Source organism: Arthrobacter sp. TMN-49, assembly GCF_054511095.1.
Genome location: NZ_JBTNDH010000002.1, coordinates 1 through 57,671 on the forward strand (window position 1 = coordinate 1; position 57,671 = coordinate 57,671).

Genomic DNA, 57,671 nt, shown 5'->3' on the forward strand with positions numbered 1-57,671 from the left:
ACTATTTTCACGATCTAACACGGCAAAGAACTCGGCCCGGTCAGCCGCAGAATAGCTCCGATAAACCAACGTCGAAGACTGCTCTGCGGCCGGCCCGGCACCGTCTTCCGGTGATGACATTTTCTCTAAAAAAGCTTCATTAATTGATGAAGACTCCATCGGTATCGCAACTCCAAAAGGTATGGAGTGTTGCAACGATCCCTGTAACTCGCCATTTGGACGGAAATGGGCCCTTTTCGTCTAACAACTGGATCATAGATTGGGGGGAGGGACGCCAGCCGCGTTCACTGCGATTGCCGCCGAAATCCAGGAGCTCGCAGGGGTGCAGGGCATGGTTGGGGATCCGGGCATAATCAGCTCCGCCGGCATCGAAGCACTCAAGGATGCGTCCTTGGGCTGGGTTAGTGCCCTGGGGAACACTACGGGTCGGGAAAACCCGGGGAAAAACAACATGGCCAAGCACTTGACGCTCACGATCACCACACAGAGGACCGGCGCGTGCCCGCAGAGCCCGTCGCCGCTGTGACTGGACAGATAATGCCGCTTTGAAATTTCATAGCGGCATTATCTGTCCAGTCAGGGTGCCGGAGGTAGCCCATCCATCCCCGTACGTAGGGGTTCAGTTGTTGAATGCGGTATTCCATGGAGACTTGCCGGATAGATCACGGATTTCTCCCGGTTCACCCTCAATTTCAGGTCTGATTCAAGGACTTTTGTCGCCTGCACCAACACCGAGCATCATGGGCGCTCTTACCCGGCAGGAACCCATACGAGACCGGCACAAACCCCGCATCAAAGACCGGGGAAAGGACTTGCGCAACCGCTTGCTGGATCAGCCGATCCAGCATGGACGGCGCCGGATGTTCATCTGCACCCAGCCCGTCAACACCTGCAGCACCACGATTACGCTCAAGACGTTTCACCGCGACCATCAGATTCTGCCGGTTCATCACTACGCACAGAAAGGGGCCATCCAGGATTCACCGGTGCCTCCTTACACCCTCTGTCACACAGATCTAGAGGGGGTGGTTAGTCGGCGGCGCGGCGGCCACGGACCTTGGGGATGGCGCCGGTGGTCCAGTCCGCGAACGGCGACGCCGTGCCCGTGGAACCCGTGCCGGTGGAACCCGTGCCCGTGGAACCCGCGGTGGGTGTGGGGCCGGAACCGCTCGTAGCTGGCGTGTGGACCACCTTCAGGGCCTTGATGAGGTCGTGGCGTTCCTTGCGACCCTCCACCAGGCGGTACAGCACCGGCACCAGAATCAAGGTCAGGGCCGTGGAGGAGATCAGGCCACCCACCACCACAATGGCCAGGGGCTGCGAAATGAAGCCCCCGCCCCCTGTCAGTCCCAAGGCCATGGGTGTGAGGGCAAAGATGGTGGCCAGCGCTGTCATGAGGATGGGGCGCAAACGCTGCCGGGCGCCGTGTTCGATGGCGTCGGCCACGTTCATGGCGGCCCTGTCCCCGGAAGGCTGCCTATATTGGTTGATCAGGTCGATGAGCACGATGGCGTTGGTGACAACAATGCCCACCAACATCAGCATGCCAATCAGTGACGGCAAGCCCAGCGGAACGCCTGTGATGAGCAACAAGCCAATGGCGCCGGTCGCGGCGAAGGGGATGGACACCAGCAGGATCAGCGGCTGGATCAGGGATTTGAAGGTGGCCACCATGATCACGTAGACGATGGCGATGGCTGCCAGCATGGCCAGGCCCAGCTGTGAGAACGAATCGTTAAGCTGTGTTGCGGCACCACCAATGCTGGCTATGACACCAGCTGGCAGGGTTGTGGCGTCGAGCCGCTTTTGCACCTCGGCGCTCAAGGACCCCAGGGAATCACCCTCGGGGGTCACCGAAACCGTGGCCGTCCGCTGGCCGTTGGAGGAGGTGAGGGTTAGCGGGGTTTGAAGTTCCGCCACCGTGGCCACGGAGGAGAGCGGAACGGGCCCGCTGGCCGTGGGGATCTGTGCCGCAGCCAGGGCCGCCACCGAATCAAACTCGGTGCCCACACCAATCTGCACCTTGTAGTCGGTGGTGTCGATGCGCACGGTGCCGCCCGGGAGGGGGCTGACGGTGGCTGCCAGCAAACCGGTAATCTGCGTCTCGTCCAGGCCAGCCGCAACAGCCTTGGCCCGGTTGACACTGACCTGGACCACCGGCTGGGAGCCGCTGAGGTTGCTGTCCACCGACTGCGCCCCGGGAACACCTGTCATGGCCTTGAGCAACAGATCGCTGGCTTCTTGGAGCTCGGCACCCGTGGTTGCCTTAACAATGACATCCACTGTGTTGGAGGTGCCGAAACCGCCACCTTCTGAGCCAAGGCTGATGGTGCCGGCGTCCTTGATGCCGTCGATGGCTGCCAGCACTGTTGCCTGCAGCTTGACCTGATCGGCATCCTCATCGGTGATGACCTGGAACGCCGCGCTAGAGGCGCCCGAGGACAGCAGCGCCGAGAAACCGCCGGAGGCGTTGCCAACGGTGACCTGAACATCCGTGACGCCCTGAATCTCCCGCAGCACTGCCTCGACCTTTTGGGAGGCTTCATCGGTGACGTCCAAGCTGGTTCCCGGCGGCATGTCCTGCTGGATGCTCAAACTGTTTTGGCCCGTGTTCCCCAACAAATTGGTGGGCAACAGCGGCGTCATGGCCAGGGTTGCCGCCAACACAATGCCGCCGGCCAGTAAGGTCGCCACGGGGTGCTTTTGCGTCTTGGCCAGGATGGGCAGATAGCCGCGCTGCAACCGGGACGACCGTTCCTTCACTTCCACAGCGCTCAGCAGCGCCTTCCCGCGCAAGGGGGTTCCGGCGTCGTCCGCGACACCGTGCTCGCCTGCAGCGGGGGACTTCAAGAACCAGTACGCCAGCACCGGAACAATGGTCAGCGATACCAGCAGCGAGGCCACCAGGGCGAACGTGACAGTGAGCGCGAAGGGTCGGAAGAGCTCGCCGGCCAGGCTGCCCACGAACGCAATGGGCAAGAACACCGCCACAGTCGTCAGGGTGGAGGCGGTAATGGCCGCCGCGACCTCCTTGATGGCGGCCAGGATGGCAGTCTTTTTGTCCTCCCCGTAGCTCAGGTGCCGCATGATGTTCTCGATCACCACAATGGAGTCATCCACCACCCGCCCAATGGCAATGGTCAGCGCGCCCAGGGTGAGAATGTTCAGCGAGTATCCTGTCGCCCACAACGCAATAAACGTCACCAGCAGGGACAACGGGATGGAGATGGCTGTGACCAGCGTTGAACGCACGGACATGAGGAAGATCAGGATAACCACGACGGCGAACCCCAGACCCAGCAGTCCCTCCACCGTGAGGTCGTGAATGGATTTCTCGATGAACGGAGCCTGGTCTAGAACTGTGGTGAACGTGGTGTTGTTGCCCAGCGAGGCCGCAATGCCCGGCAGTTCCTCGTTGATTTGCCGGGACAGGGAGACGGTGTCAGCGGCCGGCTTTTTCGTGATGGACAGTGCCAGCGTGGGTTCGCCGTTGGTGCGCGTGATGGAGGTGGCGGGGTCATCGGCCAGGGCAACGCTGGCGACCGAGGCGATGGTGGGGGGAGTGTTGGACTTCGCCGCGCCGGGGACCGGAGTGCTGGCCAGCGGCAGCGCCTTGACGGCGTCAAGGGAATCCACCGGGCTGCCGGCCTGAATGGAGAGGGTCAGGGTGTCGGTGTTCAGGGAGCCCACGGGAACCAGTGTGCCGTTGTTGCTCAGGGCCTTGGCGATGGAGCCGGGGTCGACACCGGCGGCGGCCATCTTGGCCGGGTCAGGCACAATGGCTATGTGCTGGGAGTTGGCGCCGCTCACGTCGGCGCCGCGAACGCCGTCGATCTTCAAAAGTTTGGGCACGGCAACGCGCTGCAAGTCGGTGTTGAGTGCTGCCAGGCCCTGATCGGAGGAGACAGCCAGGAAGACTATGGGAAAGTCCGCAATGCTGCCGGCGATGGGCAGCGGCTGGACATCGTCGGGCAGCTGCTGGCTGACGTTGGAGATGGCACGGTCAATCTGATTCCGGGCCCGGTCGAGATTGGTGCCGTAGGCGAACGCCAAACTGATGGTGGAGACGCCACTGCGCGAGGTGGAGGTACTGGATTCCAGCCCTTCCACCGCGTTCAGTGCCGCTTCCAACGGTTCACTGATTTGCTTGTCAACCACTGCCGGTGACGCGCCGGCCATGGCCGAGACAACAGTGATTTGCGGGAACTCAATGCTGGGGATCAGTTCCTGCTTCAGCGAACCGAGCGTGATGACCCCGAAAACCATCACGAAAATGGTGATCAGGGCAATCAACGCCCGGTTGCCCAGAGACATCTTTGCCAAACTAAACATCAGTACGCTCCCACGCGTTCATGCCGGTTCCACCCGGCACTGCGAGGGAACTTTAGGCTTTTTCCGTCTTCAACTGCAAAGAAGCTGCCGTGGCGGCCAGGCTCTTTTCAAATAGTTCGCCATCATCGTTGAGTTTGGTGCCATAGGTAGGCATCATGCCACGCAGGGATTCCTGCCATTCGAGCTTGAACTTGCGTGGGAAGCAACGCTGCAACAGCTCAAGCATAATGGGCACGGCCGTCGAGGCGCCCGGGGAGGCACCCAACAGGGCGGAGATGGTTCCATCAGCGGCCGTGATGACTTCGGTGCCGAACTGCAGCACCCCGCCCTTCTTGGCATCTTTCTTGATGATCTGCACGCGCTGGCCGGCCGTGATCAGCTCCCAGTCCTTGCCTTCGGCTTCGGGGAAGTACTCGTGGAGGGCAGTGACCTTGCCGCCGCGGGACTTGGTCACCTCGCCCACCAGGTACTTGACCAGGTCAAGGTTGTCCTTGCCCACAGCCAGCATGGGGATGATGTTGTTGGGGCGGATGGAGCCGGGCAGGTCCATGTAACTGCCGGTCTTGAGGTACTTCGTGGAGAAACCGCCGTACGGGCCGAACAGGAGCGAGCGCTGGCCGTCAACGTAGCGGGTGTCGAGGTGCGGGACTGACATGGGCGGGGCGCCCACTGAGGCCTGACCGTACACCTTGGCGCTGTGCTTGGCGGCAATTGTTTGGTCCGTGCACCGGAAGAACTGGCCCGAAACCGGGAATCCGCCAAAGCCCTTACCCTCGGGGATACCCGAGCGCTGGAGCAGGTGCAGGGCGCCACCACCGCTGCCAATGAAAACGAACTTGGCCTTGACCACGCCGTGCTCACCGGAGGCGGGGTGCTTGAGGGAAACGTTCCAGCCGCCGTCGTTGCTGCGGGCCAGGTCGGTGACAGTGGTGCCGTAGTTCACTTCGACGTCGTTCTTGTCCATGTAGCCGATCAGCTCACGGGTCAAGGCGCCAAAGTCCACGTCGGTGCCTTCGGCGGCACGGGTCGCGGACACTTTTTCCTGCGGGTCGCGGCCCTTCATCACCAAAGGTGCCCACGCGGCGATCGTTGCCGGGTCCTCGCTGTACTCCATGGAGGCAAAGACCGGGTTGGTCTTGAGCGCCTCATGGCGGGCCTTGAGGAACTTCCTGTGGGCCTCGCCAATGACGAAGCTCATGTGCGGCACCGTGTTGATGAACCCCTTGGGGGAGCCGATCAGCGATTCGTCCACCAGATGCGACCAGAACTGGCGCGAGAGCTGGAACTGCTCGTTGATGTGGACGGCCTTGGCCGGGTTCACCGAACCGTCGGCGGCAGCAGGAGAGTAGTTAAGCTCACAGAGCGCGGAGTGGCCGGTGCCGGCGTTATTCCAGGGGCTCGATGATTCCAATCCCGGGGTATCGAGCTGTTCAAACAGCACAATCTTCCAGTTTGGTTCGAGTTGCTTGAGCATGGTGCCCAGCGTGGCGCTCATGATGCCGCCTCCGATGAGAACAACGTCAGCGTCTTTGGTGTTCGAAATGAAGGTCACAGTCAACTCCGGTAGAGGCTCTTCCTAGCGGTAGCTAGCGTATCGCGGTAGGTGCACCATGCGTAAATCCAAACACTTGGGCAATCTGACGCCCGGGCCTACTCAGCCCGGTTCTGGCGCGAGGACCACATGATTGAACACCTCACTCAGGACCGGGCTGAGGGGATAGGACACCACCTTGTCCGAGAGGGCGATCGCCGAGATGGGGAAGGCGATGGGGACGGCCGGGACTGTTGCGGCGATTTGTTGGCTGATGGATTCGTACGCGGCAACACGCTCAGGGCCGTTGGGCATGCTGCGGGCTCGGGTAATTTTGGAGACCAGTTGGGGGTCTTCCAGGCCCAGTTCGGCACTGGCTGAGCCGAAGATGGGGCCCACAAAATTGTCGGGGTCCGCGTAGCTGCCGTTCCAACCCAACAGGCTCAGCGCATGGTCACCGCCACTGGTGACAGCAGCCACGTACCCTTCACTCCAGGGCACCGGAACGGGTTTGATGTTGAACCCCACCGCCGTGAGCTCGCTGGCAATTTGGGCGTACACCTTTTCGGGGGAGGGCAGGTATGTCCTGGACGAATCCGTGGGGTAATAAAATTTCAGCTCTTCGCCCTTGTAATCTGACTCAGCCAGCAGCGCTTTGGCCTTGGTCGCATCAAAAGCCATCCCCGTGACCTGGTTGTTAAAGCCGCTCAACTTCGGTGGGATGAACTGGCCGGTGATGGCTGTGCCGGCGATGAAGTAGTTGTTGGCAAGGCTTGTTTTGTCGATGGCAGTAGAAATGGCTTGACGGACCTTCAGATCGGCCAGGGCGGGGATCTTCTGGTTGATCCCCAGATACAGGACCGAGAACGGGTCACGCTGCAAGACTTGCTTGCCACTTTTGATGAGTTTGTCGAAATTGGTGGGTGTCACCGGGTCAAAGCCATCCAGTGAACCATCTTCCAACGCGGCCAAACGGGTGGCTGGCTGGTCAAAAGTCTTAAAGTTCAGGGTGGTGATTTGGCTCTTCTGGCCCCAATATTTGGCGTTGGCTTTCATGGTCACGGCGCCAGTGGACGCCGCCGTGAACGTGAAAGCGCCCGTGCCCACGGGGTGCAGCCCGTAACGGGAAACCTTGTTGCCGGAGAATGTTTGGTCCAAAACATTCGCCGTACCCTTCTTCAAAGCCGCGGGCGAGGAAATCGCGAAGGCTGGCAGTGTCAACGTCTGCAGGAAACCTGTCAGCCGCATGTTCAGGTTCAAGGTCACCTCCAGCGGGGCGTCCACGGTGCAGCCCTTGTACAGCGAATTCGCCGCATCGTCCTTGAAGGCGCGGAAAACCTGTTTGAACATGGATGCTGAGCCGTCACCGCGCGTGGCGGCGTCCATGGTGTACCAGCGTTCAAAGTTGGTGCAAATGGCTTGGGCGTCCAAGGCCGTGCCGTCGTGGAATTTGACGTCCGGGCGCAGCGTGAATTTATACGTCAAGCCGTCATCGAGTTCCTTCCAGCTGGTGGCCAGGCTCGGGGCCGGAGCGCCAGTCACGGGGTCAATGGTCAGCAAACCCTCAAGCACCTGCCGGGTCACCCTGTACGACTCCGTGTCCTGGAGAAGTGCCGGGTCAAACCCGAGGGGGTCGGAACCAACGCCGAAGTTAAACGTTCTCTCAACCGCCGCGGCGCTGGTCGACGCTGAGGGCGTGGGAGCCGGCGCGGGCGTGGCCGTGCAGGCGGAAGCTAGCAGAAGCACGACGGCGGCCATGGCCACTGTGCCCCGGGCGCGGGCTCGCCGTGGTCGCCCAAGGTGAGTTTTTTTGCCCCCGGTGACGGCGCGCCAGAGGGCCTTCGCTGCAGTTTTCTTGTGCGCGGGGCCGGCAGAGCTTGGCACGTTCGAGTTCTCCTTGCAGCGCGAATATTCCATCAGCCACTCATCATAGTGTTAGTTACTGGGCGGTTCCTCTGAAGGCCTGGCGCGAGTGGTCGGAGGCGCCGTGCCGAACCGGTAGTATTGTTGCTTCAATGCACCCGCGCGAGTGGTGGAATTGGTAGACACGCAGGTTTTAGGTACCTGTGCCTTCGGGCGTAGGGGTTCAAGTCCCCTCTTGCGCACAGAGATGAAAGGCCCCGCCGAGGAAAATCGGCGGGGCCTTTTTGCATGCGGACCTGTCCGCCCGAGCGGCCCGGGAGCGCGAGTTAGGCGGCCACGGCGAGTCCCAAGTCCCGGTGAAGTTTGGCCACATGGCCGGTCGCGCGGACGTTGTATTGGGCCAGCGAAACATTTCCGTCGCCATCAACGACAATCGTTGACCGGATCAGGCCCTGGTAAGTCCTGCCGTAGTTCTTTTTCTCACCCCAGGCGGCGTAAGCCTCCGCCACCGTATGGTCCGGATCGCTCAGCAGTGTGAAGGTGAGGTCTTCCTTTTCCGCGAAACGGGCCAGCTTCTCCACCGGGTCCGGTGAGATGCCAACCACTGCGTAGCCAGCTGAATGCAATGACGCTAAATTGTCGCGGAAATCGCAGGCTTGCTTGGCGCATCCCGGTGTCATGGCCGCCGGGTAAAAGTACAAAATTACGTGGCGGGCAGAGAAATCGGCCAGTGATGTCATGCCGCCAGCAGCGTTGGGCAGGCTAAAGCTGGGGGCGGGATCGCCGGGGCTCAAACGGTCGGTCATGGGTAACTCCTGTTGGTTGCGCCCTGGTCATCAAGGGACCGGGCAGCGGCGAAATGGTGGCACTATTTTCAGCCTAGAGGACTTGCCGCGGAGCGCTAAATTGGCCGGTGCCGACGTGGCGGCCCGGTGCCCGCTGCCGATTTCGCGATGCTGCAAGGCAAGAACGTGATGAACGCAGGTGATTGTACTGTCTTCACTGATTGTTGGGAAGGTCTTGACGCGGAGGGAGGTATGGGCGGTAGGTTACTCATCAGTAGCAAAAGAATGTAACTTACATCACATCCACCCCTAGCTGAGGAACCGCCCATGTCTGCCAGCATGTCAAGGACGCCGAGTCATAGATCTGTCAAGAAACACTATGTTGCCCACCTCCTGCTGATCCTCTTGGTCTTGGCGATGGTGGTGTTCTTTGCCCTGACCACCACCAAAATTGCCACAGGTGCCTCGCAGCTTCAAGACGGTACCAAGCTCACCTCTGCCGGGGCCGACAAACTAAAAGCTGGGGCCAGTTCGGTCAACGACGGTGCCCTGAAACTGGACACCGGGGCAGGCGCCGCCGCCCAGGGGGCCACGGCTGCCAGCGCCGGTGCCGGCAAACTCGCAAAAGGGGCGGCCACGCTCCACGCCGGCGTCCAGAGCCAGTTGGCTCCAGGCATCCTGGCCGCCAATGACGGTGCCCAAGCGCTGGCAGCGGGTGCCGGCAAGACCTCCGCCGACGTTCACAACAAGCTTGCACCGGGCGTGTTCTCTGCCGCCGACGGTGCCACCCAGGTGGCAAACGGGAGTGCCGCCGTGACTGCGGGAGCGTCCACAATCGCCGACGGCGTCGAAAACAAGCTTGCCCCGGGCGTCTTCGCGGCCAACAAGGGCGCCCTTGAACTGCTCGCCGGCGGCAACGCCCTGAACGCCGGCACCGAAAAGATCGTGGCCGGAGTGGCCCAACTGGCTCCCGGCGTCAACGCCGTTGAAGCTGGCGCCTCCTCGCTGGCACTTGGTGCGGCTGGGGTCAACACTGGTGCCCAACAACTCAACGCAGGCCTTTCTGCCGCCGCCAACGGTGCCGCAGCGCTGGGGGCGGGAGCAAGTGCTGCCAATACTGGTGCCCAAAAAGTTTCCGCCGGAGCGCAGGGGTTGGCGGCCGGGACCAGCCAGCTTGCGGCGGCGCTCACGCCGTCGCAAGCTGGCACCGATCCGCAGAACTTGGCGGACGGAGCAAAACGACTTGACCTTGGTACGGCACAAGTGTCCGGCGCGGCCGGGCAAGTCAACAGCGGTGTGCAAAAGGTTCTGGAGCTGGCACGAGCAAATCCGAATGTTCCCGTGGGGGCGCTCCTGGCCCAGCTGCAGCAGCTGGCTGACGGCAGCAAGGCGTTGGCGGACGGCAGCCAGGCGCTGAGCCAAGGCAGTCAAGGTTTGGTGGCCGGCTTTGGGGTCCTGGGTTCAAAGCTGAACAGCGTGGACCCCGCCAACCCCGGACTTGTTGTTGGCGCCCAACAGCTGGTTGCAGGTTCCGCGACGCTTGCAGCCGGGACCCAACAACTGGCTGCGGGCCTGAATGGCGTGGCCGGCAATGCCCAGTCTCCAGGCCTCGTGGCAGGCACCAAGCAACTCTCCGACGGTGCCACAAAACTAGCTACGGGGACCAAGCAGCTCGCTGACGGCGCCACCACGCTGCATGCCGGTACCGAGAAAATCGCCGACGGCGTCAACGGGAACCCCAACGATGCGAACAATCCGGGCCTGCTCAAGGGTGTAAAGACGCTGAATGAAGGCACCGGTGCCCTTTCCGCCGGTACCGCACAACTCGCCGCAGGGACCACCAAAATTGCCGCGGGACTTGCCGGCACGCAGGCCAAGCCGGGGCTGATCGGTGGTGTCCAGGCCCTCGCCGAAGGTAGCTCGGCCCTGTCCACGGGTTCGCAAAAGCTCGCCGACGGGACGCAGAAACTGGTGACAGGTATGAACGGCGTGCCGGGGGATCCGGACCGCCCAGGACTGCTGAACGCCACCGAACGCCTGGAAGAGGGCGCTGCCAAGCTGTTTGCTGGCACGGAGAAGCTCAATGTTGGCGTTGCCGGAAACCCTGCCACTGCCGGTTCCGGTTTGCTGTTCGGCAGCAAGGCGCTCTCCAATGGTGCGCTCACCCTGGCGGGCGGCAGCACCAAGCTTGCCGCGGGCAATGCAGCACTTGCTGCCGGCGCGTCGGAGCTCGCTGCTGGCACCAGCCAACTCGCTGACGGGGCCGCAACCTTGGCCGACGGCAACGGCAAGGTGGCCGATGGCACCACTGTGCTGTACTCGGGAGTTTCCGCAGTAACGCCTGCCGGCGCAATCTCCTCCCCGTCAATGATGTCCTTCCTGGCACTGCTGGGGGCGCTGGTGATCGGCTTGCTGCTGGTGGCGTTGATCAGACGGCGAGGTGCGAGCACGAAGGCCTAACTGCGCCGCAGCAAGGGGGAAAGGCCCTTTTTGGGCAATAAAAAACCGCTCCAACACGGGTTGTTACCTGTGTTGGAGCGGTTCTTCTTGGTGCACCCCTCCGGACTTGAACCGGAAACCCATTGATTAAGAGTCAATTGCTCTGCCAATTGAGCTAGAGGTGCATCTCTTCGGTGCGGTGGAACACTCTGGTTTGTGTCCGTTGTGTTCCTCGCAACGACATGAAACTATACGGGAAATTTTGGCGAGTGTGAAATCGAGAATGCCTGTTGCGGCGCAGATCACAGTTTGAGTGTGAAGGAATCCCGGAATCTAGCGGTTTTTATCGAAGAAATTCCCTCCGCCGCTCCTTGACCTTCGGGGCGCCAGTGCGCAGGGAAAGCGGATTCTGGTAGCCACAACCCTCGGCCAGCGGGCAATTGACAGCTCTCGGTCGGCTAAAGCGGAGGTGTTTGTGCATGGCTGGCGAGCAGTTGGCAAGAATTGAAGGGCAAAGGTGTGGCTCGGGTCACCCTTTGGGTCATAGACTGCCCCCATGAGTGTCGAGACAAATCCAGCAGAGCCAGCAGACGCCGTCGTCCGAACAGCTGACGGCTTGCCAGACATCAAACCCCGCAGCAGGGTTGTTACCGACGGGATCCACGCCGCCCCCTCGCGTGGCATGTTCCGCGCGGTGGGCATGGGCGATGATGACTTTAGGAAACCGCAGATCGGGGTGGCGAGTTCGTGGAATGAGATCACCCCGTGCAACCTCTCCCTGAACCGTTTGGCCCAGGGCGCCAAGGAGGGCGTGTTCGCGGCCGACGGCTTCCCCCTGCAATTTGGCACCATCTCCGTCTCCGACGGCATTTCCATGGGCCACGAGGGCATGCACTTCTCCCTCGTTTCGCGCGAGGTGATCGCCGACTCCGTGGAAACAGTCATGATGGCCGAGCGTCTTGACGGGTCAGTGCTCCTGGCCGGTTGCGACAAGTCACTGCCGGGCATGCTCATGGCGGCGGCCCGGCTGAACCTTGCCAGCGTGTTCCTGTACGCCGGCTCCATCATGCCCGGCTTTGCCAAGCTCGAAGATGGCACGGAGAAGGAAGTCACGTTGATTGACGCCTTTGAGGCAGTGGGTGCCTGCGCCGCCGGCAAGATGAGCCTGAAGGACCTGGATTCCATTGAGCGGGCCATCTGCCCGGGCGAAGGCGCCTGCGGTGGCATGTACACGGCCAACACCATGGCGTGCATCGGCGAGGCCTTGGGCATGTCGTTGCCCGGATCGGCCGCCCCGCCCAGCGCCGACCGCCGTCGTGACATGTTTGCCCGCAAGTCCGGGACGGCCGTGGTGAACTTGCTGCGCCAAGGCATCCGCGCCCGCGACATCATGACCAAGAAGGCCTTTGAGAACGCCATCGCCGTCACCATGGCTTTCGGCGGCTCCACCAATGCTGTGTTGCATCTGCTCGCGATCGCCCGCGAGGCCAACGTCGATTTGACCCTTGCCGACTTCAACCGGATCGGGGACACAGTCCCGCACCTGGGTGATCTGAAACCGTTTGGCCGGTACGTCATGTTCGACGTGGACAAGATCGGGGGCGTGCCGGTCATTATGAAGGCACTGCTCGACGCCGGACTCATCCATGGCGACTGCCTCACAGTCACGGGCAAGACGGTTGCGGAGAACCTGGCCGAGATCAACCCGCCGGATCCCGATGGCAAGGTTTTGCGCGCCATGGACAACCCCATCCACAAGACCGGCGGCATCACCATCTTGCACGGTTCGATGGCCCCGGAAGGTGCTGTGGTCAAAAGTGCCGGCTTCGACCTGGACGTTTTTGAAGGCACTGCCCGGGTGTTTGAACGTGAGCAGGGTGCGCTCGATGCCCTGGACAAGGGAAAAATTCACGCCGGCGATGTGGTCGTGATCCGCTACGAAGGCCCCAAGGGTGGCCCCGGCATGCGTGAGATGCTCGCGATCACCGGCGCCATCAAGGGTGCCGGGCTGGGCAAGGACGTGCTGCTGCTGACCGACGGCCGCTTCTCCGGCGGCACCACGGGCCTGTGCATTGGCCACGTTGCCCCCGAAGCGGTCGACGGCGGTCCCATCGCCTTTGTGCGCGACGGCGACACGATTCGCGTTGACATTGCCGCGCGCAGCTTCGACCTTCTGGTCGATGAGGCGGAGTTGGCGGCGCGGAGAGTCGGGTGGGAGCCTTTGCCGCCGAAATTCACCACAGGAGTGCTCGCCAAGTACGCCAAGCTGGTCAACAGCGCCTCAACCGGGGCATATTGCGGCTAGTGGTCGTGTTCCGACCCGCGATTGGTTAAGGGTCGCTAGGCTTTAGGAGACTGAAGAATCCTAGGGGGCATGATTTGCGAGTTAAATCGTTAAGGCTGAGACGTCATTTGAGATGGGGCGTGCCGCTCGTCGCAGCACCTGCCATTTACCTTGTGGCCATGACGGGAACATGGTGGATCAATAAAGGTCTGGAGAGCCAAAGCCTAGGGGCATGGTGGGCCTTGCTGGCTCTATTGCTGCTGCTACTCGCGGTGGGTGGTCCCCCCACCGCACTGTTCTATGCTGTTACCGGTGGGTACAGAGCTTTTCGGCACTGGCGGCGTGCCCATGGCCATTTCAACAAGAAGGAAGCCCAGGTTGCGCAGCGAGAGCGTGTCTCGGCCGTGGCATGGGATCAAGCCCGTGCCCTGCAATCGTGTCTCTTGCGGCGCGAAGTCCCGGAGCCTATCCGCATTTGGGACGTGGTAGCCAATGCCGAGGAGGTCTTCTTCCAGGATGTGCCAGCGCACTACGGGCGGCATTACGGGATGGATGTGACGTACTCGCAAAGCTCGGGCTTCTATTTCGGTAGGCCCGCCTTTGTGTTGGCGGGTTTGGGTGCCAGTGCCATGTCAAATGCTGCCCGTCGAGACGCGGCGGCCCGTCAGGCGGTAGCCCAATGGCGCGAGCGTCAGCAGTGTCGGCTCGTGGTGAGCAACCAGCGGCTGATGTGCCAAGTGGGTGGCCGGTGGCTTAGTTTTTACTTCTCCGCGGTCACGGCCGTCTATCCAGAAATTGAGGACTGGTCACTCATTACCCAGTTCGATTCAACCTCGCCCCTACTGTTGAGCGGTGTGCATGTGCCTTCGGTGGCGCTACTGACAGTTCTTGCCACGCAGGGCGTGGAGGCGGTCGGTGCCCACCCGAGCCTGCAAAAGCTGGGCACCAGCGAGGTCGTAAGGATTGCTTGATTGAACGCCGGGGCAGCGAGCTGCCCCGGCTGGAGTGGGCGGATGGTGGGGCGTAAGCGGCCATGCCCACAGAGTGGACATCATGTCCAAATATTGAGATGCTCGTGTGGCTCGTTTGACACTTAAGAGCCGAAAACGGGAGACTACACATATGCAACGAAAGCTCCTAGTCGTCCTACGCTAGCGCGTGACGCACCATGACCGCACCCAAGGTCATGGCCCAGTGATTCTTACGATGAGTGAGCGTCGCAACACGTGCATACCCCTCGCTGAGAGCCTCATGGGCTGAGGGGTATTTTTTGTTTCCACTACCAGCGGCAACTCGTACTACTGCGTAAACCATCCAGATTTTTACGCTTCTCAAGAAGATTTACCCAGAAACATGAGTTCCCCAAAGGAAGAACCGATGAGTAAAGGAACGCCCGCCAGCCCAGCGCTGATGGCAGCCAAGTCCGCCGGACACGGTACGCACGCTAGCCCCACCTCAGGTGCCGCTAGCACCGTTAGCCCAGTTTCCGCCGTCGTGGGTCCCAACAACGTTGTGGCTCCCATCCAGATGACCGGCTCCGAGGCTATTGTGCGTTCGCTTGAGGAGCTTGGCGTCAAGGACATTTTCGGGCTTCCCGGTGGTGCCATCTTGCCCACCTACGATCCGCTCATGGCTTCCTCGCTCAACCATGTGCTGGTGCGCCACGAACAAGGCGCCGGGCACGCTGCCCAGGGCTACGCGATGGTGACCGGCAACGTTGGCGTCTGCATTGCAACGTCCGGCCCCGGTGCCACGAACCTGGTCACGGCCATCATGGATTCCCATATGGACTCCGTTCCCATCGTGGCCATCACCGGCCAGGTATCCAGTGCCGTCATTGGCACCGACGCGTTTCAGGAAGCCGACATTGTTGGCATCACCATGCCCATCACCAAGCACTCGTACCTGGTGACTGACGCGAACGACATCCCCCGAGTGCTGGCCGAGGCTTTCCACCTGGCATCCACAGGACGTCCCGGCCCCGTTCTGGTGGATGTGGCTAAGGACGCCCAGCAGGGTCAAATGACGTTCTCCTGGCCGCCAGTCATCGACCTGCCCGGCTACCGGCCCGTTTTCCGTGGCCATTCCAAGCGGTTGCGCGAAGCTGCCCGCTTGATTGGCGCAGCCAAAAAGCCGGTTCTGTACGTCGGTGGCGGCGTTGTCAAGGGCGAGGCCTCCGCGGAACTGTTGGTTCTGGCAGAGCTGACAGGTGCCCCCGTTGTCACCACCTTGATGGCCCGCGGCGCCTTCCCCGACTCGCACCCCCTGCACGTTGGGATGCCCGGCATGCACGGCACCGTTTCGGCTGTGACAGCCTTGCAGCAGTCTGACCTGCTCATCACCTTGGGTGCGCGCTTCGATGACCGTGTCACAGGCGTCTTGAGCAGTTTTGCACCCCACGCCTTGGTCATCCACGCTGACATTGACCCGGCCGAGATTTCCAAAAACCGCACAGCCGATGTCCCGATTGTTGGCTCGGTCAAGGAAATCATCCCGGACCTCACAGCCGCCGTGAAGGCTGAATTCGAGGCCTCTGGCACCCCGGATCTCGGTGACTGGTGGGCGTTCCTTGGCAACCTCCGCGACACCTACCCGCTGGGTTGGACAGAACCCGAGGACGGGCTCATGTCCCCGCAGCGCGTCATCTCGCGCATCGGCGCACTGACCGGACCCGAGGCTGTCTACGCTGCAGGGGTAGGCCAGCACCAGATGTGGGCCGCCCAGTTCATCAAGTACGAGCGTCCCCGCTCCTGGCTGAACTCAGGCGGCGCCGGCACCATGGGGTATTCGGTGCCCGCAGCCATGGGTGCCAAAGTTGGCAACCCGGACCGTGTTGTGTGGGCCATCGATGGTGACGGTTGTTTCCAGATGACCAACCAGGAGCTGGCCACCTGCCGCATCAACAACATCCCCATCAAGGTCGCCATCATCAACAACTCCTCCCTGGGCATGGTTCGCCAGTGGCAGACACTGTTTTACAACAGCCGCTACTCCAACACCGACCTGAACACGGGCCACAACACCATCAGGGTTCCGGACTTCGTGAAACTGGCAGACGCCTACGACTGCGTCGGTCTGCGCTGCGAACGAGTTGAAGACATTGACGCCACCATTGAGGCCGCCCTGGCCATCAACGACCGTCCGGTGATCATCGACTTCGTGGTGAGCCCCGATTCCATGGTGTGGCCGATGGTGCCCTCGGGTGTCAGCAATGACCAAATTCAGGTAGCCCGGAACATGACCCCGGTGTGGGACGAGGAAGACTAAAAATGAATCGACATACTCTTTCCGTACTGGTTGAAGACAAGCCAGGTGTGCTGACCCGGGTTGCGAGCATGTTTGCCCGCCGCGCCTTCAACATCAACTCCCTAGCTGTTGGCCCCACAGAGATTGCCGGGATTTCCCGCATGACAGTTGTGGTGGACGCCGACGGTGACTTGATTGAACAAGTCACCAAACAACTGAATAAACTAGTCAACGTCATCAAGATCGTTGAACTTGTGTCAGAGAATTCCGTGCAACGGGACCACATCCTGGTCAAGGTACGTGCGGATGCCGCCACGAGACTGCAAGTCACCCAAGCTGCAGATCTCTTCCGGGCCTCGGTGGTGGATGTGTCTACAGACTCATTGACCATTGAAGCCACAGGCTACGCGGACAAGCTTGCAGCATTGTTGAATGTCCTGGAGCCCTTCGGGATCCGGGAGATTGTGCAATCAGGCACCTTGGCTATTGGCCGCGGGTCCCGTTCCATGAGCGACCGGGCACTTCGCGCCTCATAGCGCACAGGCCCTCGGGCCACCAAGAAATACGTTTCACCGTCAGCAGCACACCATTTACCAAGGAGTTTCACAGTGACCGAAATGTTCTACGACGACGACGCCGACCTCTCCATCATCCAGGGACGCAAGGTCGCCGTTATTGGCTACGGCAGCCAGGGTCACGCACACGCACTGAACCTGCGCGATTCCGGTGTTGACGTTCGCGTCGGCCTCAAGGATGGCTCCAAGTCCCGCGCCAAGGCAGAGGCTGAGGGCCTGCGCGTTCTCAACGTTGCAGAGGCAACGGCCGAGGCCGACCTGATCATGATCCTGACCCCGGACCAGGTTCAGCGCTTCGTTTACACCGACGACATCGCACCGAACCTGAAGGCAGGCGACGCCCTGTTCTTCGGTCACGGCTTCAACATCCGTTTCGGCTACATCACGCCTCCGGCCGACGTTGACGTTGCCCTGGTTGCCCCGAAGGCTCCGGGTCACACCGTGCGCCGCGAGTTCGAGGCCGGCCGCGGTATTCCGGACTTGATCGCCGTGGAGCAGGACTTCACCGGTGGCGCCAGGGACCTGGCCCTGTCCTACGCGAAAGCCATTGGCGGCACCCGTGCCGGTGTCATCGAGACCACCTTCACCGAGGAGACCGAGACCGACCTCTTCGGCGAGCAGGCAGTGCTTTGTGGCGGCGCCTCCCAGCTGGTCCAGTACGGCTTCGAGACCCTCACCGAGGCCGGCTACAAGCCCGAGATCGCCTACTTCGAGGTGCTGCACGAGCTCAAGCTCATCGTTGACCTGATGTGGGAAGGTGGCATTGCCAAGCAGCGTTGGAGTGTTTCCGACACCGCAGAGTACGGCGACTACGTCTCCGGCCCGCGCGTCATCACCCCCGAGGTGAAGGAGAACATGAAGGCCGTTTTGGCCGACATCCAAAGTGGTGCTTTCGCCAAGCGTTTCATCGAAGATCAGGATGCCGGCGCGCCGGAGTTCTTGGAACTGCGTGCCAAGGGTGAAGCCCACCCGATCGAGGCCACCGGCCGCGAGCTGCGCAAACTCTTCTCCTGGGTCAGCAGCAGCGACGACTACACCGAAGGCTCCGTGTCCCGCTAGTCCCCACTTGCCGGCCCAGCTGAAGCCGCTGGCGCGTCTTCAGCTGGGGCCCCTCGGGGCTGTGGGCCCACGCTTCTGGTGTGAGTTCATGTGCACCTCGGGGCCGTGGGCCCACGCTTCTGGTGTGGTCCTGCGCGCTTGCGCATAGCCAAAATCGCTCCACATGTGAGATGCATCGCTTGCGTCGGTGTTCTCATCGATTGTTACGGTGAGGAAGCCGGGCTCCCATAAGCTGGAGTCCGGCTTTTGCGTTGGACTCCCAACCTAAAAACCACTCACCAAAATCCCCACAAGAACATAAACGAAAGCTAAAGAGGTCACCGGTGACAGCCACCAAGCCAGTAGTACTCCTCGCTGAGGAACTTTCGCCCGCCACCATTGAGGCACTCGGTCCCGATTTTGAGATCCGCCGCGCCGATGGGGCAAACCGCTCCGAACTGCTTTCCGCCATCGTTGACGTCGACGCGATCCTGGTTCGCTCCGCAACGCAGGTCGACGCCGAGGCCATTGCCGCGGCGAAGAACTTGAAGGTCATTGCACGTGCCGGTGTGGGGCTGGACAACGTGGACATCAAGGCTGCAACTCAGGCCGGCGTCATGGTCGTTAACGCCCCGACGTCGAACATTGTCTCGGCTGCGGAGCTGACCATTGGGCACATCCTGTCCCTGGCCCGGCACATTCCTGCCGCCAGCACGGCACTGAAGAACGGCGAGTGGAAGCGCTCCAAGTACACAGGCACCGAGCTGTTGGAAAAGAAGCTTGGCATCATCGGCTTGGGCCGCATTGGTGCCCTCATCACCGAGCGTGCCAAGGCATTCGGCATGGAGATCGTCGCATACGACCCCTACGTCACCTCAGCCCGCGCGGCCAGCCTGGGTGTTCAGCTGTTGACCCTGGATGAACTGCTTGAGCAGTCGGACTTCATCACCATCCACATGCCGCGCACGCCGGAAACTTTGGGCATGATCGGCACCGCAGCGTTTGCGAAGATGAAGAAGTCCGCCTACGTCATCAACGTGGCCCGCGGTGGCTTGATCGATGAAGCCGCCTTGAACATTGCTTTGCGCGACGGCGAAATCGCTGGTGCCGGCATTGACGTTTTCGTCAAGGAGCCCGCCACCGACGTTGACTTCCTCGGCCTGGACAATGTCATCGCCACACCGCATCTGGGTGCCTCCACTGACGAAGCACAGGAAAAGGCTGGCGTCTCCGTAGCTAAATCAGTGCGCCTGGCCTTGGCTGGCGAGCTGGTTCCGGACGCTGTCAACGTTGCCGGTGGCGTCATTGCCCCCGACGTTCGCCCCGGTATCCCGTTGATCGAGAAGCTGGGACGCATCTTCACAGCCTTGTCCCACGCCTCGGTCACCCAGATCGATGTTGAAGTTGCCGGTGAAATTGCGGCCCTCGACGTCAAGGCGTTGGAGCTCTCAGCCTTGAAGGGCGTCTTCAAGGACATCGTCTCCGAGCAGGTTTCCTACGTCAACGCTCCGGTTTTGGCCGAGCAGCGCGGCATCAAAACTCACCTGATCACCACCTTGGAATCGGCTGACTACCGTAACGTGTTGACCATTCGTGGCGCACTCTCGGACGATTCACAGATCTCCGTTTCCGGTACCTTGACGGGCCCGAAGCAGATCCAGAAGATCGTCTCGGTCAACGGCTACGAACTCGAAATCCCCATGAGCGATCACCTTTTGGTGATTTCCTATGCGGACCGTCCCGGCGTTGTTGGCACCTTGGGTCGCCTGCTGGGCGAGAACGACGTCAACATTGCCGGCATGCAGGTGGCCCGTCACACCGAGGGCGGCCAGGCGTTGGCGCTCATCACGGTGGACAGCTCCGTGCCGCAGTCCCTGCTGGATTCCATCAAGGCAGAGATCGGCGCCACCATGGCCCGTGAGGTAGACCTCGAGGACTAGTCGCCTCCGCTTTTCATCTGACCCGCAGTAAACGCCGAAAATTCACGGTTTTACCGTGTTTTTCGGCGTTTACTGCGGGTCAGTTCGTATTGGGGGGAGAGGAGGGGGGACTGTCACGAATCGGTGTTTTAGCCGGGTTCACGGTAAATTCGTTAGGTGACATCTTCTGAGACGGCCAAGACGCCGTACTACCTGACCACCGCCATCACGTACCCCAACGGCGACCCGCACATTGGGCACGCCTACGAGTACATCGCCACCGACGCCATGGCGCGCTTTAAGCGCCTTGACGGGTTCGACGTCATGTTCCTGACGGGCACGGATGAGCACGGCATGAAGATTGCGCAGACGGCCGAGAAGGAGGGCCTGACACCCAAGGAACTCGTTGACCGCAACGTCACGATTTTCCAGGACACGCACAAGGCCCTGGGCATCACCTTTGACAGGTTCATCCGCACCACGGATGCCGATCACTACGCCGCCTCGCAGGCCATCTGGCAGAAGATGGAAGCCGCCGGCGACATTTACTTGGGCAAGTACGAGGGCTGGTACTCGGTCCGCGACGAGGCCTTCTACGGCGAAGACGAGACAGAACTGCGTGAGGACGGAAAGCGCTACTCCAAGGTCACTGACACGGAGCTGACGTGGACGGAGGAGGAAAGTTACTTCTTCCGCCTCTCCAACTATCAGGATAAGCTCCTAGCGCTCTACGCGGATCAGCCCGAATTCGGCGCCCCCCGCACCCGTTTCAACGAGGTCATCAGCTTCGTCAAGGGCGGCCTGGAAGACCTCTCGGTTAGCCGCACCACCTTCGATTGGGGCGTACCCGTGCCCGGCAACGACAAGCACGTCATGTACGTGTGGGTTGACGCGCTCACCAACTACCTCACAGCTGTTGGCTACCCGGATGTGGATTCGGCGGCTTTCAAGAAGTACTGGCCCGCCGACGTCCACATCATCGGCAAGGACATCTCCCGCTTCCACGCCGTCTACTGGCCCGCGTTCCTCATGTCCGCCGGACTGGAACTGCCCAAGCGCGTCATGATCCACGGCTTCCTCCACAACAACGGAGTGAAGATGTCCAAGTCACTGGGCAACGTTGTGGCTCCGGCAGACTGGGTGGCGCAGTACGGCCTGGACCAGGTGCGCTTCTTCCTGCTGCGCGAGGTCCCCTTCGGTGCCGACGGCTCCTACAACCACGACGCCGTGGTGAGCCGCATGAACTCCGACCTTGCCAACAACTTGGGCAACCTGGCCCAGCGTTCCCTGTCCATGGTGGCCAAGAACTGCGCCGGCACGGTGCCGACCCCCGGCGCGTTCACCGAGGCTGATGAAAGAATTCTGGCTGCCGCCGGTGCCCTGTTGGAGCACTCCCGCACGGCCTACCAGGTGCAGGACTTCCACGGTTCGTTGGAGAAGATCTGGCACGTTCTCGGCGACACCAACGCTTACTTTGCCGAGCAGGCCCCGTGGGTATTGCGCAAGACCGACGTGCCCCGCATGGAAACAGTGCTGTACGTGACACTTGAGGTATTGCGCATGGTCTCGATCCTGGTTCAGCCGGTCATGCCCGACGGCGCGGCGAGGCTGCTGTCGGTGTTGGGTCAGGGTACTTCCCCGGACGACGCCGTTCGCCAGTTCGCTGCCATCGCCTCACCCTTGGTGGCCGGTACAGTCTTGCCCGCACCGGCGCCGATCTTCCCCAAGTACGAGGAACCCGCTCCCGTCGAGGCGTAACGGCGTAACGGGCCCCTTCGAAGGAAGCCGGCGTTCGCGGTTAAAGCTGGTGGTCTACCGCCGGCCGAAACCGCGAACGCCGGCTTTTGTGCGTACGGGAACTATTGTTGCCGCAGCCCGGCCTGACGGAGCAGATAAACAAACCGTTCCCTGTTCATCATTTCCGCCCAGGTCCACCGCACAAATCCGGCACCCTGGGCGCGAATCTGGTCCTCCCGCTGCTTTTCCTTCAAAACACGGTCCTGAATGGATAAGCCGCTGCCCCAACCGGCCCGGAGGTATTTGTCTTTGCCGTCAAACTCGCCAGCCAGTCCAAGCTCCTCAAACCAGAAATCCACAAACGCGTTGCTGCCATCGCGCAGGGTGAATCTCTTTTGCAGTATTGGCGCAGGAAAGCCGAACATATGCATCCTGGCCCGGCTGATCGACTCTCCGGCAGAGCCAGACAATGCAGACGCGAAATTGATGGCGGCGAGGGCCCGCACCCTGGCGGCCTTGCTGGGGAGCAGATCGGCGGCGGCAGCGAGCTCCGCCAACCGCAATGGTAGCCCTTGCGGGTAGGTGCTCTGCCACAGGGGATGTCCGGGGAGAGCTTCGGTATCTGCCGGGGCGAATCGGTTGAGGGCGTGTGTGCGTTCGGGTGTCCGCAGGCTGGCGTCACACACCGCCACGGCCTGGGAAAACTGCAGGCTCAGAATGAGCTGCATGACGGTTGTGAGCTTGTCGGTGAGGAGGAATGGTCCGCAGCGGACCACTCCTTCGGTCAGCGACCCTCGGTGACGCACCACGCCGTTCTCGCTGCGCCCGCCGGTGGTCACTTCTGTCATGACGTGCAATCTCCGGGGCGTTCCCACAATCCACAAACCCCACAGAAGGGCTGACGTGGCGTGGCACAGCACCGGTGGCCGTGCCGCCAGCTGTTGAAATGCCAGGGCTCGCAGGCCATGTTGTTGCAAGGGGCTCAGCGCCGCCCACTCGGCGGAGCCGACATAGACGCCTCGGCGCAGCCTGGTTAGTTCGCCCTTGTTGCACGACGCCACCAGTTTGCGGCGGTCCTGCCCGACGATTTCTAAGTCGGATGGCAAAATCAGTCGTGGCATGTTCATGCATTACAGGCTTTCACCGTATGGGCGGCGGCGGAAGACGCATTTTGACAATTGTGGATAACTCCGGGCGCCAAGCTCAGGCCCCGAACACGAAAGAGACGGCGCTTGCGCAAAAAGCTGGTGTTGGAACACCATCCTTTTGCGCAAGCGCCGTCTCTTTGGGCACTGCGGGAGAAATCTAGTCCATGGCCAGGCCCTCAACGGGGGAGAGCTTCGCGGCGCGGCGGGCCGGGACCACGGAGGCCAGAAGTCCGGCGACGGCGGCAACGCCCACCACGGCCAGGATCTGACCCCACGGAATGACGGCCGTGACCTCGGCGAAGGCGCCCAATGCTGATTGTGCACCAGCCCAACCGTAGACGGCGCCAAGGACGGAGCCGATGATGGCAGCAACTCCTGCAATGAGTAAGGCTTCCAGCGCCAGCATGCCGCGCAGTTGTCCACGCGTCAGGCCCAGGGCCCGCAACAGGGAGTTCTCACGGGTTCTTTCCAGCACGGACAGGGAGAGCGTGTTGGCCACGCCAATCAAGGCGATGAACACGGCCACGGCGAGAAGACCCGTCACCACCAGCAACAACATGTCGATGATCTGACCAAACGTCGCCTTTTCCAGTACAGCACCGGAGACTTGCTGCTCCTCCATGTTCAAGGCTTGAGCAATCTCGGTCCGCATCGTCATCAGTTCATCGGTTTTCAGCCCCGGTTCTGCGCCGACCCAGACCATGGCCGAATTGCTTTTCGCCACGGGGTCGCTGGCCGCCAGCGGGGCAAAGGAATCCAGGGAAGCCAGGGCGCCGAAGCTTGCTGTGGTGGCGGCGGAGATGGCCACATTGGTGCTGTTGGAGCCAGCCTGCAGCGTCCCGGCGGTGCCCGTGACGTCCTTGGGCATGATGACAGTGGTCCCAGCAGGCCGGTTGGCGGGGTTCTTCAACAACGTGGCCGCGTCGGCGTCGCTGATCCCGTACGTCGGCAGCTCAACTTCGCCAACCTTCACGGTGCCCAGCAACTTCAGCGCCGCCACCGTTTTGACGCCCGCCACGCCACGCACCTTGTTGAGTTCCTGCTCGGTGATGGGCTTCTGGTTGGAGCCGTCCGGGTAGGTCTGGGCCACGATGTCCACGGGGTAGCGGCCGTCAAGTGACTTATCGAAGGCCGTGCGGGCAGTTGCTGCACCCGTCATCATCATGGTGACCAGGGTGACACCGATCAGGAGGGCGGAGGCGGTGGCAGTGGTCCGGCGCGGATTGCGCACAGCGTTGGCGGCAGCCATCTTCCCCGGCACGCCGGCGGGGCTAGCCAGTTTTCCCGCCAGCTGGACCAGCTTGGGGATAAACATGCTTGCGGCGAGCAGGAAGCCAACAAAGGAGGCCGCGCCCGCCGGCAGGGCGAGCATCAGTTGCGAACCCAATCCGCCCACAACAAGTCCCACGCCGCCCAGCAGCATCAAGACCACCCCGATGGTCAAGCGTACGCGGCCACCGGTGTTGTGCACGGAGGCGTCATCGGCTGGCCGCAGCGCGGCCAAGGGCGCCACGGCTGTGGCTGCCCGGGCCGGAACCAACGCGGCAATGACAGTGAGCAGGGTCCCCACGACGAGGCCGGCGACGATGGCCGACGGCGGAACAGCCAAGGTGGCAAAGGCGAAGTCGGGATTCTGGCGTAGGAGGGCCAAAACCAAGGACATGGTGCCCATGGCGGCCAGGACTCCCAGACAGGAAGCCACCAGGCCCACGATGAACGCTTCAATCATGACGGAACTTCGAATTTGCCGACGGCTTGCGCCAACACAACGTAGAAGCGCCAATTCGCGGGTTCGCTGGGCAACCAGCACGGAGAACGTGTTGGCAACCACCAGGGCGGCCACCAACAGGGCAACGGCGGCGAAGGCCAGCAACACAGGTGTTAGTTGGTCCTGCCCGCCGGTGAATCCCGAGACCTCGGCAGTTGTCGCCTCGTCGGATGTAAAAATGGTGCTGGCGGGCTGACCCAGTGTTTTGGCCAGCTGGGCCTTCGCCTCGTCAGCACCAACGCCGGGTTTCAGCGTGAGCGTGATCATGCTGATCGGCTGTTCGGCGCCAAGACTGGCGACTGCGGCCGAGGTTCCGGCGAACTGGGCCAGGGCCGATTGCCGCGGATCCTTGGAATTCACGCTAATGCCGGAGATGGTGGCCACCAGCTGCTTCTGGGCGGGCACTCCCTCGGGGGACGCCTGCCCTGCCATGGTGAGTGTGACTTTGCTGCCCACAGCGAGCTTGTTGCGATCGGCTGTAGTTTGATCAACCGTCACTTGCTGAGCATTGGCCGGCCATGCTCCCGAGGCGAGTTTTTGCGGTTCCAGGGACGGGGAACCGGAGGTGTTACGCAAGGCGCCGGAGACGGAGCTCTCGCCCAGATTTGCCTCCGCATCGAGGATCTGGCGTGCGTAGGAATCGGCCACCACGGGGGAGGCAGCAACCTTGTCCGCGGCGGCCTGGGTCAGCGGACCAGCCTCTGGCGCGGAGATGACGAGGTCCGCCGCGGCGTACCCCTCGCCAATGGTGGACTTCATGGAGGCCTGGGTGGAGGCGTTGACCATGAGGGTGGCGGAGAGAAAGGCAACGGCGAGCAGCACTGCCAAGGTGATGGCAATGAAGCGTCGGGAATGAGTTTTGAGCTGACTCAAGGATACTTGCAACATGGTTTATGCTCCCAGGGAGGCCAGCGACGCCAGCACAGACTCGGCGGTGGGGTTCTCCAGCTGGCCCACCAGTTCGCCGTCGTTCATCAACACCACGCGGTCGGCATAGGAAGCGGCAACGGGGTCATGGGTGACCATGATGATGCTCTGGCCCATCTCCCGTGAGGAGCGGCGCAGCATGCCCAGCACCTCAGCGCCGGAGCGTGAGTCAAGGTTGCCTGTGGGTTCGTCGCCAAAGATGACGTCGGGGCGGGTAAGGAGCGCCCGGGCGACGGCGACGCGTTGCTGCTGGCCGCCGGAAAGCTCGTGCGGCTTGTGCTTGAGCCGGTCCGTCAAACCGAGGGTTTCGGTGATGAAGGAGAACCATTCGGCGTCCACGGTGCCACCGGCGAGGGCCACGGGCAAGGTGATGTTTGCTTCCGCGGTGAGGGTGGGGACCAGGTTGAAGGCCTGAAACACGAAGCCGATCCTGTCGCGGCGCAGTTGCGTCAACGCCTTGTCGTTCAGCGCCGTCAGCTCGGTATCGCCTAAATGGATGGTGCCGGCGTTGACCGAGTCAAGCCCGGCCAGGCAATGCATGAGGGTTGATTTGCCGGAGCCGGAAGGGCCCATGATGGCTGTGAACTGCCCGGCCGGGAAGTCCAAGTCGACACCGTTCAGCGCGCTCACCTCGGTGTCACCCTTGCCGTAGGTCTTGCGCAATCCGCGGGCCTGAACCGCCAGGGTGCGTTGGGTATTCTCTGTAATGATCGTCATGGTTTCAGCCTAGGGGCGGCCCCTAACGTAGCGGATCGGAGCACGGGTGGATATGTGCCCATTGCCCTACGCCGTTCCCTCCTACCAGGGGCGGAGTTGAGTGCTGGTGCTGTGACATTTTCTGCTCCGCGGCCCATTCCGCCGCAGGGGGAAGCGGAGGAGAATGAGCCCATGAGCGGAGCGCAGCAGGATCAAGGGGAGGCCGCCGGCACCACTGGAGCCGGGGTGGGCGACAGCACGGCGTATGCGGATCGGGTCGTTGCTGCGGCACTGGGGTTTGCCGAGATGGCGAGCATAGCCCTGGGCGAACGGCTGGGCTGGTACCGCGCACTTGCCGCGGCTGGCAGTGGCGGACTTACCCCGCAGGACCTGGCCCGCCACACCAAGACCCAGCCCCGCTACGCGAAGGAATGGCTGGAACAACAGGCAACGGCCGGACTGCTCACAGCTGTGCTGGACGCTGAAACACTCAGCGGGCCCAGCTACCGGTTCGCGCTTCCACCGGGCGCCGCCGCAGTGCTGGTTGATGAGGACTCGCTGGAGTATCTTGCCCCGATGGGGCGGATGCTGGTGGCCGGCGTTGCGCACTTCCCCGAATTGCTGCAGGCGTACACCTCCGGTGGCGGCGTGGCCTGGTCCGCGTTGGGGGACGCAGCCCGGGAATCGCAGGCCGAAATCAACAAGCCATGGTTCGATCAGCGCCTAGGTGCCGCCTTGGCACTGTCGGCTGAGGTGCACGCCGTGCTGTCCAGGCCGGGGGCACGGATTCTCGATCTTGGCGCAGGTTTCGGCTGGTCCACCCTGGCCCTTGCCGACGCCTACCCGGACGCCACAGTGGTGGGCGTCGACATCGATGAGCCCTCCATCCGGCGGGCCAGGGCGCACGCCCGGGACCACGGCGCAGCGCAGCGGGTCAGCTTTGCGCTCGCCGATGCCGGGGATTTGGCGGCATTGGGCAGCTGCGATGCCGTCTTCATCTTTGAGGCCCTGCATGACATGCCCTTCCCCGTCCGTGTCCTGTCCGCCATCCGCAGCATCGTCAAGCCCGACGGCGTGGTGGTGGTCATGGATGAGGCCGTCGCGGACACGTTTGTCCCGGAAGGCGACGAACTGGAGCGGCTCATGTACGGCTACAGCCTGTTGATCTGCCTGCCGGACAGTCTTTCCACACCGGGCTCGGTGGGCACCGGAACGCTGATGCGCCAGGTGACCCTGGAACACTACGCGGCCCAGGCCGGATTCTCCCGCGTGGAGAGACTGCCCGTCGAGGACTTTTCGGTATTCCGTTTTTACCGCCTCCACGTGTGAACCCGCAGGAACGTACCTCCTGGCCAGGAGCCGGCCGAGCCCTCCGCCCGCCGCGGCCGGCGTGAACACCGCTCCAGCCTAAGGCAGCAGCCATTGCGTGGCGCAGGCCAGCCCCAGATAGGCCCCGTAACCAGCAACGGAAGATTCCACGGCAGCAAGCTCCGCGGGGTTGAGGGGGCGCAGCGGGGCCACCTGGACCAGTGCCGAGGTTGCCGTGAGGACGTGCTTCCACGTTGCGGCCATCAGCCCGTCGATGAGGACCGGGTGGTACATCATGGCCGCGGGCTCCTGGCGTTGGCCGGCCGGGGGAGTCCTCGACGGCGGCAGCCACGCCGGCGCGCGCGTCGGGCATGCGCAGACCACTCCAGACGGCAAAGTCCTTGACGCTGGCCGGGCCGCGCGTGGCCAGGTAGCGCTGCGCCAGCAGCATCAGCGCGGCATCTCTCTCCAGCGGGGCGCTGGCCGGAACCCGTTCATCGAAGAGGGAGTAGCTGCGTTGTTTGCCCACCGAGGCGCCGCTGATGATGACTTGTTCCAGCTCGGCGTTCATCATGGCGTACGTGAGTCGCAGCCCGGATGCCTCCACGCCGGACTCCGCCAATGCCCGCTGCAACTGCCCGCGAGTCCTATGCCGCCCGTGAGCCAGCTCAACCGCAAGCACCGCATGAACCCGAGCCAGGGTGGCCGCGTCCAGACCCGATTCTCGGTAGTACATATCGTTGGCGCGGTGAATGGTGGGGGCTGTCAGTGTCAACAACCACCTGGCATCCGCCGGCGCCACAAAGTGCCAGGTGGGGCGCAGCACATGAGTGCGCAAAATATCGCCGCGGTCCACGGCGGCGGCCATGTCCGCGGCCGTGTTGCCGTCCGCCACGGGAGCCCGCCGCTGCGCCGTCGCCCACAAGGCATAGGCGTACTCCTGTGCCTGCATGGCCACATAGTGCCTCACTACCGCGCCGGCGCTCGCAGCCAGCGGGGACCACAGGCCGTGCCCGTGCATGCGTACTACCACCGCATCGGTTCGAGTCAGCGAAGATGTCACGGATTCACCCTATCCCGGCGCCCCGGAGCTAGGAGCCCAGCTGCGGTGCGGGCCGGAACTTCTTGAGCCAATATTCTGATTGGGCGATGTGCCCGGCGGTGGCGGTGGCCGCCGAGGCGGGATCCTGGTTGCGGATGGCCTCCAAAATATCGCGGTGTCCCTTGTTGCTGACCTCACGCACTGTTGCCCCTTCGGCGCTGTCAAAAATGTTGAAGTGCCGGCCCCGGGATCGGAAGAGGCCCATGAGCCCTGTCAGGGTGGAATTGCCGCCGGCGTCGCAGATGGCTTCGTGGAAGCGGGCGTCCAGTGCCGAGATGTCCGCCGAGTTGTCGGTGGCCTCCATCCTGGCGACAAGGTCGTCCAGTTCGGCCATGAGTTCCGGCGTGGACCGTGCAGCAGCCCCGGCGGCCGCGTGCGACTCAAGGACGCGACGAATCTCAAAGAGTTCCAGAACACTGTCAAAAGGAAATAAATCCACCAGGAGGGCAAAGCCCTTGAGGATCTCCGCCGGTTCCAGGGACGAGACGTAGGTCCCGGAACCGTGCCGCGCTTCCATGACGCCCAGCGCAGACATAGCTCGGATGGCCTCCCGCAGGGAACTTCTGGACACACCCAGTTGGGTGGCAAGTTCGCCTTCCGGGGGGCATTTCTGGCCGGGGGCGAGTTCGCCGGAGGCTATCTTCGCCCGCAGCCCGTGCATGGCGGTTTCTACTGCGCTCACGGGGGCTCCTTGGGTCTGTGGTGAAGGATGTACTAATACTTGGACTCATCATACGTCTTTCCTAAGTCATCGTATGTCTTTGCGGTCAACTAGGGGTGAAACCGCATCTAGACCTTGATTATCAATAAGTCATCAGACGAATATTCTTGATTGTCTATTGTCTTGCCTTGAAATGTGAGGTAGCTTACAAGTAATTCGAACCCCGTCGCCAACAGAAAGTACCCCGTGGCTTCTTCGCTTCTTACAGCACCCGCCGCCCTGCAGACCCCCGAGGGGAGGCCGGCCATCTCCGACTGGAGCCTTACCGCGGACAAGGTTCACCTCAACCACGGCTCCTATGGCGCCGTGCCCCGTGCGGCGCAAGAGCAGCAGCAACAACTCCGGGCGCACATGGACCAGAACCCGTGCACTTGGTTTATGGGCCAGGCCGCAGCCTTGGCCACCACGCGGGCCGAGATTGCAAGTTTCCTGCGCGTTGCCCCGGATGACCTCGCCCTCGTGGCCAACGCCAGCGCCGGCGTCAGCACCGTCTACAACTCCTTGCCGTTCCTTGACGGTGCCGAGATCGTCACCACGGATCACACTTACGGTGCAGTCCTCGAAGGTGCACACCGGGTGGCACGGAAGCACTTTGGTCACGTGCGTGTGGCTGTGGTGCCCCTGGACGCGGACGCAAGCCTCGTCGTCGAACGTGTCATGGCCCAGGTCAACGAACGCACGGCGCTCATAGTCATTGACCAGATCACCTCCGCGACGGCCCGGAGCTTCCCGGTGCTCGAGATCGCCCACGCCGCCAAGGCGCTGGGAGTCCCCGTTTTGGTGGACGGCGCCCACGCACCGGGTGCATTGGCCCAGCCGGTGCCCGAGTTTGAGGGCTTCTGGGTGGGCAATCTGCACAAGTTTGCCTGCGCTCCTCGCGGCACTGCCGCACTGGTGGCCCGTGGCCCCTTGCGCAAGCACCTGCACCCGTTGATCGACTCCTGGGGCTTTCCGCACCAGTTCCCGGAAAGTTTTGACCACGTGGGCACCCAAGATGTCACGGCGTGGATGGCGGCACGGGCAGCGTTTGAGACCATTGAGACCCGTTATGGCTGGGATGCGTGCCGCAACTACACCACCACCCTTGCCGACTATGGTCAGGCCGTTGTACGGGACGCCTTCACCGCCGCGACAGGAGTCGATGCGGGGGTCCGGGTGGGCATGCCGGTGGGGCACCTGAGGCTGGTCCGCCTGCCGCAGGGATTGGCAACCACGCATGAGGATTCACACGCCGTGCGGGCCTGGATTTCAAGCCAGCTGAACTTTGAAACGGCCATCACCACCTTCGGCGGGGCCGGCTACCTGCGCCTGTCCGCTCACCTTTACAACACGCCCGGCGACTACGACGCCTTTGCCGAACGCGCTGTTCCGGCGCTGCTCAGGCGTGCCCAACACCCCTAACGAACTGTTCTTTTCCCCTCCGCCACACAGCCTTGAAAGGTCACCAATGAAACCGAAATTCACCACCCTAGCCGCACTGGGTGTCGCAGCCGTCCTGGCCCTCTCTGGTTGCGGGGGCGGCGGTAACAACAACGCCGACGGCGAGGTCACCCTCAAAATGGTGGAGAGCCTGACAAACCCCACACGCACCGAAACCTTGAAGACCCTGTTGGCCGGATTCGAAAAGGCGAACCCCAACATCAAGGTGGAGCTGATTTCGCCCCCGACCGACTCTGCAGATCAGAAGATCCAGCAGATGCTCCAGTCCGGCAAGGGTGTTGACGTGGTTGAGGCCCGGGACATCACCGTGGGCTCCTTTGGTGCCAACAAGTGGCTGTATGACATGAGCGCTGACCTGAAGGGTTGGGAGGGCTGGGAAAACCTGACCGAGAACGCCGTCAACTACTCCAAGCAGGATGGCAAGACCTACTACATTCCTTATGGCTTCTACGGCCTGTCCCTGTTCTACCGCACGGACCTGGTCAAGGAAGCCGGTTTCTCCGGACCGCCGGCCAGCTGGCAGGAACTGCTCGAGCAGTCCGAAAAGCTCAACCAGCCGGATGAGAACAAGTTCGGCTACGCCTTCCGTGGCGGCACCAACGCCAACTCCAATGCCGTCGCCGTGATCGAGGCCTACACGGCCGATCAGGTCGACAAGGAGAACGCGTTCAAGCTGACGAACGGCAAGACCATCTTCTCCGCCCCCGAGGCGCAGCAGGCCATGGACGACTACCTGGAGATCTTCAAGAAGGGGTCCCCGCCTTCCTCCGTTGCCTGGGGCTACCCGGAAATGGTTCAGGGCTTCAGCAACGGTTCCACAGCGTTCCTGTTGCAGGATCCTGAGGTGATTGCCACCATCAAGGAATCCAAGTCCATCAAGGCCGATCAGTGGAGCGTGGCGCCGCTGCTGACAGGACCCACGGGCAAGGCCATCCAGCCGGTCGCCACGGCAGGTTGGGGCATCGCCGAGGCCAGCACCGCCAAGCCCGAGGCCGTCAAGCTCATCAAGTACCTGTCCCAGGGCGAGCCCGCCACCCAGTTCAGCAAGGACAACTCCTTGGTGCCGATCCTCAAGGCCGCAGCCACGGACCCGTTCTACAGCGAAGGCCCCTGGGCTGCGTACGTCACCATGACCGAGAACCCGGACACCTACATCTCAGCAGTCCAGCCCCGCGGTGTCGCCTGGTGGACCGAATGGATTAAGAAGTCCGACGGCGAACTGCAGCGCGTGCTCACCGGCAAGATGACCATCACGGAACTGTTGACCAGCTGGGACAGCTACTGGACCGAAAAGATGGCGGGCTAAGCAGTCGTGGCACTCAACGCTGAACAGGAGGTGGTGCGCGGGCAGAAGTCCGCCAGCGCACCACCAGCACCGCATTCAAACCTTCGCCGGAAGAAACGGTTCAATTCCAGAACTGCCCTGACACTGCTGGCCTTCATGGCACCGGCAGCCATTTTTGTGGGGATCTTTACCTACTATCCAATGATCTCCGGCAGCCAGATGGCGTTCCGCAACTGGAACCTCAATGACCTCTCGGACACCTCCTGGGTGGGCTGGGGCAACTTCGTGGCCCTCTTTGAGAACCCGGAGTTTGGCACCATTGTCCGCAACACGGTTGTCTGGGTGGCTGGTTCACTCGTGCCGCAGGTGGTCATCGGGTTCGCGCTGGCATTGTTCCTCAAACGCCGCTTCAAGTTCCGGGGCGCTTACCATGCGTTCATCTTCTTCCCGTGGGCCGTGTCCGGGTTCCTGATCGGCATGCTCTTCCGCTGGATGTTCAACGCCGAATTTGGTGTGGTCAACGATCTGTTGATGAAGGTGGGCATCATTGACGCCCCCATCCCGTGGCTGGCCGAACCCGGATTCGCCATGACAGCCATCATCGTGGCCAACATTTGGTACGGTGTCACGTTCTTCGCCATCATGATCCTGGCTGCGCTGCAATCGGTCTCGGAGGAAATGTATGAGGCTGCCGCGATCGACGGCGCCGGCAAGATCCGGACCTTCTTCAACATCACCTTGCCGGCCATTTCGGTGACGCTGGGGCTGACCATCTTGTTGCGCATCATCTGGATCTTTAACTTCCCGGACATCATCTGGGCCATGACAGGCGGCGGACCGGCGGACCAGACCCACATCATCACCACCTACATGATCAAAATTACCCAGGAGGGCGACTATGGCCAGGCCTCGGCACTGGGCTTGATAGTGGTCTTTACTTTGATGTTGTTTGCCGCGTTCTACCTGATGGCTGTGCGTCCCCGAAAGGCAAACCGATGATGAACAAACAAAGCGCCCTGGGCCGTACCACCAAGATCATCTTCCTGGGCATCTGCCTGATGGTGACGATTTTCCCGCTGTACTGGATTGTTGTCACATCGTTGAAGGCACCGGGCACCATCTATTCGCTGCCGCTGGACTACTGGCCCAAGGAACTGTCCCTGGAAAACTACGTTGGCCTGTTCACCAAGTCCGACTTTGGCATGTACATGCTCAACAGCCTGCTGGTGGCCACGGTGGCCGCCACCGTGGCGACGCTCATCTCCCTGCTGTCGGCCTATGTGCTGGCACGGTTCCAATTCTCGGGCCGCGGCTGGGTGCTGGCCGCATTTTTGCTGACCCAGATGATCCCGGGCTTCATCGCGCTGGGACCGCTGTACATGATGATGACCAACTTCAACCTGGTCGATTCAAAAACCGGTCTGATTTTGGTGTACATCGCCATCTGCATCCCGTTTTGCACCATCATGTTGCGCGGCTTCTTTGAGAACGTCCCCGACGCCCTGGAAGAGGCTGCCATGATTGATGGTTGCTCCCGGCTCAGCGCACTGTTTCGGGTGCTGGTTCCGGTCATGATGCCCGGCATTGCGGCGAGTTTCATCTTCAACTTCGTCAACTGCTGGAATGAGCTGTTCCTGTCGGTGACGCTGATGAACAGCGACGAGAACAAGACCATCCCCACGGCTTTGGCGGGCTTCATCTCCAGCTTCAACATTGATTGGGGTTCCATGTCGGCGGCAGCGGTGCTGACGGTGGTGCCCACGCTGGCGATCTTTGCCTTCGCCAGCAAGTTCATTGTCCAGGGATTGACGACCGGCGCAGTGAAGGGTTGACGCTGCATAGTTCGACGGCGTCGTTACAGTTCCTGAACGCTCTCGCAGCAATGGTTGGATTTTTGCAAACGCTCTCGCACAGGGTGAGATAGCGTTCGTTGAAAATGCGCCATTGCTGCGAGAGCGTTTGAATGGAACGGGTATCAGGGCAGTTAGCGCGGGGAAACGATGCCCGTTTCGTAGGCGATCACCACCACTTGCACCCTGTCCCGGGCACTGAGCTTGGCCAGAATATGGCCCACATGGGTTTTGACAGTTGCCTCAGACACAAACAGCTGGGTCGCGATTTCCGGGTTGGACAAGCCGTTGGCAATGAGGACGAACACCTCATGCTCGCGGCCTGTCAGGCTTGCCACTGCCGCCGAATGGGCGTCATTGGCCGGGCTCGGTGCCGACAGCATGGGTGCCACATGGTCCAGCAGGCGGCGCGTGGTGGACGGTGCGATCACGGCATCCCCGTCAAACACCGTGCGAATGGCACCCAACAGCTCCTCCGGCGGGGCGTCCTTGAGCAGGAACCCGCTGGCCCCGGCCTGAATGGCCGCGAGTGCGTACTCGTCCAGGTCAAAGGTTGTCAGCACCACAATTTTCAGCTCGGCCAGCCACGAACCGGCTGGCGCGGCTTTGGTGCGTTCCATGAGCCGGCGCGTTGTTTCGATCCCGTCCATGCCGGGCATGCGGACATCCATGAGCACCACGTCCGCGGCCGTGGCGGAGAAGGCGCTCAGGGCCTCGATCCCGTTCCCGGCCTCGATGACCACGCGCAGATCCGGCTGGGAATTGATGAGCATGCCAAATCCGGAACGGACCAGTTGCTGGTCATCGACCAGGGCGACGCGGATGGGGTTGGATGTCATTTAAGTCTCCGTATAGGGGATAAAGGCTTTGATGCCGAAACCGCCACCAGCCAGGGGGCCGGCGGTGAGGGTTCCATCGTAGAGTTTGACGCGCTCGGCCATGCCGCGCAGGCCGTTCCCGCCGCCGTCGCGCGGGTCCTGCGTGGGGGAGTCGCCGCCGTCGGGCTTGGGGGCGGTGTCAGCGAACGACGCCGAGGCGCCCCTGCCGTTGTCAGTCACCGACATGTCCAGACCGCGCGCGCTCCAGGACAGCGTCACTGTGGACACCACCTTGGGCCCGGCATGCTTCATGACATTGGTGAGCCCCTCCTGAACCATGCGGTACGCTGTCAGCTCGGCGCCGGCTGGCAGCATCCGCCGCGGTTCACCCACGGCTTCGAAGGCGACCGGCAGGCCAGCCGCGCGGATGCCCAGTAGCAGCTCATCCAAATCCGCCAGGCCCGGCAGGGGTCGCATGGACGCTGCGGCATCGCCACGCAAAACACCCAGCAGGCGGCGCATCTCTTGCAGCGAGGAACGGCCAGTATCGGCGATCGTGGCCAAGGCGGCCAGCGCCACCTCGGGGTTGGCAACTGCCGCGTACCGGGCGCCGTCGGACTGGGTGATGATGACCGAAAGGGAGTGGGCCACAATGTCATGCATTTCGCGGGCAATATGGGCACGCTCGTCGCTGGCGGCCAGCTCGCGCTCGTGTTGGGCCTCAATCTCCAGGCGGTGCGCGCGGTCCTCAAGGGCCTGTTCGCGCAGGCGCTTGGTGCGGGTCAAATCCCCGGCAGTCCAGCTGAACATGACCAGCACCCACACCATCAAAATCAGTACGGCGCCGTACGGCAAATCGGCCATTGAGTTGGAGGTGAGGTTGTAAAAGTAGCGGGTGACCAGCAAGACGCCACCGATGAGGGCAAGGGCCAGCCCGCCCAAACTGGCCCAGCGCGGCCCAAAGGCGGCAAGCGCATAGACAATCAGTGGCACGGCAATGTTTGCTGGCATGGGCTGAACATCAAGGGCCCACTGCAGGATGGCCACTGCTGCGATGATCATGCCGGCCATGACGGTGCGGGTTCGCCGCCACGCCAGCGGCACGATCAGTGCCGTGGCGAAAATGGCTCCCGCGATCGCGTCGGCGAACTGGTCGTCGTAGGCGCCGCCGCTCAGCAGGCTCAGGGGCATGGCGGTCAACCAGAGCAAGGCCATGAGGACGAAGTCCACGGCAAAGCGGTGCCGCCGGAACCAGTCGTAGATGGAATGCATGATCACTCATACCACTCTAGGCGAGCCTTAGGTCCGGCGGCATCCCGCCCAGGGTGGAGACTAGCTGGGAATACGCCTCGTCGTTGGGCCCTGTCAACGCGGTCTAGGGCCGGGTTCCGGCCGGGTTCCGGCAGCTGCGGTGATCCGGTTGGCCATGTTCTTGAAGATGATGCCGTGGAAGGGGAGTACCGCCAGCCAGTACAAGCGCCCGGACAGGCCCCGGGGGAAGAAGATGGCCCGCTGGCGGAACACGCTGCCTTTCTCCGTCCCGTCGGCAAGCAGCGGTGCGACCTCAAATTCGAGCCAGGCACGGCCCGGGACGATCATTTCGGCCCGCAAGCGCAGCAGCTTCCCCCGCTCCAAGGTTTCCACCCGCCACCAATCCACGGCGTCGTTGAGCTGGAGGTTGCTATTGCTGCGCCGCCCCCGGCTCAGGCCGACGCCGCCGGCCAACTTGTCCATCCATCCGCGTACCGTCCAGGCGAATGGCAACGAGTAGTAGCCGTTCTCGCCGCCGATCCCTTCCATGACCTTCCAGACGTCACTGGCGGGAGCCGCAGTGGTTTTGCTGCGTTCATCGGTGAACACCGTCAGCCCCGCCCACTCCGGATCGCTGGGCAGCGGTTCTGCCGGCGCGCTCAACGCGTGGGCCGTAGCCCAGGTGGTTTCCACCATGTCCGCCGCTATCTTGTGCAGCGCCAGTTGCACGGCGCGCTTGTACGGGGTCAGGCCGCCGTCGGGATCGGGGAGGTAGCCGGCAATGTCCTTTTCCCGGGCAACGCAGTCATGCTGCAGGGACTCCACCAAGGGGATGGCCAGGCTGCGCGGGACAGGTGTTACGAGATTGACCCACTGCGCAGCCAGCCACGGGGTCAGGACGGGGAGGGGGATAACAACGGGCTGGCGAAGATCGGCCGCGGCCGCGTAGCTGCGCATCATCTGCGCGTACGTGAGAACCTCCGGTCCTCCGATGTCGAAGGTCCTGTTGACCTCTGCAGGCAGTTGGCAAGCACCCATCAGGTAGTGCAGCGCGTCCCTGACGGCAATGGGTTGGATCTTGTTCAGGACCCATTTGGGGGCCGGCATGACCGGCAGGACGTCTGTCAGGTGCCTAACCATCTCGAAACTGGCGGAGCCTGAACCAATGACCAGGCCCGCCTGCAGCACAGCCGTAGGGGTTCCCGAGGCCATGAGGATTTCCCCCACCTCCGTGCGTGAGGCCAAATGCCTGCTGAGCTTTCCTTGCGGGTGCAGGCCCGAGAGGTAAATGAGCCGGTGGACGCCGGCCTCCCGGGAGGCTCTGTTGAGATTGAGCGCACACAACCGCTCCACGCGCTCAAAAGTGTCCGCCGCCTCCTTGCCGCCGGACATGGAATGCACCAAGTAATACACAATATCTGCGCCGTCGCACAGTTCCTGGGCCGTCTGCTGATCCTCCATGGAGCCCACAATGATCTGCACCTGTTCGCGCCACGGTACATCCCGGAGCTTTTCGGCATGGCGGGTCAAAACCCGCACCTCATGGTTGGCTTCCAGCAGCAGGGGAACCAGGCGCCCGCCAATGTATCCGGTGGCTCCAGCAACGGCTATCACGCTCATGGTGCAAACTCCTTGCTGTGCAAATGCTGTACAAATCGGATTCCTTCCACCATTATGTAATTAGATTTTCTGATTATCAATGGTTGGAGGTGTTTCATGCAGAAATCCCAAGGCGGCCGCCCCCAGATTCAGATGCATCCGGCGTCGGTCCTGGTGCGCCAGATTCTTGTCCTGAATGAGGTCATGGAGTTCATCCTGCGACGAGAAATGGACCTGAATGAAACAGATTTCCAGGCCATGCAACACCTCATGAAGCAGCGGTCCATGTCCCCGGGCGAATTGGCCAAGGTGTTGCACCTGACAGCGGCGGCCATCACCACAGTCATTGACAGGTTGGTGCGCAAGGGCCACATCATTAGGACCCCGCACCCCACTGACAGGCGGCGCTGGCTCATCAGCCCCAGCGAAGAATCCGTGCGGGCCGCCATGGAGAGGCTCATGCCCATGATCATGGATGTTGATAACAAGGTTCGCAGCTACGACGACGACGAACAGGGGGTCATCGTCGACTTCCTGGGGAGCGTGGTGGCGTCCATGGGCAACCGCGTTGCCGCCTTGGACAATGGCCGCGCACCGATTCCCAAAACCGAGCAAAGTGATAGCCGAAGGGTGTAAAGACCATGCCAGCCGAAAAGGAAAGCCAGCTCGCCCAGCCAATGGCCAGGGCGTCCGGGCCGCAAGGTGAAACGCTTTTGGCCTGGCGGGGACGATTCTCCGACGCGGCCACCCCTGCCCCTGAGGCGCCCTTGGATTGGGCAGCCTTTCAAGGCAGCGTGCGGGACGTCCTGGACCAATACTTTGCCGAGCAGCGGCTACGTGCCGCGGGCTACTCACCAGCATTCGGCGGGTTGTGGGACCGCTTGGCAGCCACAAGCAACCGGGGCAAGTGGATGCGCCCCAAGTTGGTCTACCTGACGTATGAGGCTTTTGGCGGGGCAGACTGGCGGGCGTGCAGTGAACTGGCTGCCGCCTTTGAAATGCTCCATGCCGCGCTGCTGGTGCACGACGACGTGATTGACAGGGACTTTGTCCGCCGCGGAGTGCCAACCCTCGGCGCCAGCTACCGGGACATGGCAGCACGTGGCGGCCACAGCAGCGCCGACGCCGACCATGCAGGGTTCTCCGCAGCCATCATTGCCGGTGACCTGCTCCTGACGGGAGCACTGCGGCTGGCCACCTCCGCAGCCACAGGCCGCGGGCAAAGCACAGCAATTCTCGCAACCATCCACGAGGCAATCTTTGCCGCCGCAGCCGGTGAGCTGGACGATCTGCTGTTCTCGCTGGGGCGCAGCGATCCCGATTTGCTCGATGTGCTGAACATGGAGCGGCTGAAAACTGCCGTGTACTCCTTTGAGATGCCGCTGCGTGCCGGTGCCTTGCTGGCGGGTGAATCCGAAGCGACGGCGGATGCGCTCGCCGCGGTGGGCCGTGACATTGGTGTGGCCTACCAGGTGGTGGATGACGTCCTGGGAACCTTTGGCGAGCAGTCCATGACAGGTAAGTCGGTTGAATCGGACCTGCGTGAAGGCAAGTGCACCATCTTGACGTCATTTGCCGAAGGCTCGGAAGAATTTGTGGCCGCCGTGGCGGACTTCCGCAGCGGTGCCGGAGATGCCGAGGCTGTCCGCACAGTGCTGCGCCAGCTGGGTGCACAGGAGCACGCCTTGACGCTGGCCCAGAACTTGGTGGTGGAGGCGATGGGGAAGGCCGCGCAGCTGGAACTGCCCGAATCCTTGTTCCTGGAACTGACCGAAATCTGCGACTACGTGCTGAGCAGGAGGAGCTAGCCATGGGAATTGATCCGCTCAGCCACTACTCGGAGACGGCCACGCGAAGTGCGGCCGTGGTGATCAGGAGCTATTCGACGTCGTTCGGCATGGCCTGCTGGCTGCTGGGTGTCAAGGAACGCCGGGACATTGAGAACATTTATGCGTTGGTGCGGGTGGCCGATGAGGTGGTGGACGGCGCGGCCGCGGCAGCGGGCCTGGCCTCGGCGGCAGTGTGCGCCCAGCTTGACGCCCTGGAACGGGAAACCGAGCAGGCCCTGGGCAGTGGCTACAGCACCAACATGGTGGTTCACGCCTTTGCCGCCACAGCACGGCGGGTAGGCATAGACGCCTCGCTGACAGCGCCGTTCTTCACCTCCATGCGCACGGACCTGCTGCAGCACACGCATTCGCCGGACACCCTGGCGGAGTACATTTATGGCTCCGCCGAGGTGGTGGGACTGATGTGCCTGAAAGTCTTTCAAGCCATGGACGGGGTGCCGGGCGGCCACGGTCAGCAGCTGGCCGATGCTGCCCGCAGCTTGGGTGCCGCGTTTCAGAAAGTTAACTTTCTGCGTGACCTGGGGGCCGACAGCGCCGACTTGGGGCGCCTGTACTTCCCGGGTCTGGACCCTGCGGCGTTCAACGATCACCACAAGGACGCGCTCCTTGCCGAGATCCGCCACGACCTGGCCGTCGCCAGGGCTGGCATGGTCTTCCTGGCCCCGCCAGCCCGGCGGGCCGTTCGTTTGGCGCACGACCTATTTCTGGCCCTCGTGGCCAAGCTGGCACGTGTACCCGCGGCCCAACTGATCAACCGCAGGATTCGGGTTCCCGGCTGGCAAAAGGCGTTCATCGCAGTGAGAGTGTGCCTGCGCAGACACCGAGGCGTCAGTAGGGACTGCGCCCCGGTGCAGCCGAGTCCGCAGATTCCTGAAATGACGGATTTCGGCCCGACGCTCGCCAGCACAACGTCGTCGGGCACAGCCAGCGCAAACACCGCGGTCCCGGACCCTGCCGTTACCGGCACAGCTGTCGTTGGCTCGGCAGTGTCTGAAACAGCAACGTCTGAAAAAGCAGTGGAAGTGTCCTCATGAATGGCATGCGACGGTCCGCCTTGCCCTGGGCCGGTTTCATTTCGGCCCTCACCGGAAATGTGGGCTCCAAACATGCCGCCGCCACCAGGCAATGCGTGGTGATTGGTGGGGGCATCTCCGGCCTGGCCACGGCGGGCCTGTTGGCCAAAGATGGTCACAGCGTGACTGTGTTGGAGAAGCAGGCACAACTCGGCGGACGGGCGGGTCGCTGGGAACGCGATGGTTTCACCTTTGACACCGGGCCAAGCTGGTACCTCATGCCTGAGGTGATTGACCACTGGTTCAAGATGATGGGCACCAGCGCCGCTGCCGAGCTGACGCTGACCCGCCTTGACCCTGCCTACAAGCTGTGGGGTGCCAGGGGCACTCGGCAGGGGGCCGAAAGCACAGTGGTCCGCACGGGCCGTGCCGCGGCTGTGGACTTGTTTGAATCCCAGCAGCAAGGCTCCGGCGCCCACCTGGCCAAGTATCTGGATTCCGCCGAGCTGGCCTATACGCTGGCCAAGAAACATTTCCTCTACGACCCTTTCGGCTCGCTGCGGGGCCTGGCCACACCGGCCGTGCTGCGCCACGCCCCGCGGCTGGCCCAACTCCTGGCCCTGTCCCTGCACCGTTTTGTGGCGGGGAGGTTCACGCATCCGCTGCAACAAAAGATCCTGGGCTACCCTGCAGTATTCTTGGGCACCAGCCCCTACAAGGCGCCCTCGATCTACCACCTCATGAGCCATCTGGACCTCCAGGACGGCGTGCTGTACGCGCAGGGCGGTTTCGCCGCGGTGGTCGATGCCATGGAACGGGTCATCCGCCGGGCCGGCGTCCATATCGTCACCGACGCGACGGCGAGCGCCATTGTCACGGGCCCGGCCGACGGCGGCGCCCGGTGTGAGGCTGTCGCCTGGCATGACGGCGACGGCGTCGAGCATCGCAGCGCCGCCAAACTGGTGGTGGGTGCCGCGGATCTGCACCACATTGAGTCGGCGTTGCTGCCGGAGCAGCTCCGCACCCGGTCTGCGAAAAAGTGGGCCAAGACTGATCCCGGCATCAGTGCAGTGCTGGTGTGCCTGGGCATCAAGGGCGAACTGCCGCACCTGGCCCACCACAACCTCCTGTTCACCGACGACTGGCAGGACAACTTCGCCCGCATCGTTGACGGCCACGCACTCGCGGACACCACCTCCATCTACGTGTGCCGCCCCAGCGCCACCGATTCCGCCGTGGCGCCGGACGGTGCTGAAAACCTGTTTCTGCTCATCCCCGCTCCCGCCCTGCCGCAGTGGGGCAAGGGCGGGTTCGACGGCGGCGGCTCGCCCCAGGTGGAAAAGGTTGCCGACGCCGCGATCGCCCAGTTGGCGTTGTGGAGCAACACCCCGGATCTGCCCGCTCGCATCATGGTGCGGCGCAGCTATGGCCCGGCCGACTTTGCCGAGAACGTCAATGCCTGGCAGGGAAGTGCCTTGGGCCTGGCGCACACCCTGGCACAAAGCGCCTTTCTGCGCCCGGGAAACACGAACACCAAAGTGGCTGGCCTGTTCTACGCCGGAAGCTCGGTGCGCCCCGGCATTGGTGTGCCGCTGTGCATGATCAGTGCCGAGATTGTGCTCAAGTCGGTGCGCGGAGACACAACCGGCGGCCCGCTGGCCGAGCCCGCCCCGGTTGCGCCCGCAGTGGTGGTGGCGCCTTGAGCTACCTCATCATCTTGTTGCTCCTGCTGGGCTGCATGGCCGCACTGGATGCGCGGTGGAAACTGTTCCTGTTCGCCCATCCGTGGGCGGCCGGCGCCGTTCTGGCAGTGGGCACCGCCTACTTTCTGGTGTGGGATGTGGCAGCGATTGCCGTCGGCATCTTCTTGCACAGGGACTCACACCTCATGACGGGCCTCATGATTGGCCCGCAGCTTCCCGTGGAGGAAGCCTTCTTCCTCTTGTTCCTGTGCTACCAAACCATGATCTTGTTCACCGGAGCCCTGCAGGTCTTCCACCACCGGCGGCGCCGGGCAGGGGAGCCGTCATGAGCTTTTCCCAACTCAACGCGATCTTCGTGGCCGTGGCAGTGCTGGTCATGGTGGCGGCACTGCTTCCTGGTCCGTGGCGTGCCACCAAGCCGGCGGGCGGCACAGGTACGGTGATTGCCGCCGTCGTCGGCACCCACGCCGTGCTGGTGGTCCTGACAGCCATTTTCGACAACGTCATGATTGCCTCAGGCCTGTTCGACTATGCCCAGGACACTCTGCAGGGGTTCCGGGTGGGGCTGGCGCCCATCGAGGACTTTGCCTACCCCCTTGCCGCGGGATTGTTGCTGCCTGGCTTGTGGCTGTTGTTCACCAGGGGGCGGCGCCGGTGAGGAACGTGTTCATGACCTCCAGGCCGGTGTCGTGGGTCAACACGGCCTACCCGTTTGCTGCCGCCTACTTCCTGGCCACGGGGCTCCTCGATTGGGTTCTGGTGGTGGGGACCTGCTTCTTCCTGATCCCTTACAACTTGGCGATGTACGGCATCAACGACGTGTTCGACTACGAATCGGACCTGCTCAACGCACGCAAGGGTGGCGTGGAGGGTGCCGTGCTGGACCGCAGGCACCACCGCTTCATTGTGTGGGCCGCCATCGTCTCCACAGTCCCCTTTCTGGTGGTGCTCGCCACTGTGGGTGACGCGGTGGCGAACACTGTCTTGGCCGTGTCGATCTTTGCCGTGGTGGCCTACAGTGCGCCCGGGCTACGGTTCAAGGAGCGGCCCTTTCTTGACTCCATCACCTCCAGCACGCACTTTGTCTCACCAGCCGTCTATGGCCTGGCTCTAGCCCACGCGCCGTTCACCGGCGGGATCATGGCGTTCCTGGCGGCTTTCTTCCTGTGGGGCGTGGCAAGCCATGCCTTGGGTGCTGTCCAGGACATTGTCCCGGACCGGGAGGGGTCAATAGCCTCCATCGGTACGGTGTTGGGGGCCAGATTCACCGTCAGCTTCGCCTTTGCCGCCTACATCTGTGCCGGGGTGCTGATGTTGTGGACGGCTGTGCCGTTTGCTGCCCTGCTCGCCGTGCCGTACCTGCTGAACGTGGCACCCTATCTACGCGTCACCGACGCCACCTCGGCAACCGCCAACGCCGCATGGAAACGCTTCCTGTGGCTGAACTACCTCACCGGATTCCTGGTGACCCTGATCTTGATCTGGCTGATCCTGAACCGCTAAGGCGGAATGAAAGGTGCATGAGATGAACGTATCCCTGGTCTGGTTCCGGGACGATTTGCGTGTGGCGGACCACCCCGCCCTGCTAGCTGCCGCCGCCGACGGGCAGGCCGTGGCGCTCTATGTCCTGGACGAGGAGTCGGCAGGCATCAGGCCCTTGGGTGGCGCCGCCAAATGGTGGCTGCACCACGCGCTAGCAGATCTGCAGGGCGAACTGGCGGCGCTGGGCATTCCCCTGCTGCTGCGCCGGGGTCCGGGAGCCGAGGTGGTCCCGGCCGTGGCCGCGGAGTTGGGCGCTGGGGTGTTGTACTGGAACCGCCGCTATGGGGGTCCGGAGCGGGCGGTCGATTCAGCCGTCAAGGAGTGGGCCGGCGAGCACAGCGTGCACGCAGAAAGCTTCCAGGGCTCGCTCCTCCACGAGCCCTGGACGGTGCGCACGGGGGCCGGGAACCCCTATCAGGTATTCACACCCTTCTGGCGGACCCTGTCGGACCAAGACTTCCGGGCCCCCTTGGCCATGCCCGACGGTGGCCAGGGCTTTCCCGGAACTCTCCCGAGCGGTGATGCGCTGGAATCCTGGGCCCTGCTGCCCACCAACCCCGACTGGGCCGGCGGGCTGAGGGATACGTGGCAGCCCAGTGCCGCAGCTGGTGCGCAGGCCCTGGCGGAATTCCTCGAGCAACGAGTGGGGGACTACACGGACGCAAGAGACAGGCCGGACCAAGAAGGCACCAGCCGGCTCTCGCCCTATCTGCGGTGGGGCCAGCTCAGCCCCTTCCAGGTATGGGCCGCGCTCGCAGACCGGCGCAGCGCGGGCGCCGACGGGGCTGGGGTATTTGCCTCGGAGCTTGGCTGGCGCGAGTTTTGTTGGCACCAGCTCTACCACCACCCGGACCTGGCCACAGTGAATCTGCGCCGGCAATTTGACGCTTTCCCCTGGCGTGATCCGGAGCTGAGCCAAACCCCGGCGCCGGGTGAGGACTCCGCCGTCGAGCATCTCCGTGCCTGGCAACAGGGGCGAACGGGCATCCCCCTGGTCGATGCGGGGCAACGGGAGCTGTGGCGCACGGGTTTCATGCACAACAGGGTCCGCATGGTGGCGGCCAGTTTCCTGATCAAGAACTTGGGTCTTGACTGGCGGGTGGGGGAGAGGTGGTTCTGGGACACGCTGGTGGATGCCGATGCCGCCTCGAACCCGGCCAATTGGCAGTGGGTGGCAGGTTCCGGGGCCGACGCGTCGCCGTTTTTTCGGATCTTCAACCCGCTGACGCAGGCCAAGAAATTTGATCCGGCGGGCCGCTACGTCGGCCGCTGGGTGCCGGAGATGCTGACACCTGACTACCCGGAACCGGTGGTGGATTTGGCGCAAACGCGCCGGGCCGCGTTGGAGGGTTACGCGTCCATCAAATGACGTCTCATATTCTGAGATCATTTGACCATCATGTGGATGGTTTCGTTAGGCTCACATCATGAACGCATCGATTGACATTGCAGTAATTGCCGGCGACGGCATCGGCCCCGAGGTCACGGCCGAGGCCGTCAAGGTCCTGAAGAAGGTCACCGCATCGGCCGGTGTTGAACTGACGCTGACTGACTACGCCTTGGGTGCCGAGCACTGGCTCGCCACGGGGGAGACCCTGCCCGAGCAGACCATCGAGGCCCTGCGCGGGCACGACGCCATCCTCTTCGGCGCCGTGGGGGCCGCCCCCGGCGATACTCGCATCCCGTCGGGTTTGATTGAGCGAGAGATGCTGCTCAAGCTGCGCTTCAGCCTGGACCACTACGTGAATCTGCGCCCCTCGTTCTTGTACGACGGCGTGGCCTCACCCCTGGCCAACCCCGGCACCATCGATTTCGTCGTGGTCCGCGAAGGCACCGAGGGCCCCTATGTGGGCAACGGCGGTGTGTTGCGCAAGGGTACTGTGCACGAGGTGGCCACAGAGGTTTCGGTCAACACTGCCTTCGGCGTGGAGCGCCTGGTCCGCGACGGTTTCCGCCGCGCGAACGAGCGCCCCCGTAAGAAGCTGACCTATGTGCACAAGCACAATGTGCTGGTTTACGCCGGGCACCTGTGGAAGCGCACAGTGGAGGCAGTTGCCGCCGAATTCCCGGACGTCAGCGTGGACTACCTGCACGTGGATGCGGCCATGATCTTCTTGGTCACCGACCCGGCACGCTTTGACGTCATTGTCACGGACAACCTCTTCGGTGACATCATCACCGACCTGGCCGCGGCCGTCACCGGCGGCATTGGCCTGGCCGCCTCGGGCAACATCAACATGGACAGAACCGCGCCGTCCATGTTTGAGCCGGTCCACGGCTCGGCCCCTGACATTGCCGGCCAACAAAAAGCTGACCCCACGGCAGCGATCCTGTCCGCGGCACTGCTGCTAAACCATGTGGGCCACCCGGTCGCTGCCGCCAAGGTGGAGGCTGCCGTGGCCGCTGATATCGCCGGCCGGCGCGCCCAGGTGACCCGTTCGACGTCGGCCATTGGTGACGCGATAGCCGCAGCACTGTAGGCGGGGGCGCTCCGGACCCGACGCCCCGGCGGGCAGGAGTAGGCTTAGCCCACTAGGTGAGTGAACCGTAACTCAAATGTGCGGCGAACCACCACGAGAATCTTGATGAATTCCCGGCATCGAACTGCGCCTCACGCTGGTCTCAGCACGAGGCGAACAACCCTGTGGAGGAAGCATGACCCAGAACGCCAACGAGCTGACCTTTTCCCAGCAGCTGAGCGAGAACCCCAAGAGCAGTGCAGACCGTGAGGCCATCTTGGCCAATCCCGGCTTTGGGGACTACTTTACGGATCACACGGCCGTGGTGGATTTCAAGGTTGATGCCGACGGTGAGGGTGGCTGGTCCAACGCACGCGTCGAACCCTACGGCCCCATCGCCATGGACCCGGCTGCCGCCGTGCTGCACTATGGGCAGGAAATATTCGAGGGCATGAAGGCCTACCGGCACGCCGACGGTTCGGTGTGGACGTTCCGGGCCGAGGCCAACGCCGCCCGCTTGAACACCTCCGCGCGTCGTCTGGCCTTGCCGGAACTGCCGCCGGCAACGTTCATCGAATCGCTGCGCCAGCTTGTTGCCGTGGACCAGGAATGGGTACCCGGAGGCGACGGCGAGGCCCTGTACCTGCGCCCGTTCATGATCGCCACCGAGGCATTCCTTGGCGTCCGCCCGGCCCGCGAAGTTTCCTACCGCGTCATCGCCTCCCCGGCCGGGAACTACTTTGGCGGCGAGCTCAAGCCCGTGTCGATCTGGCTCACCACCACGTACTCCCGCGCCGGAGAGGGCGGCACCGGCGAGGCCAAGTGCGGCGGGAACTACGCTGCATCGCTGGCGGCGCAGATGGAGGCCCAGGCGCAGGGCTGCAAGCAGGTGTTGTTCCTTGACCCGTTCAACGACAACGCCATTGAAGAGCTCGGCGGCATGAACATCTTCTTCGTGTTCAAGGACGGCCGTTTGGTCACCCCCGCACTCAACGGCCACATCCTGCACGGCATCACCCGCTCCTCCGTCATGCAGTTGGCTGCGGACCGCGGCATGAAGGTGGAAGAGCGGAAAATCACCATTGATGAATGGCGCGACGGCGTTGCCAGCGGCGAGATCACCGAGGCGTTTGCCTGTGGCACGGCGGCCGTCATCACCCCCATCGGGGAGCTGAAGATGGCCGACGGCGTCATCGCCTCCCCCGGCGAGGGTATCGGGGACGTCACCATGGCCATCCGCGAGCAGCTGCTGGGCATCCAGACGGGCACCGTGGAGGACCTGCACGGCTGGTTGACCCGCCTGGCCTAGCCTTCCTCAACTGACCCGCAGAAAACGACGAAAAATGCGACTTTTGGCGCGATTTTCGGCGATTTCTGCGGGTCAGTTTGGGTTAAGCCCGACGACGGGCGCTTGCTTTGCGGATACACTAAAACACATGCGTATAGCCCGATTTGTTGTTGATAATGACCCGATGTACGGCATTGTGGAAGGGGAGACCGGCAGCGAAATTGTCACTGTCATCAAGGGCGATCCCTTCTTCAATGGCGTAGAACTCACCACCATCAAGTACCCGTTGCTCGACGTGCGCCTGGTGGCCCCGATCATCCCACGCAGCAAGGTCATTGGGGTGGGCCGCAATTTCGCCGACCACGCCCGCGAGTTGGGCAACGAAGTGCCCGAGAACCCGCTGTTGTTCCTCAAACCCAACACCAGCGTGATCGGCCCGAACGAACCCATCGTCTTGCCCGAATTCTCCGAGGAGGTCTCCTACGAGGCCGAGCTGTGCGTTGTCATTGGCCGCATCTGCAAGGACGTCCCGGAGTCACGCGTGGATGAGGTCATCTTCGGCTACACCTGCGGCAACGACCTCACGGCCCGTGACGTCCAGGCCAGCGACGGCCAGTGGGCCCGCGCCAAGGGCTTTGACACCTCAGCCCCGCTTGGCCCGTGGATCGAAACCGAGCTGGACCCCGATGACGTGAACATCAAGGGCTGGCTCAACGGCGAACTCCGCCAGGACGGCAGCAGCAACCAGATGGTGCGCAGCGTTCGCGAACTCGTCTCGATCGTCTCCCACGCTTTCACCCTCCTGCCCGGCGATGTCATCATGACGGGCACCCCGGCGGGCGTAGACCTGCTCAACGACGGCGACCGCTACGAAATCGAGATTGAGGGCATCGGCCGTCTCTCCAACCCCGTCGTGCGCCGCTGACTGCTGATTCTCAGCTGTGTGCCGCCGTCGTGAATTTACGACGGCGGCACAACAGTTTTTGGTGGCTGCTTGCGTCCAGCAGGGGAAGGGCGGTGTGGAAGTGACAACTTTAGTTGGATGCGGCGGCCCCGGCAGGGCTCTTAGGCTCGAGGGATGAACACCAAGAAATTACAGGGCCGCAGCGTGTGGCGTACCGTTTTGCTCCTCATCGTTGTGGCCGTTGCCGATGTGCTGCTCTCCGCCATCTCGATCGGATTGGGCCTGGAGAGTGGAACTGTTCCCGATCCGGAGCACGCGGGGATTGCATGGGCCCGCTTCGGACTCGCGCCCATCCTGGCCCCCCTGGGCGCCGTCGCACTCATCTGGCGGCACAGATTCCCCACAACAGTGGCCGCAACAACTGCCATCCTTGGTGCGTTGTCCTTTAGCTGCATCGCGTTCTTTGTGGCTCTGTTCCTGCTGGCCAAGCGCCGTCTGTCATGGTGGGTCGCGGCAATTATTGCCCTATCCATCGCGGCAGAGGCACTTGTGGGGTTGGAACCCCTGAGCTGGGATAGTGCGCTGGTGATGGCAGTCCTGCTTGCAGCCATTGCCGGCTGGGGCGCCTACCGTGGCCAGCGGGCCAGGTTGCTGGAATCGCGGCTGACCTCACTCAGGGAACGGGCGGAGCGGGCGGAAGTGGAACGAGTTGCTGCCATTGAAACGAGTAAGCTGGCGGAGCGCCACCGGATTGCCCGCGAAATGCACGACACCCTGGCCCACCGGATGTCCCTGGTGGCTGTTCAGGCCGCGGCTTTGCAGGTGGACGCACCCGATGCGGAGACGGCCAAAGCAGCCAGGCTGATCCGCGAAACAGCCCACGCCGCGCTCGGCGAACTGCGCGATGTGCTGGGTGTTTTGCATCAAGACGGCACCCGGACCACGCAGCGGTCGCCAACCGTTGAAACCGGCCTGCCGCGCGTTGAAGCGCCGGTTGCTGCTATGTCCCGCACAGCACCGTCGGGGATCCAGGAGATCGCCGGACTCGTGGCCGAGTGGCGGCAGGCTGGCCTGAGTGCTGACTACATACCCGACCCAGCCCTGTGCAGCGGCATTCCTGACGCACTCAGCCGGGCAGCCTACAGGGTGGTGCAGGAAGGGATGACCAACGTGGCCCGTCATGCGCCCGAGGCAACCGCCACGGTGACACTTGAGCTGCGCAACACCGAATGTGGCGGCGTGAACCTACGCGTTTCAGTGGTGAACGGCCCGGGCGGCCGTGGTGAACCAGCCCTGGGTGCTGGTCTGGGTCTGATCGGGCTTGGCGAACGGGTCCAGCTCCTGAACGGCAGCTTAATCCACCGCTCAACCGGGTCCGGCTTTGAATTGATCGCCCTCATCCCGTTCGAACAGCAGAGCAAACAGGAATCCAACGGAGTTGCGTTGTGACGGATAAGATTCGGGTGATTATTGCCGACGACGAGCAGTTGGTCCGCGCCGCCCTGGTGAAAATGGTCAACTCCCGGGCCGACATGATGGTGGTCGGTGAGGCAGCCAGCGGACCGCAGGCGGTGAGATGCGCGCAAACGCAACGCACCGACGTCGTCCTGATGGACGTCCGGATGCCGGCCGGTGACGGCATCGCGGCTACGGCACAACTGCGCGGGCTCGAAAGGCCGCCGCAGGTGCTGGTCCTCACCACCTTTGACCTTGATGATCACGTTTTTGCCGCCCTGGAAGCTGGGGCTGCGGGCTTCATGCTCAAGGACACTGAGCCGGAGCGGCTGTTTTATGCCATCCGGGCGGTCGCAGCGGGGGAGGGCATGCTGGCTCCAACGGTGACGAAACGTCTCATCGACAGGACTCGGCACAGGGCAGCGGCGGCGAAGGCGACCACCGCGCTGGGCCGGCTGGAACGCCTGACGGCGCGTGAGGCACAGGTGCTCGATGCCATGGCGCAGGGGATGAGCAACGACGGGATTGCCACCTTCTTGTGCCTCAGCGAGGGCACTGTCAAGACTCATGTCTCAAGGATCTTGGCGAAACTCGAACTCGAGAACAGGGTCCAGGCGGCGCTCCTTTTTCGCGACGCCCACCGCTGAGCCGACTTTCGAAGCCCGCATCCCGGGCGAGGGGAGTGCCAGGACCCACATTTCACGGAGCCTCACCAGATTGGAGCTGCAGCGCCGGCTGGTACCCGGTACGTTCGGTCCCGGCAAGATGTTTTTTGCCGAATTTGTGACTGACCCGTCCAGCCCGCCAATAGGCGGAAACTGGGGTATTTTCATGCGTCTGTTCTGTTATCCCAGACAATCTGGCGGCCTTTTGGGCTGTGATTGTCATCACCCACTTATTTTGACGTAGTACGATTGGGAAGCCCTTTGAGCCTGTGTTTGTGGCACAACCACGAATTATAGGCTTCCGCACGTGGGGCGAACCACGACTAAAAGGATCTTGCGTGACAACCGAAGTAACTGACACAGCAACACCCCTTGCCGGCCCGGACATTCTCACGGCCGAGGGATACCAAAAAACTCTCAACCGTCGCCAGGTCACCATGATCGCGATGGGTGGCGCCATTGGTGTGGGCTTGTTCATGGGAGCTGGTGGGCGGCTCGCGTCAACCGGCCCGGCCCTGATTTTCTCCTACGCCATCGCCGGCGTCATCGCCTACCTGCTGATGCGGGCCCTGGGCGAACTCATCATGTACCGCCAGACCTCGGGATCGTTTGTTTCCTACGCTGGTGAACTGTTCGGCAAGAAAGGCGCCTACCTTTCCGGCTGGATGTACTTCATCAACTGGGCCATGACCGGCGTGGCTGAGCTCATCGCCATCGGCCTGTACTTCCAATACTTCTTCCCCGGTGTTCCCATTGAAGTGAGCGCCTTCTGTGCCTTGATTATGCTGGTGGCGGTGAACCTGCTCAGTGTGAAGGCCTTCGGTGAGTTTGAGTTCTGGGCGTCCTGCCTGAAGGTCGGCGCCATCTTGATCTTCCTCGCCGTGGGTACGTTCATGGTGGCCACCAACGCGGCCGTGGGTTCCGGGACTGCCAGCGTCAGCAACCTGTTCCACGAACAAGGCGGCATGTTCCCCAAGGGCGGCCTGGTGATGATCCTGGTGCTGAACGCAGTGATTTTTGCCTACAACGCCATTGAATTGGTGGGTATTACCGCCGGCGAGATGAAGAACCCCGAACGCGAAGTACCCAAGGCCATTCGCGCAGTGGTGGTTCGTATTGTGGTGTTCTACGTCGGCTCGGTCACGCTGCTGGCCATGATCATGCCTTCGGATCAGTACAAGTCGGGGGAGAGCCCGTTCGTTACAGTATTCTCCGCCATGGGGCTTGACTGGGTTGGCTCGGTCATGAACTTTGTGGTCATTACCGCGGCCCTGTCTTCCTGCAACTCCGGGCTGTACTCGATCGGACGCATCTTCCGCACCATGGCCAACAACGGCCACGCGCCTCATTGGCTGACAAAGATGTCCTCACGCCATGTGCCGTACGCGGCTATTTTGAGCATCGCTGGAGTGTATGTGGTGGGTGTGCTGGCCAATATCTGGCTCGGCGGTTCGCACGCCTTCGACCTGGCGCTAAACACCGCCTCGATCGGGGTGATCTTCACCTGGGGCTCCATCTTTGCCAGCCAGATCATGCTGCGGCACAAAAAGGGTAAAGTCTCCTCCCTGCCCATGCCCGGCTCGCCCTGGACCAGCTGGGTCGGCCTGATAGCCCTGTTCATCATCACCGTGCTGATTGGTTTTGACACCATGACGGCTCCGGATGGCAGTGTCTTCTTGCTGGGCCTGTGGACACTGTGCACCATCCCGGTGTTTGCCGTGATCTTGTGGTTCGGCTGGCAGTTCGTGAAAAACAACGAACCCAAGAGTGAACTGTTTAGCTAACAGCACCAAGAAATGCCGCCACTCCCGCATTTTGCCGCCACTACAATGGTGGCAAGATGCGGGAGTGGCGGCATTTTTCGTAGTTGGCTGCTAGCTGACGGGCTGTCCGGCGAGGATGGCGTCGATCTGGCCCATGGCCTGACCCATTCCTTCTTCCATACCCATGTCCAGCATTTTTCCCATCTGCTCTTCACTTTCAAAAACACTTGACACAGTCATGCGCGTGGTGATGCCAAAGTCCTCCAGGGTGACAGTCACGCGGGCCGCACCCATCTCGGCCACATGGTGCCCGTTTTCATCCGCAAAACCTTCGTCGAACTCCAGCACGTGGGGCGCGGCGACGGAGGTAAAGTGCCACCAGCCGCGGGGCTTTTCGCCGTCGGGCCCGGTCATGAAGTAGGCCACCTTCCCGCCCGGCTTGAAGTCGAACGTCTCGAAAGTTGCCGGCCAGGTGGGTGGGCCCCACCAGCGTTCCAGCTGGCGCGGATCCTCCCAGATCTGCCAGACCCGTTCGACGGCGGCGTCGAACTCGGCCACGATGGTCAAGCTCAGGGCTTCGGTATTCTTGGTGGAACTTACAACAGTCATGGCGATGCCTTTCGTTATCCTTGTGCCAGAATGTCTGCGATCCGCGCGGCTCGCAGGTGCCAGATCGCTTCATACTCATCGAGCAGTCGCTGGGCTTTACCGAGTCCTTCATGGTTTCCTCGCACCAGTTGCTCCCTTCCGCGTTTTTCCTTGCTGACAAGGGACGCGCGTTCCAAGACAGCCACATGTTTCTGAACCGCCGCGAAACTCATGTCATAGAGGGCCGCCAACCCCGACACTGAATAGCTCTCCACGGTGACCCTGCGAACAATGTCACGGCGGGTGGAATCTGCGAACGCCTGAAACAGGCGGTCAATGTCGGTTTCACTCAGCTCATCTACAACCATTTGGTTGTAGGTTACGCCGCTGCGGACAGGGTTGTCAACGGTTTCGCAGTTTATTCTGCCAGCACGCCGGAGGCCGGTGCTGGCGCATCCTGCCTGCCCGGTTCGTCAGCGGGGGAGCACAGGCGGCTAAACTAGAACCCATCATGACTAACGCTGCCTCGATCCCCACTGTCACCGCCGATACTCCTGTACGGGTACGGTTTTGCCCCTCACCGACCGGAACGCCCCACGTGGGGTTGATCCGCACGGCCTTGTTCAACTGGGCCTACGCCCGGCACACCGGCGGGAAGATGGTCTTCCGCATCGAAGACACGGATGCTAAGCGAGACAGTGAGGAAAGCTACCTCCAGCTCCTGGACGCGCTGAAGTGGCTCGGGATGACCTGGGATGAGGGTGTTGAGGTGGGTGGACCTCACGAACCATACCGCCAGTCCCAGCGTGGCGAGAAGTACACCGACGTCGTTGCCAAGCTGGTTGCCGGCGGGCACGCCTACGAGTCCTACTCCACCCCCGAGGAGGTGGAAGATCGCCACAAGGCCGCGGGCCGGGACGTCAAACTTGGCTACGACAACTTTGATCGCGAGCTGACGACTGAGCAGATTGCTGCCTACAAGGCGCAGGGGCGCCAGCCGGCACTGCGCCTGCGCATGCCCGACGCCGATATCACGTTCACAGATTTGGTCCGGGGCGAGATCACCTTTAAGGCAGGATCAGTCCCGGACTACGCCATTGTCCGCCCCAACGGTGCGCCGTTGTACACGCTGGTCAACCCCGTCGATGACGCCCTGATGGGTGTCACCCACGTGCTCCGCGGCGAGGACTTGCTCTCCTCCACACCCCGCCAGATAGCTCTGTACCATGCGCTGTATGAGGTGGGCGTGGCCGAATACCTGCCGCTGTTCGGCCACCTGCCCTACGTCATGGGTGCCGGCAATAAGAAGCTCTCCAAGCGTGACCCCGAGTCCAGCTTGTTCCTGCACCGCGATCGTGGCTTCATTCCCGAAGGCCTGCTGAACTACTTGTCCCTGCTGGGCTGGTCGCTCTCCGCCGATGAAGACATTTTCACCGTGGCCCAGCTCGTGGAGAACTTTGACATCCACGACGTCCTGGGCAACCCGGCACGCTTCGACATCAAAAAGGCCGAGGCCATCAACGGCACGCATGTTCGCATGCTGGAAGCCACAGATTTCCGCAACCGTCTGGTGCCGTACCTGCAGGCTGCCGGCGTGGTGGGGGAAACCCTGAGTGCCCGTGAGCAGGAGATCCTCAGCGAGTCGGCCCCGCTGGTTCAAGAACGCATCACCTTGCTGGGCGAGGCTCCGGAAATGTTGGCGTTCCTGTTCAAGCAGGACGACGCCGTTGACGTCGCCGAGGATGCGCTCAAGGGCCTGCCCGAGAACCTCACGGAGGTCCTTGATGCTGCTCTGGCCGCATTGGAGCCGCTGGAGGACTGGACGGCCGAGTCCATCCAGGGTGCGCTCAAGACAGCCCTGGTGGAGGGGCTTGGGGTTAAGCCGCGCCTGGCGTTTGGTCCGGTCCGTACGGCCTTGTCCGGGCGCCGGATTTCGCCGCCGCTCTTTGAGTCCATGGTGATTTTGGGCAAGGATTCCTCGCTGACCCGCCTCAAGACGTTTCGCGGATAGTCGGCCAACAAAACCGTGACGAACCCCGTTTCGCACAACGCCCCCGGCCCGCAGCTTTTTGCTGTGCCGGTCGGGGGTGTTTTGTTCGATGTTGATGAAACCATTGTTGACCTATACCGGGCTATGAAGGACGCCATGGTGTTTGCCGGTGCCCACTTGCTGCCGGATTTCACGCCCGCGCAGTGGGACGGTTTTGCCGCTTCATATCTGGCGGATCCGCAGAACTACTACGACCGCTATGTGCAGGGCGAAGTCAGTTTTGCCGAGCAGCGCGGGCTGCGCGCACGGGTGGTCTTTGACCAGGTGGGGTTCACAGGCTTTGATGTCCAGGCCGAGCAGCAATGGATTGCTGACTTTGAAGTGGCCCAGCCACGCTCCATCCGCGCCTTTGCCGACGTCGTGCCGCTCCTAGACGCCCTCGATGAGGCGGGCATTCCCTACGGTGCTGTCAGTAATAACGTCTATGACTACCAGCGAGCCAAGCTGGATACGGCCGGCTTGGCGCGCATCCGGGTTCTGGTGGGCATCGACACGGTAAACGTGGCCAAGCCCCAGCCTGAGATCTTCCATGAAGGCTGCCGACAACTGGGCACCGCGCCGGCGGGGACGGTATATGTGGGGGACAATTTCACTGTCGACGCCGTTGGCTCGGCCAAGGCGGGCTTGCTGGGTGTGTGGCTGAACCGGGACGGCAAAGCGGCCCCTGCTATGGCCGAGGCGGACGCTGCTGTGGTGGCGGGAGTTGTGAGTGTTGCAAACCTTGCCGAGATGGGCGCCATGGTGGGGCTGCCCGTGAACACCCGACTGCTGTGATGTACGACTCAGTTAAAACGGCATTCTCGTTTTGGTGTTCAGCAAACTCTCGGGTATAGTTTTATCCCGGCGCGAGAGCCGCTGAAAGACTGGGGAAACCCGCGGATTTCAAGGTAAATCGTGTAGCCATTGGGATATGGTGTAATTGGCAACACATCGGTTTCTGGTACCGACATTCTAGGTTCGAGTCCTGGTATCCCAGCGCTTGCAAAAGCTGCCTTTCATTTGGCGTATTGTGCATTCTTCAGGTAATATTTTGGAGTTCGTTCAGTAAAAATGAATGTACTAGGGCCCCATCGTATAGCGGCCTAGTACGCTGCCCTCTCACGGCGGTAACGCGGGTTCGAATCCCGCTGGGGTCACAAGCAAGGCCGGGAAGCTGAAAAGCTTCCCGGCCTTTTTTGCATGCCCGATCCTTGACATCGGCAGTTTCTTGGTCACTTGTTCCCGGGCTGCCGTCGGCCTGGCGGCGTCCCGGGTCTGGCCCAATTCCCAGAGACTATCGATGGCGAGGTCCATGAGTGTCTGCTCGAGGTCCCGTTCGGAAGCCTCGCCCGTGAGCCCCAGGGGTTCAAGGTTGTAGGGATCTTTGGCGACTTGTTGAACAAGTTTCGACTGTTGCGCAGCAAGCTGCTGCGCAATTGGCCCGTTGGTCCAGTCCCCCGGCAAATGTTGTCATGTATTGGAGGTTGCGGGCCGAGAAGCACCTCATGTCCGGGAACTCTGCCCGCAAGGCCTCTGCTAGCCGGGTGTTGACGGCTCGTACGACTTCGGCCCTAGTTGCTCCGACACGTTCCTTGAAATCGGTCAGAAGTCCGCTGTGTCGGGTAGGGCGATGCCGAGGGGATCCACCGGGAGGGCCGCGGAAGTGAACTTCTCCAACGCTCTTGACAGCTCCGGTGCGGGGCAGGCTTTTCGATGTAATGTTTCTCCGTGATGGAGCTTCCGGAGTGGCCCAGCTGGGTGTCGGCGTCATTGGACCCGTATTCCTTGTCGATCATGGCTGCCTCAGTCTTGGCGAGGACATGCTGGGTGAACCACTCATAGCCCGAACCTTCCCAGCCGTCCCGTGGAGAGCTCGCGCAATCGGAGCCCCGACAGTGCAGGGGTAGATCGTGCGGCGATAAGTAACGTGGTTGCCCTCGATGGTTTGCCTGCTGGTTCGGCCGCTGGCTCATATTTCTGCGAACCACAATTCGCTCGGGGCGTTCAAGCGCATGTCCCGTGAAACACCCTCGGGATTGGTGACACTACGCTGTTTGAACCCGAGGCGCGCCAGTTGCCGGTGGCCAATTTTAGGCGGCTGACTTTGGCCCATGTTTCTGTCAGCGTCCCCCAAAACAGGCCGCCAGCGGCTGATTGAATCGTGCAGAGCAACAGTGGTCGCGAGATCGGTAGAGCCGCCCGCAGAGGGGCCCTGAGGGGGACAGTATTTTGCTTTTCTGCGAGTAGTGGCCTGATTCCTGTAGAAAATGGGTCTTCGCGTTTAACCGAAGATCCTGACTAACCACACCAAATACCCAATGAACACGACTCCGGTCGCAATTGTGATTGTTTGCAGGGGAGGCAAACCGTGTCGTCGCGCCATGGGCCAGGTTCCCCATGCCGCACCGCCCACCACGATCAGAACCGAGACTGAGCCGATTATTGTTGCCCAGGATTCCTCGCCGTCGTTCGAAGTCGGGTCGCCAACCCAGATCCCAGCTTCCCACCCAACGCTTGGACACCGAAGCCTAAGAACAGAGCAGGAACTAGCAGCAGTAAAGTGGCACCGGCATAAATGAGCACCAGATAAAGGATTCCAAGCAGCTTCTTGTCCCGAACTGCTGGGATATTGGTTTCAGAATCCATGACCTGAATATTCTCATGACCGTTCGCCAGCTATAGACCACACAGGATGTGTTCATGCCAGATGGAAGACCACCGCCGCGTTGTCGAGCCGAAGCCGCGTGAAT

The 57,671-nt window shown here is 62.3% G+C and carries 44 protein-coding genes, 4 tRNA genes and 1 pseudogene; 32 read left to right on the forward strand and 17 right to left on the reverse strand.

Translation table 11 applies throughout. From position 1 onward, the window contains the following. Nucleotides 1-476 precede the first annotated feature (476 nt). From ACX80E_RS01150 to ACX80E_RS01165, 4 genes are all read right to left on the reverse strand, one after another. Nucleotides 477-644, reverse strand: a complete 168-nt coding sequence (locus ACX80E_RS01150; protein ID WP_459299725.1) for a group II intron maturase-specific domain-containing protein — start codon at nucleotides 642-644, stop codon at nucleotides 477-479. A 385-nt stretch (nucleotides 645-1,029) separates the two neighbouring features. Continuing rightward, nucleotides 1,030-4,332, reverse strand: coding sequence for an efflux RND transporter permease subunit (locus ACX80E_RS01155; protein ID WP_459299727.1), 3,303 nt, complete (start codon nucleotides 4,330-4,332; stop codon nucleotides 1,030-1,032). A 52-nt stretch (nucleotides 4,333-4,384) separates the two neighbouring features. Continuing rightward, complete coding sequence (locus ACX80E_RS01160) at nucleotides 4,385-5,884, reverse strand: malate:quinone oxidoreductase (RefSeq protein WP_459299729.1); 1,500 nt, start codon at nucleotides 5,882-5,884, stop codon at nucleotides 4,385-4,387. A gap of 102 nt (nucleotides 5,885-5,986) precedes the next feature. Then, complete coding sequence (locus ACX80E_RS01165) at nucleotides 5,987-7,747, reverse strand: ABC transporter substrate-binding protein (protein ID WP_459299731.1); 1,761 nt, start codon at nucleotides 7,745-7,747, stop codon at nucleotides 5,987-5,989. A 139-nt stretch (nucleotides 7,748-7,886) separates the two neighbouring features. On the opposite strand from ACX80E_RS01165, the gene ACX80E_RS01170 reads away from it, so the two are divergent. Further along, nucleotides 7,887-7,968: transfer RNA gene (locus ACX80E_RS01170), tRNA-Leu, on the forward strand. A gap of 84 nt (nucleotides 7,969-8,052) precedes the next feature. Here ACX80E_RS01170 and bcp read toward each other — a convergent pair. Further along, nucleotides 8,053-8,532 (reverse strand): thioredoxin-dependent thiol peroxidase, encoded by a 480-nt coding sequence (gene bcp / locus ACX80E_RS01175; RefSeq protein WP_459299733.1) that lies wholly within the window; start codon nucleotides 8,530-8,532, stop codon nucleotides 8,053-8,055. A gap of 306 nt (nucleotides 8,533-8,838) precedes the next feature. Here bcp and ACX80E_RS01180 point away from each other — a divergent pair, with 306 nt between their 5' ends. Continuing rightward, complete coding sequence (locus ACX80E_RS01180; RefSeq protein ID WP_459299735.1) at nucleotides 8,839-10,971, forward strand: hypothetical protein; 2,133 nt, start codon at nucleotides 8,839-8,841, stop codon at nucleotides 10,969-10,971. Between the two features lie 88 nt (nucleotides 10,972-11,059). Here the strand turns inward: ACX80E_RS01180 and ACX80E_RS01185 are convergent. Continuing rightward, nucleotides 11,060-11,135: transfer RNA gene (locus tag ACX80E_RS01185), tRNA-Lys, on the reverse strand. Nucleotides 11,136-11,506: 371 nt separating this feature from the next. Between ACX80E_RS01185 and ilvD the strand changes: the two genes are divergently transcribed. The 7 genes from ilvD to metG all read left to right on the forward strand — a co-directional run bounded on the left by ilvD (nucleotide 11,507) and on the right by metG (nucleotide 21,770). Next, complete coding sequence (gene ilvD / locus ACX80E_RS01190) at nucleotides 11,507-13,255, forward strand: dihydroxy-acid dehydratase (protein ID WP_459299737.1); 1,749 nt, start codon at nucleotides 11,507-11,509, stop codon at nucleotides 13,253-13,255. 119 nt (nucleotides 13,256-13,374) lie between these two features. Continuing rightward, nucleotides 13,375-14,205, forward strand: a complete 831-nt coding sequence (locus tag ACX80E_RS01195) for a hypothetical protein (RefSeq protein WP_459299739.1) — start codon at nucleotides 13,375-13,377, stop codon at nucleotides 14,203-14,205. 406 nt (nucleotides 14,206-14,611) lie between these two features. Beyond that, nucleotides 14,612-16,501 carry an acetolactate synthase large subunit gene (locus tag ACX80E_RS01200; RefSeq protein ID WP_459299741.1) on the forward strand — a complete coding sequence of 630 codons (1,890 nt, stop codon included), beginning with the start codon at nucleotides 14,612-14,614 and terminating at the stop codon, nucleotides 16,499-16,501. 2 nt (nucleotides 16,502-16,503) lie between these two features. Continuing rightward, nucleotides 16,504-17,016, forward strand: coding sequence for an acetolactate synthase small subunit (gene ilvN, locus ACX80E_RS01205; RefSeq protein ID WP_459299743.1), 513 nt, complete (start codon nucleotides 16,504-16,506; stop codon nucleotides 17,014-17,016). Between the two features lie 72 nt (nucleotides 17,017-17,088). After that, on the forward strand, nucleotides 17,089-18,114 hold the full coding sequence (gene ilvC, locus ACX80E_RS01210; RefSeq protein WP_459299745.1) for a ketol-acid reductoisomerase: 1,026 nt from the start codon (nucleotides 17,089-17,091) through the stop codon (nucleotides 18,112-18,114). A 323-nt stretch (nucleotides 18,115-18,437) separates the two neighbouring features. Next, a complete protein-coding gene (serA, locus tag ACX80E_RS01215; protein WP_459299747.1) occupies nucleotides 18,438-20,033 on the forward strand; it encodes a phosphoglycerate dehydrogenase in 1,596 nt (531 codons plus the stop codon). Nucleotides 20,034-20,189: 156 nt separating this feature from the next. After that, on the forward strand, nucleotides 20,190-21,770 hold the full coding sequence (gene metG, locus ACX80E_RS01220; protein ID WP_459299749.1) for a methionine--tRNA ligase: 1,581 nt from the start codon (nucleotides 20,190-20,192) through the stop codon (nucleotides 21,768-21,770). Between the two features lie 101 nt (nucleotides 21,771-21,871). Here the strand turns inward: metG and ACX80E_RS01225 are convergent, their stop codons facing one another. The 3 genes from ACX80E_RS01225 to ACX80E_RS01235 all read right to left on the reverse strand — a co-directional run bounded on the left by ACX80E_RS01225 (nucleotide 21,872) and on the right by ACX80E_RS01235 (nucleotide 26,309). Then, nucleotides 21,872-22,876, reverse strand: coding sequence for a hypothetical protein (locus ACX80E_RS01225; RefSeq protein ID WP_459299751.1), 1,005 nt, complete (start codon nucleotides 22,874-22,876; stop codon nucleotides 21,872-21,874). A gap of 178 nt (nucleotides 22,877-23,054) precedes the next feature. Next, a complete protein-coding gene (locus tag ACX80E_RS01230) occupies nucleotides 23,055-25,553 on the reverse strand; it encodes an ABC transporter permease (RefSeq protein ID WP_459299753.1) in 2,499 nt (832 codons plus the stop codon). A gap of 3 nt (nucleotides 25,554-25,556) precedes the next feature. Beyond that, complete coding sequence (locus ACX80E_RS01235) at nucleotides 25,557-26,309, reverse strand: ABC transporter ATP-binding protein (RefSeq protein ID WP_459299755.1); 753 nt, start codon at nucleotides 26,307-26,309, stop codon at nucleotides 25,557-25,559. A gap of 171 nt (nucleotides 26,310-26,480) precedes the next feature. On the opposite strand from ACX80E_RS01235, the gene ACX80E_RS01240 reads away from it, so the two are divergent. Continuing rightward, nucleotides 26,481-27,617, forward strand: a complete 1,137-nt coding sequence (locus ACX80E_RS01240; RefSeq protein ID WP_459299757.1) for a class I SAM-dependent methyltransferase — start codon at nucleotides 26,481-26,483, stop codon at nucleotides 27,615-27,617. Nucleotides 27,618-27,695: 78 nt separating this feature from the next. Here the strand turns inward: ACX80E_RS01240 and ACX80E_RS01245 are convergent, their stop codons facing one another. The 3 genes and pseudogenes from ACX80E_RS01245 to ACX80E_RS01255 form a co-directional block, all read right to left on the reverse strand. Continuing rightward, entirely contained in the window at nucleotides 27,696-27,893 is a 198-nt protein-coding gene (locus tag ACX80E_RS01245; protein WP_459299759.1) for a hypothetical protein, read from the reverse strand. A gap of 46 nt (nucleotides 27,894-27,939) precedes the next feature. Then, nucleotides 27,940-28,617 (reverse strand): annotated as a pseudogene (locus tag ACX80E_RS01250) (DNA glycosylase AlkZ-like family protein); the annotation flags it as partial. Between the two features lie 70 nt (nucleotides 28,618-28,687). Then, nucleotides 28,688-29,380, reverse strand: a complete 693-nt coding sequence (locus tag ACX80E_RS01255; protein WP_459299761.1) for a FadR/GntR family transcriptional regulator — start codon at nucleotides 29,378-29,380, stop codon at nucleotides 28,688-28,690. Nucleotides 29,381-29,605: 225 nt separating this feature from the next. Between ACX80E_RS01255 and ACX80E_RS01260 the strand changes: the two genes are divergently transcribed. The 4 genes from ACX80E_RS01260 to ACX80E_RS01275 are packed head-to-tail and all read left to right on the forward strand — an operon-like array spanning nucleotide 29,606 to nucleotide 33,976. Next, complete coding sequence (locus ACX80E_RS01260; RefSeq protein WP_459299763.1) at nucleotides 29,606-30,820, forward strand: aminotransferase class V-fold PLP-dependent enzyme; 1,215 nt, start codon at nucleotides 29,606-29,608, stop codon at nucleotides 30,818-30,820. 46 nt (nucleotides 30,821-30,866) lie between these two features. Next, nucleotides 30,867-32,165, forward strand: a complete 1,299-nt coding sequence (locus tag ACX80E_RS01265; RefSeq protein WP_459299765.1) for an ABC transporter substrate-binding protein — start codon at nucleotides 30,867-30,869, stop codon at nucleotides 32,163-32,165. A 6-nt stretch (nucleotides 32,166-32,171) separates the two neighbouring features. Beyond that, complete coding sequence (locus tag ACX80E_RS01270) at nucleotides 32,172-33,143, forward strand: carbohydrate ABC transporter permease (protein WP_459299767.1); 972 nt, start codon at nucleotides 32,172-32,174, stop codon at nucleotides 33,141-33,143. Then, a complete protein-coding gene (locus ACX80E_RS01275; protein WP_459299769.1) occupies nucleotides 33,140-33,976 on the forward strand; it encodes a carbohydrate ABC transporter permease in 837 nt (278 codons plus the stop codon). The genes ACX80E_RS01270 and ACX80E_RS01275 overlap by 4 nt, the downstream gene beginning before the upstream one ends. A gap of 152 nt (nucleotides 33,977-34,128) precedes the next feature. On the opposite strand, the gene ACX80E_RS01280 is transcribed toward ACX80E_RS01275, so the two are convergent. From ACX80E_RS01280 to ACX80E_RS01290, 3 genes are all read right to left on the reverse strand, one after another. Beyond that, entirely contained in the window at nucleotides 34,129-34,833 is a 705-nt protein-coding gene (locus ACX80E_RS01280) for a response regulator (RefSeq protein ID WP_459299771.1), read from the reverse strand. Then, entirely contained in the window at nucleotides 34,834-36,084 is a 1,251-nt protein-coding gene (locus ACX80E_RS01285) for a sensor histidine kinase (RefSeq protein ID WP_459300062.1), read from the reverse strand. A 93-nt stretch (nucleotides 36,085-36,177) separates the two neighbouring features. Next, nucleotides 36,178-37,683, reverse strand: coding sequence for an SDR family oxidoreductase (locus ACX80E_RS01290; protein WP_459299773.1), 1,506 nt, complete (start codon nucleotides 37,681-37,683; stop codon nucleotides 36,178-36,180). Between the two features lie 96 nt (nucleotides 37,684-37,779). Here ACX80E_RS01290 and ACX80E_RS01295 point away from each other — a divergent pair, with 96 nt between their 5' ends. From ACX80E_RS01295 to ACX80E_RS01360, 14 genes are all read left to right on the forward strand, one after another. Then, nucleotides 37,780-38,298 (forward strand): MarR family winged helix-turn-helix transcriptional regulator, encoded by a 519-nt coding sequence (locus tag ACX80E_RS01295; protein WP_459299775.1) that lies wholly within the window; start codon nucleotides 37,780-37,782, stop codon nucleotides 38,296-38,298. A 5-nt stretch (nucleotides 38,299-38,303) separates the two neighbouring features. Next, nucleotides 38,304-39,470: a polyprenyl synthetase family protein gene (locus ACX80E_RS01300; protein WP_459299777.1), complete on the forward strand. Its 1,167-nt coding sequence runs from the start codon at nucleotides 38,304-38,306 to the stop codon at nucleotides 39,468-39,470. A 2-nt stretch (nucleotides 39,471-39,472) separates the two neighbouring features. Continuing rightward, nucleotides 39,473-40,546: a phytoene/squalene synthase family protein gene (locus tag ACX80E_RS01305; protein WP_459299779.1), complete on the forward strand. Its 1,074-nt coding sequence runs from the start codon at nucleotides 39,473-39,475 to the stop codon at nucleotides 40,544-40,546. After that, nucleotides 40,543-42,228, forward strand: coding sequence for a phytoene desaturase family protein (crtI, locus tag ACX80E_RS01310; protein ID WP_459299781.1), 1,686 nt, complete (start codon nucleotides 40,543-40,545; stop codon nucleotides 42,226-42,228). Before ACX80E_RS01305 ends, crtI begins: the two co-directional genes overlap by 4 nt. After that, complete coding sequence (locus tag ACX80E_RS01315; protein WP_459299783.1) at nucleotides 42,225-42,557, forward strand: lycopene cyclase domain-containing protein; 333 nt, start codon at nucleotides 42,225-42,227, stop codon at nucleotides 42,555-42,557. The genes crtI and ACX80E_RS01315 overlap by 4 nt, the downstream gene beginning before the upstream one ends. Continuing rightward, entirely contained in the window at nucleotides 42,554-42,886 is a 333-nt protein-coding gene (locus ACX80E_RS01320; protein WP_459299785.1) for a lycopene cyclase domain-containing protein, read from the forward strand. Before ACX80E_RS01315 ends, ACX80E_RS01320 begins: the two co-directional genes overlap by 4 nt. A gap of 11 nt (nucleotides 42,887-42,897) precedes the next feature. Then, on the forward strand, nucleotides 42,898-43,731 hold the full coding sequence (locus tag ACX80E_RS01325; protein ID WP_459299787.1) for a prenyltransferase: 834 nt from the start codon (nucleotides 42,898-42,900) through the stop codon (nucleotides 43,729-43,731). Nucleotides 43,732-43,753: 22 nt separating this feature from the next. Beyond that, the gene (locus ACX80E_RS01330) at nucleotides 43,754-45,139 is read left to right on the forward strand and encodes a cryptochrome/photolyase family protein (protein WP_459299789.1); all 1,386 of its coding nucleotides are present in this window, start codon (nucleotides 43,754-43,756) and stop codon (nucleotides 45,137-45,139) included. Between the two features lie 58 nt (nucleotides 45,140-45,197). After that, nucleotides 45,198-46,250, forward strand: coding sequence for a 3-isopropylmalate dehydrogenase (locus tag ACX80E_RS01335; protein ID WP_459299791.1), 1,053 nt, complete (start codon nucleotides 45,198-45,200; stop codon nucleotides 46,248-46,250). Nucleotides 46,251-46,425: 175 nt separating this feature from the next. After that, complete coding sequence (locus ACX80E_RS01340; protein ID WP_459299793.1) at nucleotides 46,426-47,538, forward strand: branched-chain amino acid aminotransferase; 1,113 nt, start codon at nucleotides 46,426-46,428, stop codon at nucleotides 47,536-47,538. Nucleotides 47,539-47,665: 127 nt separating this feature from the next. Next, on the forward strand, nucleotides 47,666-48,442 hold the full coding sequence (locus ACX80E_RS01345; RefSeq protein WP_459299795.1) for a fumarylacetoacetate hydrolase family protein: 777 nt from the start codon (nucleotides 47,666-47,668) through the stop codon (nucleotides 48,440-48,442). A gap of 153 nt (nucleotides 48,443-48,595) precedes the next feature. Further along, a complete protein-coding gene (locus ACX80E_RS01350) occupies nucleotides 48,596-49,870 on the forward strand; it encodes a sensor histidine kinase (RefSeq protein ID WP_459299797.1) in 1,275 nt (424 codons plus the stop codon). Beyond that, entirely contained in the window at nucleotides 49,867-50,523 is a 657-nt protein-coding gene (locus ACX80E_RS01355) for a response regulator (RefSeq protein WP_459299799.1), read from the forward strand. The genes ACX80E_RS01350 and ACX80E_RS01355 overlap by 4 nt, the downstream gene beginning before the upstream one ends. A 356-nt stretch (nucleotides 50,524-50,879) precedes the next feature. Further along, a complete protein-coding gene (locus ACX80E_RS01360; RefSeq protein WP_459299801.1) occupies nucleotides 50,880-52,325 on the forward strand; it encodes an amino acid permease in 1,446 nt (481 codons plus the stop codon). Between the two features lie 90 nt (nucleotides 52,326-52,415). Here the strand turns inward: ACX80E_RS01360 and ACX80E_RS01365 are convergent, their stop codons facing one another. Continuing rightward, a complete protein-coding gene (locus ACX80E_RS01365; RefSeq protein ID WP_459299802.1) occupies nucleotides 52,416-52,913 on the reverse strand; it encodes an SRPBCC family protein in 498 nt (165 codons plus the stop codon). Nucleotides 52,914-52,927: 14 nt separating this feature from the next. Then, complete coding sequence (locus ACX80E_RS01370; protein ID WP_459299804.1) at nucleotides 52,928-53,260, reverse strand: ArsR/SmtB family transcription factor; 333 nt, start codon at nucleotides 53,258-53,260, stop codon at nucleotides 52,928-52,930. A gap of 143 nt (nucleotides 53,261-53,403) precedes the next feature. Here ACX80E_RS01370 and gltX point away from each other — a divergent pair, with 143 nt between their 5' ends. The 4 genes from gltX (at nucleotide 53,404) to ACX80E_RS01390 (ending at nucleotide 56,078) form a co-directional block, all read left to right on the forward strand. After that, on the forward strand, nucleotides 53,404-54,903 hold the full coding sequence (gltX, locus tag ACX80E_RS01375) for a glutamate--tRNA ligase (protein WP_459299806.1): 1,500 nt from the start codon (nucleotides 53,404-53,406) through the stop codon (nucleotides 54,901-54,903). Between the two features lie 15 nt (nucleotides 54,904-54,918). Beyond that, nucleotides 54,919-55,716 (forward strand): HAD family hydrolase, encoded by a 798-nt coding sequence (locus tag ACX80E_RS01380; protein WP_459299808.1) that lies wholly within the window; start codon nucleotides 54,919-54,921, stop codon nucleotides 55,714-55,716. 130 nt (nucleotides 55,717-55,846) lie between these two features. Further along, nucleotides 55,847-55,918: transfer RNA gene (locus ACX80E_RS01385), tRNA-Gln, on the forward strand. 87 nt (nucleotides 55,919-56,005) lie between these two features. Beyond that, nucleotides 56,006-56,078, forward strand: a tRNA-Glu gene (locus tag ACX80E_RS01390). The last annotated feature ends 1,593 nt before the right edge of the window (nucleotides 56,079-57,671 follow it).

Excerpts from the sequence above, each read along its gene's own strand:
- ilvN (WP_459299743.1), top strand. The coding sequence starts at position 16,504 with ATGAATCGACATACTCTTTCCGTACTGGTTGAAGACAAGCCAGGTGTG.
- ACX80E_RS01340 (WP_459299793.1), top strand. The coding sequence starts at position 46,426 with ATGACCCAGAACGCCAACGAGCTGACCTTTTCCCAGCAGCTGAGCGAG.
- ACX80E_RS01280 (WP_459299771.1), bottom strand. The coding sequence starts at position 34,833 with ATGACATCCAACCCCATCCGCGTCGCCCTGGTCGATGACCAGCAACTG.
- ACX80E_RS01285 (WP_459300062.1), bottom strand. The coding sequence starts at position 36,084 with ATGCATTCCATCTACGACTGGTTCCGGCGGCACCGCTTTGCCGTGGAC.
- ACX80E_RS01370 (WP_459299804.1), bottom strand. The coding sequence starts at position 53,260 with ATGGTTGTAGATGAGCTGAGTGAAACCGACATTGACCGCCTGTTTCAG.
- ACX80E_RS01240 (WP_459299757.1), top strand. The coding sequence starts at position 26,481 with ATGAGCGGAGCGCAGCAGGATCAAGGGGAGGCCGCCGGCACCACTGGA.
- ACX80E_RS01295 (WP_459299775.1), top strand. The coding sequence starts at position 37,780 with ATGCAGAAATCCCAAGGCGGCCGCCCCCAGATTCAGATGCATCCGGCG.
- ACX80E_RS01230 (WP_459299753.1), bottom strand. The coding sequence starts at position 25,553 with ATGTTGCAAGTATCCTTGAGTCAGCTCAAAACTCATTCCCGACGCTTC.
- crtI (WP_459299781.1), top strand. The coding sequence starts at position 40,543 with ATGAATGGCATGCGACGGTCCGCCTTGCCCTGGGCCGGTTTCATTTCG.
- ACX80E_RS01180 (WP_459299735.1), top strand. The coding sequence starts at position 8,839 with ATGTCTGCCAGCATGTCAAGGACGCCGAGTCATAGATCTGTCAAGAAA.
- ACX80E_RS01345 (WP_459299795.1), top strand. The coding sequence starts at position 47,666 with ATGCGTATAGCCCGATTTGTTGTTGATAATGACCCGATGTACGGCATT.
- ACX80E_RS01265 (WP_459299765.1), top strand. The coding sequence starts at position 30,867 with ATGAAACCGAAATTCACCACCCTAGCCGCACTGGGTGTCGCAGCCGTC.
- ACX80E_RS01320 (WP_459299785.1), top strand. The coding sequence starts at position 42,554 with ATGAGCTTTTCCCAACTCAACGCGATCTTCGTGGCCGTGGCAGTGCTG.
- ACX80E_RS01150 (WP_459299725.1), bottom strand. The coding sequence starts at position 644 with ATGGAATACCGCATTCAACAACTGAACCCCTACGTACGGGGATGGATG.
- ACX80E_RS01245 (WP_459299759.1), bottom strand. The coding sequence starts at position 27,893 with ATGATGTACCACCCGGTCCTCATCGACGGGCTGATGGCCGCAACGTGG.
- ACX80E_RS01350 (WP_459299797.1), top strand. The coding sequence starts at position 48,596 with ATGAACACCAAGAAATTACAGGGCCGCAGCGTGTGGCGTACCGTTTTG.
- ACX80E_RS01365 (WP_459299802.1), bottom strand. The coding sequence starts at position 52,913 with ATGACTGTTGTAAGTTCCACCAAGAATACCGAAGCCCTGAGCTTGACC.
- ACX80E_RS01275 (WP_459299769.1), top strand. The coding sequence starts at position 33,140 with ATGATGAACAAACAAAGCGCCCTGGGCCGTACCACCAAGATCATCTTC.
- ACX80E_RS01290 (WP_459299773.1), bottom strand. The coding sequence starts at position 37,683 with ATGAGCGTGATAGCCGTTGCTGGAGCCACCGGATACATTGGCGGGCGC.
- ACX80E_RS01225 (WP_459299751.1), bottom strand. The coding sequence starts at position 22,876 with ATGAACATGCCACGACTGATTTTGCCATCCGACTTAGAAATCGTCGGG.
- ACX80E_RS01305 (WP_459299779.1), top strand. The coding sequence starts at position 39,473 with ATGGGAATTGATCCGCTCAGCCACTACTCGGAGACGGCCACGCGAAGT.
- ACX80E_RS01155 (WP_459299727.1), bottom strand. The coding sequence starts at position 4,332 with ATGTTTAGTTTGGCAAAGATGTCTCTGGGCAACCGGGCGTTGATTGCC.
- ilvD (WP_459299737.1), top strand. The coding sequence starts at position 11,507 with ATGAGTGTCGAGACAAATCCAGCAGAGCCAGCAGACGCCGTCGTCCGA.
- ACX80E_RS01335 (WP_459299791.1), top strand. The coding sequence starts at position 45,198 with ATGAACGCATCGATTGACATTGCAGTAATTGCCGGCGACGGCATCGGC.
- ACX80E_RS01300 (WP_459299777.1), top strand. The coding sequence starts at position 38,304 with ATGCCAGCCGAAAAGGAAAGCCAGCTCGCCCAGCCAATGGCCAGGGCG.
- ACX80E_RS01200 (WP_459299741.1), top strand. The coding sequence starts at position 14,612 with ATGAGTAAAGGAACGCCCGCCAGCCCAGCGCTGATGGCAGCCAAGTCC.
- bcp (WP_459299733.1), bottom strand. The coding sequence starts at position 8,532 with ATGACCGACCGTTTGAGCCCCGGCGATCCCGCCCCCAGCTTTAGCCTG.
- ACX80E_RS01330 (WP_459299789.1), top strand. The coding sequence starts at position 43,754 with ATGAACGTATCCCTGGTCTGGTTCCGGGACGATTTGCGTGTGGCGGAC.
- gltX (WP_459299806.1), top strand. The coding sequence starts at position 53,404 with ATGACTAACGCTGCCTCGATCCCCACTGTCACCGCCGATACTCCTGTA.
- ACX80E_RS01235 (WP_459299755.1), bottom strand. The coding sequence starts at position 26,309 with ATGACGATCATTACAGAGAATACCCAACGCACCCTGGCGGTTCAGGCC.
- ACX80E_RS01325 (WP_459299787.1), top strand. The coding sequence starts at position 42,898 with ATGACCTCCAGGCCGGTGTCGTGGGTCAACACGGCCTACCCGTTTGCT.